The 57,671-nt window shown below is 61.4% G+C and carries 51 protein-coding genes, 3 tRNA genes and 1 pseudogene (2 of these 55 only partly in view); 22 read left to right on the forward strand and 33 right to left on the reverse strand.

Going from position 1 to position 57,671, the window contains the following annotated elements; translation table 11 throughout:
* On the reverse strand, positions 1–383 hold the beginning of the coding sequence (locus tag ABUH87_RS16580) for a PAS domain-containing sensor histidine kinase (protein WP_367775227.1). The gene continues 1,174 nt to the left of window position 1, outside the view; the window shows 383 of its 1,557 coding nt (coding positions 1–383); the start codon lies at positions 381–383; its stop codon lies off the left edge, out of view.
* A 106-nt stretch (positions 384–489) separates the two neighbouring features.
* Here ABUH87_RS16580 and ABUH87_RS16585 point away from each other — a divergent pair, with 106 nt between their 5' ends.
* From ABUH87_RS16585 to ABUH87_RS16595, 3 genes are all read left to right on the forward strand, one after another.
* Positions 490–864, forward strand: coding sequence for a response regulator transcription factor (locus ABUH87_RS16585; RefSeq protein WP_367775228.1), 375 nt, complete (start codon positions 490–492; stop codon positions 862–864).
* Positions 861–1,613, forward strand: coding sequence for a Crp/Fnr family transcriptional regulator (locus tag ABUH87_RS16590; protein ID WP_367775229.1), 753 nt, complete (start codon positions 861–863; stop codon positions 1,611–1,613). The genes ABUH87_RS16585 and ABUH87_RS16590 overlap by 4 nt, the downstream gene beginning before the upstream one ends.
* A gap of 73 nt (positions 1,614–1,686) precedes the next feature.
* Positions 1,687–2,403 (forward strand): HPP family protein, encoded by a 717-nt coding sequence (locus ABUH87_RS16595; RefSeq protein WP_367775230.1) that lies wholly within the window; start codon positions 1,687–1,689, stop codon positions 2,401–2,403.
* On the opposite strand, the gene ABUH87_RS16600 is transcribed toward ABUH87_RS16595, so the two are convergent.
* Genes ABUH87_RS16600 through ABUH87_RS16610 form a run of 3 tightly spaced genes read right to left on the reverse strand, consistent with a single transcriptional unit; the run spans position 2,400 to position 7,693 of the window.
* The gene (locus ABUH87_RS16600; protein WP_367775231.1) at positions 2,400–4,190 is read right to left on the reverse strand and encodes an acyl-CoA dehydrogenase C-terminal domain-containing protein; all 1,791 of its coding nucleotides are present in this window, start codon (positions 4,188–4,190) and stop codon (positions 2,400–2,402) included. The two genes, ABUH87_RS16595 and ABUH87_RS16600, sit on opposite strands and share 4 nt — an antisense overlap.
* 42 nt (positions 4,191–4,232) lie before the next feature.
* Complete coding sequence (locus tag ABUH87_RS16605) at positions 4,233–6,557, reverse strand: 3-hydroxyacyl-CoA dehydrogenase/enoyl-CoA hydratase family protein (protein WP_367775232.1); 2,325 nt, start codon at positions 6,555–6,557, stop codon at positions 4,233–4,235.
* Positions 6,557–7,693 carry a thiolase family protein gene (locus tag ABUH87_RS16610; protein WP_367775233.1) on the reverse strand — a complete coding sequence of 379 codons (1,137 nt, stop codon included), beginning with the start codon at positions 7,691–7,693 and terminating at the stop codon, positions 6,557–6,559. Before ABUH87_RS16610 ends, ABUH87_RS16605 begins: the two co-directional genes overlap by 1 nt.
* Before the next feature lie 197 nt (positions 7,694–7,890).
* Here ABUH87_RS16610 and ABUH87_RS16615 point away from each other — a divergent pair, with 197 nt between their 5' ends.
* The 5 genes from ABUH87_RS16615 to ABUH87_RS16635 are packed head-to-tail and all read left to right on the forward strand — an operon-like array spanning position 7,891 to position 12,677.
* Positions 7,891–8,325, forward strand: coding sequence for a DUF2147 domain-containing protein (locus ABUH87_RS16615; protein WP_367775234.1), 435 nt, complete (start codon positions 7,891–7,893; stop codon positions 8,323–8,325).
* Between the two features lie 54 nt (positions 8,326–8,379).
* A complete protein-coding gene (locus ABUH87_RS16620) occupies positions 8,380–9,678 on the forward strand; it encodes an OmpP1/FadL family transporter (protein WP_367775235.1) in 1,299 nt (432 codons plus the stop codon).
* Positions 9,679–9,728: 50 nt separating this feature from the next.
* Entirely contained in the window at positions 9,729–11,378 is a 1,650-nt protein-coding gene (locus ABUH87_RS16625; protein ID WP_367775236.1) for a long-chain-fatty-acid--CoA ligase, read from the forward strand.
* Entirely contained in the window at positions 11,375–11,824 is a 450-nt protein-coding gene (locus ABUH87_RS16630; RefSeq protein WP_367775237.1) for a MerR family transcriptional regulator, read from the forward strand. Before ABUH87_RS16625 ends, ABUH87_RS16630 begins: the two co-directional genes overlap by 4 nt.
* The gene (locus ABUH87_RS16635) at positions 11,817–12,677 is read left to right on the forward strand and encodes an acyl-CoA thioesterase (RefSeq protein WP_367775238.1); all 861 of its coding nucleotides are present in this window, start codon (positions 11,817–11,819) and stop codon (positions 12,675–12,677) included. The genes ABUH87_RS16630 and ABUH87_RS16635 overlap by 8 nt, the downstream gene beginning before the upstream one ends.
* A 232-nt stretch (positions 12,678–12,909) precedes the next feature.
* Here ABUH87_RS16635 and ABUH87_RS16640 read toward each other — a convergent pair whose 3' ends face one another.
* The 10 genes from ABUH87_RS16640 to ABUH87_RS16685 form a co-directional block, all read right to left on the reverse strand.
* On the reverse strand, positions 12,910–14,970 hold the full coding sequence (locus tag ABUH87_RS16640) for a PQQ-dependent dehydrogenase, methanol/ethanol family (protein ID WP_367775239.1): 2,061 nt from the start codon (positions 14,968–14,970) through the stop codon (positions 12,910–12,912).
* Between the two features lie 68 nt (positions 14,971–15,038).
* Complete coding sequence (locus ABUH87_RS16645; protein ID WP_367775240.1) at positions 15,039–16,142, reverse strand: alpha-hydroxy acid oxidase; 1,104 nt, start codon at positions 16,140–16,142, stop codon at positions 15,039–15,041.
* Positions 16,143–16,220: 78 nt separating this feature from the next.
* Positions 16,221–16,637 (reverse strand): Na+/H+ antiporter subunit G, encoded by a 417-nt coding sequence (locus tag ABUH87_RS16650; protein WP_367775241.1) that lies wholly within the window; start codon positions 16,635–16,637, stop codon positions 16,221–16,223.
* Positions 16,634–16,903 (reverse strand): K+/H+ antiporter subunit F, encoded by a 270-nt coding sequence (locus ABUH87_RS16655; protein ID WP_367775242.1) that lies wholly within the window; start codon positions 16,901–16,903, stop codon positions 16,634–16,636. The genes ABUH87_RS16650 and ABUH87_RS16655 overlap by 4 nt, the downstream gene beginning before the upstream one ends.
* Positions 16,900–17,388, reverse strand: coding sequence for a Na+/H+ antiporter subunit E (locus ABUH87_RS16660; RefSeq protein ID WP_367775243.1), 489 nt, complete (start codon positions 17,386–17,388; stop codon positions 16,900–16,902). The genes ABUH87_RS16655 and ABUH87_RS16660 overlap by 4 nt, the downstream gene beginning before the upstream one ends.
* A gap of 1 nt (position 17,389) precedes the next feature.
* Positions 17,390–18,889, reverse strand: a complete 1,500-nt coding sequence (locus ABUH87_RS16665) for a monovalent cation/H+ antiporter subunit D (protein ID WP_367775244.1) — start codon at positions 18,887–18,889, stop codon at positions 17,390–17,392.
* Positions 18,886–19,251 (reverse strand): Na+/H+ antiporter subunit C, encoded by a 366-nt coding sequence (locus ABUH87_RS16670; protein WP_474100285.1) that lies wholly within the window; start codon positions 19,249–19,251, stop codon positions 18,886–18,888. Before ABUH87_RS16670 ends, ABUH87_RS16665 begins: the two co-directional genes overlap by 4 nt.
* On the reverse strand, positions 19,248–22,085 hold the full coding sequence (locus ABUH87_RS16675; protein ID WP_367775582.1) for a monovalent cation/H+ antiporter subunit A: 2,838 nt from the start codon (positions 22,083–22,085) through the stop codon (positions 19,248–19,250). Before ABUH87_RS16675 ends, ABUH87_RS16670 begins: the two co-directional genes overlap by 4 nt.
* 203 nt (positions 22,086–22,288) lie before the next feature.
* A complete protein-coding gene (locus tag ABUH87_RS16680; protein ID WP_367775245.1) occupies positions 22,289–22,495 on the reverse strand; it encodes a hypothetical protein in 207 nt (68 codons plus the stop codon).
* Positions 22,496–22,633: 138 nt separating this feature from the next.
* Positions 22,634–23,581 (reverse strand): DMT family transporter, encoded by a 948-nt coding sequence (locus ABUH87_RS16685; RefSeq protein ID WP_367775246.1) that lies wholly within the window; start codon positions 23,579–23,581, stop codon positions 22,634–22,636.
* Between the two features lie 194 nt (positions 23,582–23,775).
* Here ABUH87_RS16685 and ABUH87_RS16690 point away from each other — a divergent pair, with 194 nt between their 5' ends.
* Positions 23,776–24,990, forward strand: coding sequence for a TCR/Tet family MFS transporter (locus ABUH87_RS16690; protein WP_367775247.1), 1,215 nt, complete (start codon positions 23,776–23,778; stop codon positions 24,988–24,990).
* An 89-nt stretch (positions 24,991–25,079) separates the two neighbouring features.
* Here the strand turns inward: ABUH87_RS16690 and ABUH87_RS16695 are convergent, their stop codons facing one another.
* Both ABUH87_RS16695 and ABUH87_RS16700 read right to left on the reverse strand, forming a co-directional pair.
* Complete coding sequence (locus ABUH87_RS16695) at positions 25,080–25,757, reverse strand: hypothetical protein (protein ID WP_367775248.1); 678 nt, start codon at positions 25,755–25,757, stop codon at positions 25,080–25,082.
* A 50-nt stretch (positions 25,758–25,807) separates the two neighbouring features.
* Positions 25,808–26,800 carry a sterol desaturase family protein gene (locus ABUH87_RS16700; protein WP_367775249.1) on the reverse strand — a complete coding sequence of 331 codons (993 nt, stop codon included), beginning with the start codon at positions 26,798–26,800 and terminating at the stop codon, positions 25,808–25,810.
* 353 nt (positions 26,801–27,153) lie between these two features.
* Here ABUH87_RS16700 and ABUH87_RS16705 point away from each other — a divergent pair.
* Positions 27,154–28,208: pseudogene (locus ABUH87_RS16705) on the forward strand (NAD(P)-dependent alcohol dehydrogenase).
* Between the two features lie 427 nt (positions 28,209–28,635).
* Here the strand turns inward: ABUH87_RS16705 and ABUH87_RS16710 are convergent.
* From ABUH87_RS16710 to ABUH87_RS16720, 3 genes are all read right to left on the reverse strand, one after another.
* A tRNA-Met gene (locus ABUH87_RS16710) sits at positions 28,636–28,712 on the reverse strand.
* Between the two features lie 98 nt (positions 28,713–28,810).
* Complete coding sequence (locus ABUH87_RS16715; RefSeq protein ID WP_367775250.1) at positions 28,811–29,296, reverse strand: 2'-5' RNA ligase family protein; 486 nt, start codon at positions 29,294–29,296, stop codon at positions 28,811–28,813.
* A gap of 81 nt (positions 29,297–29,377) precedes the next feature.
* Positions 29,378–29,914: a peroxiredoxin gene (locus tag ABUH87_RS16720; RefSeq protein WP_367775251.1), complete on the reverse strand. Its 537-nt coding sequence runs from the start codon at positions 29,912–29,914 to the stop codon at positions 29,378–29,380.
* Positions 29,915–30,188: 274 nt separating this feature from the next.
* On the opposite strand from ABUH87_RS16720, the gene ABUH87_RS16725 reads away from it, so the two are divergent.
* Complete coding sequence (locus ABUH87_RS16725; protein ID WP_367775252.1) at positions 30,189–30,539, forward strand: response regulator; 351 nt, start codon at positions 30,189–30,191, stop codon at positions 30,537–30,539.
* A gap of 128 nt (positions 30,540–30,667) precedes the next feature.
* Here ABUH87_RS16725 and ABUH87_RS16730 read toward each other — a convergent pair whose 3' ends face one another.
* From ABUH87_RS16730 to tkt, 8 genes are all read right to left on the reverse strand, one after another.
* Positions 30,668–34,174, reverse strand: a complete 3,507-nt coding sequence (locus tag ABUH87_RS16730; RefSeq protein ID WP_367775253.1) for a PAS domain S-box protein — start codon at positions 34,172–34,174, stop codon at positions 30,668–30,670.
* A gap of 290 nt (positions 34,175–34,464) precedes the next feature.
* Complete coding sequence (locus tag ABUH87_RS16735; protein WP_367775254.1) at positions 34,465–35,577, reverse strand: NADH:flavin oxidoreductase/NADH oxidase; 1,113 nt, start codon at positions 35,575–35,577, stop codon at positions 34,465–34,467.
* Positions 35,578–35,716: 139 nt separating this feature from the next.
* Entirely contained in the window at positions 35,717–36,628 is a 912-nt protein-coding gene (locus tag ABUH87_RS16740; RefSeq protein WP_367775255.1) for a fructose bisphosphate aldolase, read from the reverse strand.
* Positions 36,629–36,717: 89 nt separating this feature from the next.
* Positions 36,718–37,851: an acyltransferase family protein gene (locus ABUH87_RS16745; RefSeq protein ID WP_367775256.1), complete on the reverse strand. Its 1,134-nt coding sequence runs from the start codon at positions 37,849–37,851 to the stop codon at positions 36,718–36,720.
* 26 nt (positions 37,852–37,877) lie between these two features.
* Positions 37,878–39,077, reverse strand: a complete 1,200-nt coding sequence (locus ABUH87_RS16750; RefSeq protein ID WP_367775257.1) for a phosphoglycerate kinase — start codon at positions 39,075–39,077, stop codon at positions 37,878–37,880.
* Positions 39,074–39,493, reverse strand: coding sequence for an MOSC domain-containing protein (locus ABUH87_RS16755; protein ID WP_367775258.1), 420 nt, complete (start codon positions 39,491–39,493; stop codon positions 39,074–39,076). Before ABUH87_RS16755 ends, ABUH87_RS16750 begins: the two co-directional genes overlap by 4 nt.
* A gap of 74 nt (positions 39,494–39,567) precedes the next feature.
* Positions 39,568–40,575 carry a type I glyceraldehyde-3-phosphate dehydrogenase gene (gene gap / locus ABUH87_RS16760; protein WP_367775259.1) on the reverse strand — a complete coding sequence of 336 codons (1,008 nt, stop codon included), beginning with the start codon at positions 40,573–40,575 and terminating at the stop codon, positions 39,568–39,570.
* A gap of 15 nt (positions 40,576–40,590) precedes the next feature.
* Entirely contained in the window at positions 40,591–42,576 is a 1,986-nt protein-coding gene (tkt, locus tag ABUH87_RS16765; RefSeq protein WP_367775260.1) for a transketolase, read from the reverse strand.
* Positions 42,577–42,764: 188 nt separating this feature from the next.
* Between tkt and ABUH87_RS16770 the strand changes: the two genes are divergently transcribed.
* The 4 genes from ABUH87_RS16770 to ABUH87_RS16785 all read left to right on the forward strand — a co-directional run bounded on the left by ABUH87_RS16770 (position 42,765) and on the right by ABUH87_RS16785 (position 44,284).
* Positions 42,765–42,971, forward strand: coding sequence for a hypothetical protein (locus tag ABUH87_RS16770; RefSeq protein ID WP_367775261.1), 207 nt, complete (start codon positions 42,765–42,767; stop codon positions 42,969–42,971).
* Positions 42,968–43,303: a cell division protein ZapA gene (locus tag ABUH87_RS16775; protein WP_367775262.1), complete on the forward strand. Its 336-nt coding sequence runs from the start codon at positions 42,968–42,970 to the stop codon at positions 43,301–43,303. Before ABUH87_RS16770 ends, ABUH87_RS16775 begins: the two co-directional genes overlap by 4 nt.
* A gap of 157 nt (positions 43,304–43,460) precedes the next feature.
* Positions 43,461–44,069: a 5-formyltetrahydrofolate cyclo-ligase gene (locus tag ABUH87_RS16780; protein ID WP_367775263.1), complete on the forward strand. Its 609-nt coding sequence runs from the start codon at positions 43,461–43,463 to the stop codon at positions 44,067–44,069.
* On the forward strand, positions 44,069–44,284 hold the full coding sequence (locus ABUH87_RS16785; protein ID WP_367775264.1) for a DUF2842 domain-containing protein: 216 nt from the start codon (positions 44,069–44,071) through the stop codon (positions 44,282–44,284). The genes ABUH87_RS16780 and ABUH87_RS16785 overlap by 1 nt, the downstream gene beginning before the upstream one ends.
* A 96-nt stretch (positions 44,285–44,380) precedes the next feature.
* Here the strand turns inward: ABUH87_RS16785 and ABUH87_RS16790 are convergent.
* The 5 genes from ABUH87_RS16790 to thyA form a co-directional block, all read right to left on the reverse strand.
* A tRNA-Asp gene (locus ABUH87_RS16790) sits at positions 44,381–44,457 on the reverse strand.
* Between the two features lie 331 nt (positions 44,458–44,788).
* Positions 44,789–46,192: a dihydrolipoamide acetyltransferase family protein gene (locus ABUH87_RS16795; protein WP_367775265.1), complete on the reverse strand. Its 1,404-nt coding sequence runs from the start codon at positions 46,190–46,192 to the stop codon at positions 44,789–44,791.
* Positions 46,193–46,196: 4 nt separating this feature from the next.
* Positions 46,197–47,249, reverse strand: coding sequence for an alpha-ketoacid dehydrogenase subunit beta (locus ABUH87_RS16800; protein ID WP_367775266.1), 1,053 nt, complete (start codon positions 47,247–47,249; stop codon positions 46,197–46,199).
* Complete coding sequence (locus tag ABUH87_RS16805; RefSeq protein WP_367775267.1) at positions 47,246–48,544, reverse strand: 3-methyl-2-oxobutanoate dehydrogenase (2-methylpropanoyl-transferring) subunit alpha; 1,299 nt, start codon at positions 48,542–48,544, stop codon at positions 47,246–47,248. Before ABUH87_RS16805 ends, ABUH87_RS16800 begins: the two co-directional genes overlap by 4 nt.
* Positions 48,545–48,635: 91 nt before the next feature.
* Positions 48,636–49,610 (reverse strand): thymidylate synthase, encoded by a 975-nt coding sequence (gene thyA, locus ABUH87_RS16810; RefSeq protein ID WP_367775268.1) that lies wholly within the window; start codon positions 49,608–49,610, stop codon positions 48,636–48,638.
* A 165-nt stretch (positions 49,611–49,775) separates the two neighbouring features.
* Here thyA and ABUH87_RS16815 point away from each other — a divergent pair.
* The 6 genes from ABUH87_RS16815 (at position 49,776) to ABUH87_RS16840 (ending at position 57,014) form a co-directional block, all read left to right on the forward strand.
* Positions 49,776–49,852: transfer RNA gene (locus ABUH87_RS16815), tRNA-Pro, on the forward strand.
* A 903-nt stretch (positions 49,853–50,755) separates the two neighbouring features.
* Positions 50,756–52,630 carry a flavin-containing monooxygenase gene (locus ABUH87_RS16820; RefSeq protein ID WP_367775269.1) on the forward strand — a complete coding sequence of 625 codons (1,875 nt, stop codon included), beginning with the start codon at positions 50,756–50,758 and terminating at the stop codon, positions 52,628–52,630.
* Positions 52,631–52,776: 146 nt separating this feature from the next.
* Complete coding sequence (locus tag ABUH87_RS16825; protein WP_367775270.1) at positions 52,777–54,462, forward strand: FAD-binding protein; 1,686 nt, start codon at positions 52,777–52,779, stop codon at positions 54,460–54,462.
* The gene (locus ABUH87_RS16830) at positions 54,459–55,001 is read left to right on the forward strand and encodes an SRPBCC family protein (protein WP_367775271.1); all 543 of its coding nucleotides are present in this window, start codon (positions 54,459–54,461) and stop codon (positions 54,999–55,001) included. Before ABUH87_RS16825 ends, ABUH87_RS16830 begins: the two co-directional genes overlap by 4 nt.
* Positions 55,002–55,058: 57 nt before the next feature.
* Positions 55,059–55,508, forward strand: coding sequence for a nuclear transport factor 2 family protein (locus ABUH87_RS16835; RefSeq protein WP_367775272.1), 450 nt, complete (start codon positions 55,059–55,061; stop codon positions 55,506–55,508).
* A gap of 273 nt (positions 55,509–55,781) precedes the next feature.
* Positions 55,782–57,014, forward strand: a complete 1,233-nt coding sequence (locus ABUH87_RS16840) for an alpha-hydroxy acid oxidase (protein ID WP_367775273.1) — start codon at positions 55,782–55,784, stop codon at positions 57,012–57,014.
* Here ABUH87_RS16840 and ABUH87_RS16845 read toward each other — a convergent pair.
* On the reverse strand, positions 56,999–57,376 hold the full coding sequence (locus ABUH87_RS16845) for a sensory rhodopsin transducer (protein WP_367775274.1): 378 nt from the start codon (positions 57,374–57,376) through the stop codon (positions 56,999–57,001). The two genes, ABUH87_RS16840 and ABUH87_RS16845, sit on opposite strands and share 16 nt — an antisense overlap.
* Before the next feature lie 104 nt (positions 57,377–57,480).
* On the opposite strand from ABUH87_RS16845, the gene ABUH87_RS16850 reads away from it, so the two are divergent.
* Positions 57,481–57,671, forward strand: the beginning of a protein-coding gene (locus tag ABUH87_RS16850; RefSeq protein ID WP_367775275.1) for a thiamine pyrophosphate-requiring protein. It continues 1,594 nt past the right edge of the window; the window shows 191 of its 1,785 coding nt (coding positions 1–191); the start codon lies at positions 57,481–57,483; the stop codon falls past the right edge of the window.

Here is a 57,671-nt window from a genome sequence, read left to right on the forward strand (position 1 = left end):
CCAACGGATACCACAAGACCCATGGCAACAAAGACACTGCCCGCAACCAAGTCCCCCAGCACCAAGCTTGCCACCCGGGAATCCGCCCAAAGACCCGCGAGAAGAGCTATGACGGTAACAAGAAAGGCCGGCCTGAAACCGCCGAGCCCCCCCGCCACGATGACGCCCGGAACATAGAAGATGAAAGTAGCGCGGTGAACCAGCAAGGGACCCAGTGCTATACGCAGGGCGAGCCCCACGGCCACGACCGCCAGCCCCAGTGCTCCAGCCTTGACGACATCCAGGGCGAAGCCTTCGCTGAAGGCGGCTCGGCTCACCGGTAAGGTGAGATCGAGTCTGCGAAACCTGTCACCTCCGGTATCTTCCGTAGGATTAACTCCCAACTATCTCCTCCAGCCGCCTGGGCGTAGCTAACCCGCGCCAATCGCAAGGTCGTGAAATCATGACCTATAACACGTCGAGCCGCTCACCAAAGGAGTAACGGGCCAAATGGGAGGTTTGCTGGCTCTGCTCATGATTGAAGATGAGGCCGTTCGTACATCAATCAGTTTCGCCCTTGAGGTTGAAGGTATCGAAACAAAGATCTGCACCGATCCGATGCAACTTTACAGCCTTTTGAAGCCGGATCGGACCTGTCTCCTGATCGACCAAGGGAAAGACGGAACTGAGGCTCTTGATTTGCTCCGCTGTACGCAAACGCTCGGAGTACGACTCCCGACTATTGTCCTCGTCAGCACTCCATCCAAGGCTCTCCTGGATAGCATCAAGGATCTGGGTGCGATTGTGGTGGAGAAGCCTCTTGCAGGAGATGAACTTGCGGAGGCGATGCACTCACTCACCTCAAGAGGGGAGCCAAAATCATGACCGCCACCATGAACCTCGAGAGAGCTGGCACCTCCCCTGCCGCTCGCTCCGCACATTCATGCTCCGATTGCCCGGTGCGCGACGTATCCTTCTGCGCCGGCCTCGACGAAGAGGAGCGGAGCGCATTCACCGCCATGCGCCGGCAGAAGCAACTTTTGCCGGGCGAGGCGCTTGCCTGGCAGGATGAGGAATCTCCGTTCCTGGCCGTTGTCCGGGAGGGCATCGTCAAGAATACGGTCATGGACGCGAACGGAGGCGAACAGACGGTAGGTATCAGCAGGTCCGGAGATTTCGTCGGGCGGCCATTCTCCGGCCCCACTCCGTACGGGATCAGCGCTGTAGGCCCCGTCGAGCTCTGCGTGTTCCCTCGCAACGACTTTGATCGCCTCGCGAACGAACGCCAAGGTGTGGGCCACCACATGCTCAAGGTTACGCTGGACGAGTTGCAACGCACACGCCGCTGGCTGTTGATGCTAGGCAAGAAGTCCGCAACGCAGAAGGTCTCCGCCTTCATCCTCGAGTTCGCTCGCAACGGACGGGATCTTGCAGATGATGAAGCATGCGTCGTGGAACTGCCGTTCGGCCGACAAGAGATTGCCGACATTCTTGGGCTGACGATCGAGACTGTGAGCCGAGAGTTCACCGGCCTACGCCGTCATGGCGTAATCGATCTGCCTTCCCGAAGATCCGTCGCAGTGAAAGATCTGGCTGCTCTCGCGGATGCATCTGGCGAGGTTACGTACAACTGACGGTGCGCCCCAGTCTGGCAACGAGCGGTAACCTGCCATATGGGCACCGCTCCAGATTGGAGAAGCAGGACAGTTGCAAAGTTTTGTACAGCAGATAGCCCGGATTCCGCGACAGCCCCTCCTCGGCCATCTGGGCTGGATGCGAGGTGCGCTGGGCGGGACCATAGGAATCGCCATTTCGGGCACCATCGGAGTCCTCGTGCTGGGGACTACCAGTCCCGCCCTGCCCTGGCTTGTTGCCCCTACCGGAGCTTCCGCGGTTCTGGTCTTCGCTGTGCCTGCCAGCCCGCTAGCCCAGCCGTGGCCAGTTATCGGCGGAAGCATCATCTCTGCTGCGGTGGGACTGCTTGTAGGACAACTAACCGGTGCGCCCATCCTGGCAGCCAGCATAGCCATCGGCCTGGCCATCGCCGCCATGAGTGTGACGCGATGCCTACACCCCCCAGGCGGAGCATGCGCCGTTCTCTATGCACTCGGCGCCGCAGGTCCAGAAGCGTGGGGATGGCTCCACCTTCTTGCCATCACTGCGAATGTGGCGGCGCTCGCCAGCGCAGGCTGGCTCTACAACAACCTGACCGGTCACCCATGGCCACACCGGCCGGTTCGTGTCCCGGAGGTCGCCAAGCCTGCCACACGCGCGGCCGCAGTACATGGCGCGCTGACGGAGGTACTGGCCGACTGGAATGAGGTCATCGACGCGGACATCGACGACCTTGATGCGATCTTCCAAGCGGTGGAACGGCGCATCCGCTCAACCGAGCAGGATGCGCCGCCCTCAGCGCTGATTTAGAACGCGGCGTCGTCGAGCGCCATCATCGAGGCCTTGCCTGACTTGATGGCGAGGAACGCGGTTGTCGCTTGCGGCAGGAGCCGGTCGAAGAAGAAGCGCGCGGTCGCGATCTTAGCCTTGTAAAAGGCAGCTTCGTCCGAACCCGAGGCAAGCTTCTCCTGAGCGAGGAACGCGGATTTGGCGAAGCAGTAGCCCATGGCTACCAGGCCCAGCAGGCGCGTGTAGTCGGTCGCCGCTGCCGCTGCCTCCTCGGGATCGCGCATGCCCTTCTCCGCGATCGTCGCGGTCGAGAGCTGAAGTGCTCCGAATGCCTTCTCCAGACCCTCTACCATCTTGCCGAGGTTCGCGTCCGCCTTGTTGCCCTCGATGAAGTCCGAAACCGGGTGGAAGAACGAACGCAAGTAGCGGCCCATGTGCGCTGGCAGCTTGCGTCCGACGAGGTCCAGCGCCTGGATGCCGTTCGTACCTTCGTAAATCATCGCGATCCGGGCGTCGCGCACGTACTGCTCAACGCCGCTTTCCGCGATGTAGCCGTGCCCGCCATAGACCTGAACCGCCAGGTTCGCGCTTTCGAAGCCCAGATCGGTGAAGAGCGCTTTCACCACCGGCGTCATGAGCGCCACGAAATCAGCCGCACGCTGCTTCACCTCAGGATCGGTAGCGTGCTTCTCTGCGTCGAGCGCCCGGCTGACCCAGCCGGTGATCGCTCGGCAGCCCTCGTTGTACGCACGCATCGTCATCAGCATGCGACGTACGTCCGGGTGAACGATGATCGGGTCCGCAGGGCCGGACGGATTCTTCACGCCTGAGAGCGAGCGACCCTGAAGGCGATCCTTCGCGTAGTAGACGGCTGACTGGTACGCAGCCTCACTCACACCCAGTCCCTGGATGCCGACCGAAACGCGTTCGGTGTTCATCATCGTGAACATCGCGGCCATGCCCTTGTGCGGCTCGCCCACCAGCCATCCGACGGAATCGTCGAAGTTCATCTGGCATGTGGCTGACGCCTTGAGGCCCATCTTGTGCTCGATTGCGGCGACCGAAACACCGTTGGCCGAGCCAGGGGTATTATCTTCCTTGGGCAGGTACTTGGGCACCAGGAAAAGGCTGATGCCCTTCACGCCCGGAGGTGCATCGGGCAGGCGCGCGAGCACCAGATGGATAATGTTCTCGGTCAGATCGTGCTCGCCGGCCGAGATGAAGATCTTGCTACCGGTGATCTTATAGCTGCCGTCGTCCTGCGGCACCGCGCGGGTGCGCAGAAGCCCGAGATCCGTGCCGCAATGCGCTTCGGTAAGGCACATCGTGCCCGACCACTCGCCGGAGACCATCTTGGGCAGGAACCGCTTTTTCAGTTCGTCGCTGGCATGCCCCTCGATGGCTGTGGTGCCACCATGGGTCAAACCCGGATAGAGGCTGAACGAGACGTTCGCGGCGCAGATCATCTCCTCGGTCATTTTGTTGACCTGCTCGGGCAGCCCCTGCCCGCCCCATTCGGGATCCGAAGCCAGCGCGCACCAGCCGCCCTCTCGGAACAGATCGTAGGCTTCCTTGAAGCCCGAAGGCGTGCGCACGACGCCGTTCTCGAGCGTGCACCCCTCTATGTCGCCGCTGCGATTCAAGGGCAGGAGTACTTCCTGCGCCACCTTTGCCGATTCCTCGAGGATCGCATCGACGAGATCGGGGGTGAACTCCTCGAGAGCTTCGAGATTGCCGAAGCCGTCATCGTTATGCAGTTCGTGGAGCACGAACTTCATGTCTCGCACTGGTGCCTGATAGACTTGCATGTCACTCTCCATGAGACGCGATCGACCGCGTCTCCGATTGCATTAGTTGCGCAGCGGCTTGCCGGTTTCGAGCATGTGCTCAACACGTGCCATGGTACGCTTGTCGCGCACGCGCTGCATGAACTGTTCGCGCTCCAGCGTCAGAAGGTCAGCCTCGGTGACGGTGTCGACATAGTCGAACGGACCGCCCGAAAGAACGGTCGCCAGCGAGTCCGAAACGACCATGTCGTAGTCAGTGGCCATGCCTCGCTTGCGGAAGCCCTCTGCCGCCATGTTGAGGCCGACATGCCCACTCTCACCAGGAAGGCGGAAAGTCGGCGGTTCGGGCGCCTTATAACCCTCGACCAGCGACAGTGCCTTCTGCTTGGCGTCGAAGAGCAACCGGTCACGGTTCATGGTGATGCCGTCCTCAGGGCGCAGGAACATCATCTCCTTCGCCTGCTGGGCGGACTTCGAGACAGTCGCAGTCGATACCATCTCAAACACCTTGGCGACTGCCGGCATCGGGCCGTTCGGCATACCGGGTGCGTTGCGCCAGCGATCGAGCATCTCGCCATTTCCGCCCCAGCCGGGGATCAGGCCGACGCCGCACTCGACAAGGCCGGTGTACAGCTCGGCATGCGCCTGGATCGCGTCGGAGTGCAGCAGGATCTCGCACCCGCCGCCGACTGCCAGGCCAGCCGGTGCGCTGACGACCGGGAATGGCGCGTACTTCAGAGCCTTGTAAGCCATCTGTCCACCGGCCACGAGCTTCTCGATCTCGCTCCACGCCGCGATATTTACCGCGAAGATTGCAAGACCGAGGTTGGCGCCGGCCGAGAAGCTGTCAGCATCGTTGTAGACGACCAGCGCCTTGTAACTCTGCGCGACCAGCGGGATCGCCTTGCCAATGAGCTTCATCACCTCGCCGTCGAGCGCATTCATCTTGCCCGTGAACTCGAGGCAGACGACGCCGTCACCCACGTCCCAAAGCGCCGCGGAGGCGTTCTTGAGCAACGGCTTGGAATTCAGCTTGATGTCCGCAAGCCGGAGTACGCCCTCTGGACGCACGATGTCGTGGTACTCGCCATCAAGGCCCAGGAACTGGCGCTTGCCACCCTCGATGCGGTAGAAAGTGCGCTCGCCCGCGGTCCGCAGGATCTCAGGCACGGGGCGGCCTTCGGCTTCCAGACGGTCCGCAAGGTACTTGGCGCCCAGCTTGTCAATCATAGCGAACGGCCCGGCCTGCCAGTTATAGCCGAGCGTCATCGCATCATCGATTGCGACCACATCATCCGCAGCGGACGGCACCAGCGCGGCGGCATAGGCGAGCGTCCCGGAGAGCAGTGCCCAGGCATATTCGCCCAGCTTGCCCTTGCTTTCAACCAGGGCGCGCAGGTCGCCCTTGCTTGCGGCACCCACAGGACCCCGCGGCTTTGCCTTCGGACGGTACTCGCCGGTAGCGAGGTCGATCGCCTCAAGCTGCTTTCCCTTCTCGCGGTTGATCCGGTAGAAGCCGCCCTTGCCCTTACGTCCGGTGTAGCCTTCCGAGATCATCTTCTCGACCAGGGGGATGTCGCGGGCGATCGCCTGATAGGGATCATCCTGCGCCAGCGTACCGGTGAGGCTCGCCTTCAAGTGCGGCATCAGGTCGACGCCGACGAGGTCGACGAGCCCGAAAATGCCGGTCTTGGGCACACCCATCGGCTTGCCGGCCACCGAATCCGCTTCCTCGACCGTGAGGCCAAGGTCGAACGCATTGTTGATGCCGAGCTGGATCCAGTAGGTGCCAATACGGTTGGCGATGAAGCCCGGCGTATCTTTGGCGCGAACCACGGTCTTACCCATCGCGACGTCGGCGAACGCCTGCACCTTGTCCACCACGACTGGATCGCTGTCCGCGCCGGCCACGATTTCCAGCAAACGCATGTAGCGCGGCGGGTTGAAGAAGTGGGTGATCAGGAAGTCGCGCCTGAAGGCATCCGAGCGGCCCTCGACCAGATTAGCGAGCGGGATCGTCGAGGTGTTCGACGATACGGCCGTACCGGGGCGCTTGGCCGCCTCGAGCTTGGCATACAGGCCCTGCTTGATGTCGAGGCGTTCGATCACCGCTTCGACGACCCAGTCGCACTCAGCAACCCTGTCGAGATGATCCTCAATGTTGCCCGCCTCGACCAGCTTGGCCGCCCGCGTACTCATGAATGGTGCGGGATCCGTCTTGAGCATCCTCGCGATAGCGCCCTCGGCGATGGCGTTGCGATTGCTGCCTTCCTTGGGAACGATGTCGAGTAGAAGCACCGGCACGCCAGCGTTCGCGACTTGTGCGGCAATCCCGGCACCCATGGTACCGGCACCGATCACGCAGACTTTTTTGATTTGATCGTTCATCAGTCAACCGCCTCCAGAACGGTAGCGATGCCCTGCCCGCCGCCAATGCACTGCGTTGCCAGCGCGTACTTGCCGCCTTCACGCTTGAGCAGCGAAGCAGCCTTGCCGACGATCCGGGCACCGGTGGCACCGAGAGGGTGACCCAGCGCGATGGCGCCGCCGTCAATGTTGGTCTTGGCGGTGTCGAGGCCCAGATCGCGGATGCAGGCGAGCGCCTGGCTGGCGAAAGCCTCGTTAAGTTCGACCACGCTGAGGTCCTTGACGTCAAGGCCCGCACGCTGAAGCGCCTTCTGGCTGGAGAGGATCGGACCCAAGCCCATCGTCTCTGGAGCGCATCCAGAGATGCTGACCGACTTGATACGCGCGAGGATCGGGAGGCCGTGCGCCTTGGCGTATTCCTCGGTGGTGACGAGCACCGCTGCGGCGCCATCGGTGACGGGCGAGGACGTGCCCGCAGTGACCGAGCCTTGTGCGTCGAACGCAGGCTTGAGGCTCGCAAGACCCTCCGCCGTGGTCTCGGCGCGGATCGCGCCGTCTTCGCGCACGACACCGGCCTTGGTCTGGATGGGCACGATCTCGTCAGCAAACTTGCCTGCGTCGCGCGCGGCGGCAGCGCGTTTCTGGCTCTCGACCGCGAAGGTCTCCTGCTCGGCCCGGCCGATCTGGTACTTGCTGGCGACGTTCTCGGCCGTCTCACCCATCGACATGTACGCGGAGCTCTTCTTGGCGAGCTCCGGATTGGGCAACGGGTTGAAGCCCATCATCGGCACGCGGGTCATCGATTCCACACCCGCGCAGATGAACGCCTCACCGGCGCCAATGGCGATCTGACCCATGGCGATCTGCACAGAGCTCATCGACGAACCACAGAAACGGTTCACCGTCATTCCGCCGACCGTGAGCGGAAGATCCGCCAGCAATGCCGCCAGCCGAGCCATGTTGAGGCCCTGCTCACCCTCCGGGAACGCACAACCGACGATTACGTCTTCGACATCTGCAGCCTCCAGGCCCGTCTTCTCGATCAGCCCTCGGATAACCTGCGCAACCAGATCGTCGGGCCGGACCTTCGCAAGCGCACCCTTGTTGGCGAGGTGAAACGGGGAACGGGCAAAACCCGCAATAACAACACTTTGCATGCACTCTCTCCAGCGGCGTGGCCATCATTGGCTAAGCGCGAGTCCCGCGCCTTCAAATCTCGTCCTAAAGGTGCGCAGCTTTCCCTATACGTCAAGCAAATTTTGCGCTAGACCGATTCCATTGCCCGGCCCCTTTGGGCGGATTCCTCGAATAATGAGGAGGCGCGGTCGGCCATTAGGAGAGTGAAGGAAACGGCATGAGAATCACTATACCAACAGCGATGGCTTTGGTTGCAGCCACCCTGGTCGGAACGCCGGCTTTCGCGGCAGGTCCGGAGTCAGTCCTCGGACACTGGCGGACACCTGCGAAGAACGGACACGTCGAGATCACCCGCTGCGGAGAATCCGTCTGCGGCCGCCTGATCGAGTCCGACAACATCCGAGCCAATCCCGAGTTGAGGGACGCCAACAACAAGAACGAGGCGAAGAGGGACCGGCGCCTGAAGAACCTCCAGATCCTTGGCGGCTTCAAGGGCGAGGCCAAGCAGTGGACCGGTGGCACGATCTACAACCCGGAGGACGGCGGGACCTACAAGGCGACTATCACGCCTGCAGGCGCCAACACCCTGAAACTGAAGGGCTGCATCGTATGGCCCTTGTGCAAAACGCAGACATGGACGCGCATCCGCTGAAGCCGTGATGCGTTCCCTATCAACAAGACAGAAATTTGAGGCAGGAGAGTGCAAATGAACACCAACAAGGGCCGCATCCTGATCGGCACCGCCACTGCTGCAATTGCCTTTGCGGTAGCGGGATCGGCCAATGCACAGGCTTTCTACCTTCAGGAGCAATCGGTTCGTGGACAGGGCCGCGCCTTCTCCGGTGAAGCTGCAGACACTGGCGTGGACTCGCTCTGGTGGAACCCCGCTTCGATCGCCGGCATGCAGGGCGGTGAAGCATCGGTGCGGGCTAGCGCCATCCTTCCCGACGGCGACGTCGTAGACCAGGGAACGGTTATCGTCCGCCCGGGCGCAGCCCCCGCTCCGGTCGGAGGCAATCCACGGGCGAAGAACCCCATCAACAATGGCGTCGTGCCCTCTGGCGGCGTGGCCTACGGCTTCGGTCGGGTTGCTGTCGGCCTCGCACTTAGCGCTCCGTTCAACTTCACCACCGATTATGACGCGGATAGCTGGGCTCGCTACACTGCCGACAAGACGAAGCTGCGGACTTTCGACATCCAGCCGAGCGTCGCCTTCGCGGTGACACCGGAGATCAGCGTCGGCGCCGGCCTCAACATCGAGTACGCGGACGCCACTCTCAGCAACTACCTGCCCAACCTCTCTGCCGCACTGCCTGACGGTCATCAGAAGCTCTCGGGCGACGGCTGGGATGTGGGCTGGTCGGCAGGCGCTCAATTCCGCTCCGGTCCGGTGGCTGTAGGCCTCGCTTACAAGTCGAGCATCAAGCACACGCTTGAGGGCTCTATAGAGACCACGGGGCTGCTCGGCCCGCTTGCCGCGCAAAACGGTGAGATCGAGACGAAGGCGACCTTCCGTACGCCATGGCAGGCCATCGGCAGCATTCGCTTCAAGGCGACCCCGCAACTGACGCTCAATGGCCAGGTCGTGCGGGTCGGCTGGAGCGAGTTTGATGCGATCCGCCTTGGCGCGCCGCTGAACACCGCGATCCCCGAGAACTACAAGAGCATCTGGACCTACGCATTCGGTGCAGATTACGAGGTTTCGCCTGTCTGGACGGTTCGTGCCGGCGTCCAGCGCGGAAAGACGCCGACCCGCGACGGCGAGCGCGATGCGCGTGTCCCTGATGCTGACCGCTGGAACTTCTCTGCAGGAACCAGCTACGCGATGGGCAACCGCTTCACGATTGATGCAGCCGCCAGCTACATCGATTTCAAGGATGCGACGATCGACCGCAGGACCGCAGCCTATGCGGGCAGCCCTGTGCAGACGCCGCTACTGGTAAACGGCGAGCTTCAGAACGCCTCGGCTCTCGTGCTTTCGCTCGGCGCTCGGGTGGCGTTCTGATGGGGGCCGCGGAGCGAAACGCCGGCACCGGCGGGCCGGCAGACAACTCGATGCCTTCCGAACCGTTGCCGGCTTTCGCGCCGCGGCTTCTGACCGACCTGCTGGACCATGCTGTCGAGCGGCATGGTGCTTGGCCGGCTGTGGACTTCATGGGTCGCAAATGGACCTACCAGGAGATCGGAGAGCTCTCCCGCCGTGCGGCCCGTGGCCTGCAAGACTTGGGAGTTGCGCCGGGCACCCGCGTGGGGCTGTGCCTGCCTAACACGCCTTACTACGTCGTGTGCTACTTCGCGATCCTGCGGATTGGCGGCGTGGTGGTGAATTTCAATCCGCTCTACACCGAGCGCGAAATGGAGCATCAGGTAACTGACTCCGGCGTGAGCGTCATGATCGCCTCGGACCTGGCGCTTTCGCTTCCCAAGATCGAGCCATTAATCGGGAAGACCGCCCTGGAGCGTGTGGTCGTCTGCCCCATTGCGGACGTTCTGCCCACACTCAAGGGCACGGCGTATCGCCTCCTGAAGCGCAAGGACATCGCGCATGAGCCGCATGATGTGCGGTTCGTGCGCTTCAGCCTGCTTACCGCGCGCGATGCGGATCCCGATCCGGTAGAGCGCGATCCGCACGACCTTGCCGTCCTGCAATACACCGGCGGGACGACCGGAGTTCCTAAGGGAGCGATGCTGACCCACGCAAATCTGGCCGCGAACTCGGCCCAGATGATAGCCCACGTCGGGCATATGCCTGAGCAGCAGGAGCGCACCCTTGGCGTCCTCCCGATGTTTCACGTCTTCGCGCTGACGACGGTGTTGAACTATTCGGTAGAAACTGCGGCGGAGATGATCCTGCTCCCCCGGTTCGAGATGAAGACGTTCCTTGAGACGGCAAGACGAACCAAACCCACACAGTTCTTCGGAGTCCCAACCCTTTACGCCGCGTTGAACGGCGTGGAGCTGAATGGTGAATTCGACCACGTCCGGGTCTGCATTTCCGGCGGTGCCCCGCTTCCGCTGGACGTGCGGCAAAAGTTCGAGACGCGCACGGGAGTGCGGGTGGTCGAGGGGTATGGCCTGTCCGAGGCAAGCCCGATCATCACCTGCAATCCCCTTGACGGCGTGGTGAAGGACAACTCATGCGGTCCAGCTTTCCCGGGCACGGTCATCGAGATCCGGGATCGGGAAGACATTCACAAGGTGATGAAGCAGGGAGAGCGCGGCGAAGTCTGCGCACGAGGCCCGCAAGTGATGGCTGGCTACTGGAATCGTCCCAAGGACACGGAAGCCGTCTTTATCTTTGGAGCTTTGCGGACGGGCGATGTCGGCTACCTTGACGAGGATGGCTACCTTTTCCTGGTCGACAGGATCAAGGATCTGATCATATGCAGCGGCTACAATGTTTATCCGCGTACAATCGAAGATGCCCTCTACGAGTATCCCGCCATTGCCGAGGCTGTTGTGATTGGGATTCCCGATGAATACCGTGGCCAGGCACCCAAAGCGTTTGTCGCGCTCCATCCTGGCAGCTCGGTCACCGAGGATGAACTGCGCAAGTTTCTGAAAGAGCGGATCAACAAGATTGAAATGCCGACAGAAATCGAATTCCGGGCCGACCTTCCCAAGACGATGGTCGGTAAGCTCTCAAAAAAAGAACTGGTGGCAGAAGAAGCCGAGCGGCGGGCTGCCGCCGAGCGGAACTCGTGACATCTGAGGCAACACTTGCCGCACCTCCAGAAGCGGGTGACCTCTTCGGCATTCAGGAAGCAGCCAAGCTCCTGGGGGTCACCATGCGGACACTGCGCTTCTACGAGGACAAGGATCTCATAGCCCCGCAGCGTGTTGGCACTACGCGCATCTACTCGCGCCGGGAAATCGGACGCATGCAGTTGATCCTGCGCGGCAAGAAGCTCGGGTTCAGCATTCGCGAGATCAAGGAATTCCTGGATCTCTATGACGTGGACCCAGAACACCACGCGCAAGTGCGGCAGTTGATAGTGAAGGTAAGCGAGCGGATGAAAGATCTGCGGCGGCAGAAAACGGCCATCGAGCAGACGCTCGAAGAACTCCGTACTATCGAGGCGCAGGCGCTCACTTGGCTGGCAAAGCATCCGCATGGTCCTTCAGAAGGGCAGGAGCAGTCCCATGGCTGACGCCACACAGGCCATCGGCGAGCTCAAGCGGCTTCTCGTGGTGGAGGAACTCGACACCGATTTCTATCGGGGTGCCTTCACTCCGCAGATGAGCGGACGCGTCTTCGGTGGGCAAGTGATTGCACAGGCGCTTGCGTCCGCCCTCGGCAGCGTGGGTCCCGAGCGAGTGGTCCACTCCCTTCATGCGTATTTCCTCCGCGCGGGCGACAACGAGCGCCCCATTATCTACCGCGTGATCCGCGATTTCGACGGAAACAGCTTTGCCAACCGCCGTGTCGTGGCGCTGCAGGATGGCAAACCCATCCTGAACCTTGCAGCCTCATTCCACCGCCAGGAGCCGGGCCTCACACATATGGCCCGGATGCCCGAGGTTCCGGACCCTGAACATGCGACGCCAATGGCGCGCGTGCTCATCGAAAGGGGAGCTCGGATACCGGCAGCCATGGCCGGTCTGCTAAGCGCATTCGACATGCGCGTTGGCCCGCCGGATACTCAGGGAGACGGCCCCCGCGGCATGCCGAACCAGCACTCCTGGTTCCGCCTGGCCCCCAGCCTCGGGCCTGACCTCGCACGCATCACCCTGGCATACGCGAGCGACTTCGCCTTGGTCACCACCGCTCTGCTGCCCCACGGTGTGCAGTGGTTCTCACCTGCTATTCAGGGTGCCAGTCTGGATCACGCGGTCTGGTTCCATGAGGATCCGCCGCTTGACGAGTGGCTGCTATACGCCATGGAGAGCCCTTGGTCCGGGCAGGCGCGAGGTTTCAGCCGCGGCTCCGTCTATGATCGTTCTGGTCGACTGATTGCCAGCATGGCGCAGGAAGGTCTGATGCGGCATCGGCCGGAAAGCTAAAAGCCTCGGACGGCAGCAGGAGCCATAATGAGGGCTCCGCTGCTCCGATATTACTCTAAGCTCGCGAGATAAGATCACAGGATAAAACGGAAAATTACGGGATGGCACCCGCCCTTGTAGCCGCTTTGCGAATCCCGAGCATGTCACTCTACAGCGCTTTTCCAGCCATCCGGGCGCCTGGACAAGGCACCGGTCGTAGCTGCCGATGATATTCGGGCGCTCGTCTCAAGACTTAGAATTGCCCGGCAGGCGCGCTCCTCGGAGCAGCCTCACGGGTACCCCGCGCCTCCCTAGATCTTGCAACAATGTACGCCCGAAGCTGGTCGAGCTGGGTGTCCGTGAGCTCGCCGAACTTGGGCATTCCGGCGCGCTGCAATGCTCCATCATGCACGACTGAGCGAAAAGCGGCGGCGTCAAGCACCACCGCAGACTTCCGCAAATCGGGAGCAGTGCCGCCTCCAACCGCGTCCTTGCCGTGACACAGGGAGCAGGCGACGAATAGAGAAGCGCCCGCTGCCACGTCAGCCTCGACAAGGTGAATGGCGGGATCATCTACTGCGACAACAGAGGTACTGGCAGGCGTTCCGGCGGGAAGTGTCGTCTTACCGTCCAGAGCAAAGGCAAGCAGGCGCCGCGGTTGCGCACCATACTTCCAGCCGACGTTATTGCCGCCCACGGGCGCTGCCCCTCCATATCCCGAGAGGATCGCGATGTACTGGCGCCCCTCTACCGCGTAACTGATCGGAGCGCCAAGGAAGCCGTGGCCGGCATCGAACTGCCAGATACGGCTGCCGCTCTCCCCATCATAGGCACTGAACTGCCCATCCGCTGTCCCCTGGAAGACCAGACCGCCTCCCGTGGCAAGCACGCCGCCGTTCCAGAACGTATCCAGCTTTACCTTCCACGCCTCCTTCTGCGCCTTGGGATCCCAAGCAAGAAGCCAGCCGGTGCGATCATCCGGATTTTCGTCGATCAGCGTCATTGCGCCCGCCGGATTGACGTCTCCGCCGCCGCTGGTGCTCTTTGCGAACCGAATACCCTGGTTCTGCGCCGGCATGTAAACCAGCCCGGTGCGAGGGCTGTACGCCATCGGCTGCCAGTTGTGCCGCCCGGAAGGCCCCGGGTACATGTCGAAGCTCGCGTTTTCATAGCGGATCCCCGGCCTCTCCACCGGCCTGCCCGTTTTCAGGTCGATCCGATCCGCCCAAGTAACCTTGCCCGTCTTCTCTGCCGAGATCAGCTTTCCAGTGCCGCGGTCGAGTACGTAGAAGAAGCCGTTCGTCGGGGCGTGCAGGAGCACCTTGCGCGGCTTCCCCTCAACCTCCAGCGTTGCAGATATGATGTTCGCCGTAGACTTGTGATCCCATGCCTCACGCGGGTTCTGCTGGTAGTGCCAGACGTACTTGCCGGTATTCGCATCGAGCGCGACAATCGAGACGAGATACAGGTTATCACCCCCGCCGGGGCTGCGAACCGCGGGATCGTACGGACCACTGTTCCCTGTGCCCACGTAAACCCGCCCGAGCTCGGGGTCGTAGATCATCGAGTTCCAGGCCGTTCCGCCGGTTCCGGTCTTCCAATACTCCCCGGTCCATGTACGTGCAGCCGCCTCCATGGCGGGATCGCCCTTGTTCTGCTCTGGCGTGCCGGGAACCGTGTAGAAGCGCCACACCTGGGCACCCGTCACCTGATCGTAGGCGGTGACGTATCCTCTTGAACCGAAGTCCCCGCCACCGTTTCCGATCATCACCTTATCGCCAAAAGCCAGCGGCGCACCGGTGCTGAAGTACGCGGTACCGGGCGCAAGTGTGGGCGTGCTCCACAACTCCTTGCCCGTCTTTGCATCCAGCGCGATCATGCGCCCATCGAAGCTGGTGACGAAGACACGACCGTTTGCGTAAGCAACGCCGCGATTGGCAGCAAAGTTCAGCCGCATACGCTCCGGGTCGTGCTTCCAAATCTCCGGATCGTAGCGCCACAGCAGTTTGCCGGTCCCACCGTCGACGGCATAAACGGCCGAATAGGTCCCGGAAAAATAGAGAATGCCGCCCACTGCGAGCGGCGTTGCTTCAAGGGTGACTTCGCCCGGCAGGTCGAGAGACCATGCAAGACCCAGCCGCTCCACATTGCCAAGATCGATATCGGCAAGGCGACTGAAACCACTCTCGTCGACATTGCCACCGTGAAAGGGCCAGTCTGCTCCCGCCCCGTAGTCCTGATCCGCAGTTCCACCTTGAGTGCACCCCGCCATAATCAGCGCGAGTGCGGTTACTGCCGTAACCAGGCGTGGCATTCTCATTCTTTTAGCATCCCGTCCCTTTCCAGCGACTTTGGCACAGGTTCAGGTTGATGCGAAGAGAGTCATACCGGAGAGCGCGCCATCAGCACGGAGCGGTCAATCGCCGACACCTGTGCACATCCGGTCAGCGCCATAGCCAGCTCGAGCTCGGCGCGCAGGATGCGTATGGAATGGGCGACGCCAAGCGCACCTGCCGCAGCCAGAGCATAAACATACGGCCTGCCCACGAGCACCGCTTTCGCCCCTAGCGCCAGAGCCCGAAGCACGTCGATCCCGCGACGGACACCGCCGTCCATCAGCACCGGCACGGCACCGTCCACGGCGGCGCAGACGTCCGGCAGCAGTTCTATGGCAGCGGGCACCCCATCAAGAGCGCGCCCTCCGTGATTGGACACGATGATGCCATCTGCTCCGGCCGCAACGCCACGCCTCGCATCTGCCGGATCGACGATGCCTTTCAGCACGATCGGCAGCCGTGTCAGTCCGCGGAGCCATTCCAGGTCGGGCCAAACCGCGGCGGTCTCGGCAAGCGGTGTACCAAGTAGCAACGCTCCTTGTGGAGCGGGCGGCAAACTGCGCATACCTCGCAAGTTCACAGCTTCAACTCCGGGCGGAAGTACAAAGCCCGATCGTTGCTCACGATTGCGCGCGCCGTTCACCGGCGCATCAACTGTGACGACGAGCGCGCGGTAACCGGCCTCTTCCGCTCTTCGAACCAGCTCTGCGGTGAACGCGCGATCGGGCTGGATATAGAGCTGGAACCACAACGGCCCGCTGGCACCTTGGGCGATTTCCTCAAGTGAGACACTCGCCTGGGTACTCACGACCATAGCCGTGTCCAGCGCCCCTGCTGCCATCACCGCAGCCCGTTCACCATCGGGATGCGCAAGGCGCTGGAACGCGATGGGAGCAAGAAGGATTGGCGCGGCCAGATCAAGTCCAAGCAATGCAGTGCCCGTGTGTCCGCCCGTGAGTTCGCGCAATGCACGCGACCGTAGGGGCAGGCGCGTAAACGCCGCTAGGTTTTCGCGCAGGGTCCATTCATCTCCCGCGCCACCTGAGAAGTAGGCCCAGGCGCCCTCACTCATGCGTTCTCGTGCGAGGGCTTCATAATCCCCGAGCGCAGCGACACTGGCCGGGATCTGTTCCAATGGAGGCAGTGCCATATATCCGCCCTTCAAGACGACGATGCTCTTGCGAAGGCACTCTCCCGCGAGTGCTCCGTCGTCAGCAACATACCCACCCTACTCCTGATCAGGCGCCGAATCTTTCTTGGGCATCTCGAAGGTTGCCCAGTCCGTGGCGTTGGGCGGCACAGGAGGCATCACATCGCTCTGCTCGGCAAGCTCCGGCACCCGGGTCTTCAGGCCGTGTATGTAGGCTTTGGCGATCATGTTGGCGGAGATCGGCGCAGTGATGAAAAGGAAAAGGGTGATCAGCAACTCATGCGCGGTCCACGCAAGGCCATGCGTGGGGAAGTAGATCATAGACGCTACCAGGCAACTGCCAACGCCAAGGGTCGTCGCTTTGGTCGGGCCATGCAGACGGCTCATGAGCGACGGCAGGCGCGCCAGGCCCCAGCTGCCGATCAATGCGAATGCACCGCCGAGCAACAATAGCGCAGCGATCACCACTTCCACGATGACGTGCAGGCCGCTCATTCCACGATGTCTCCTCGCAGCAGAAACTTCGTGTAGGCGACGGTGCCGACGAAGCCCACCATGGCCATAAGCAACGCGGCTTCGAAGTAGACGGTGCTCGCCTCCAGTATGCCGAAGAGGATAATGAACGCGATGGCGTTGATCAGCATCGTGTCCAGGGCCAGGATGCGATCGGGAGCCGTCGGCCCGCGGAACAGCCGAAACAGGTTCAGGAGAACGGCAAGAGTGACGCATCCCAACGCGATATGAAGCGCGGTGGCAATCATCGGAAGATCTCCATCAGACGGCGTTCGTAACGGTCCTTGATCCGCGCCACTTCACCCTCTGCATCCCCGGTATCGAGCGCATGAACCAGAAGATACTGGCCATCGTTGGAGATGTCCGCAGAAACGGTACCCGGCGTCAGGCTGATCGTTCCGGCCAGCAATGTGATCGCTTCGGCAGAGCGCAACTCCAGCGGAACAATCAGCCAGCACGTGCGCATGTCACGATTGCGGCGGAAAAGGATCAGCCGCGCCACTTGGAAATTGGCGACCACGATATCAGCAATAACCAGTCCTACGTAGCCTAGCAGCGGCAGGCCCCACCGCATGAGTGGGCGGTCCGGCCAGAACGGCGCGGTGAACAAGGGAATGATCACTGCCAAGGCCAAGCCCAACACCAACCAGCCGAAGCTGAAGGCATTGAGCATCAGCATCCAGATGATCAGCAATAGCAGGCTGAGGCCAGGATGAGGCAGAAGGCGCTGCATGCTAGCCATCCTCCAGCGGCACAAGAACCGCTTTCACGTAAGCGCCAACATCGAACACCTGCTCGCTAGTGGCCTCCATGTAGGACGTGACTGGTCCGGCAGCGAGAGTAAGAGCCACCAGGCAAACGATCAGGAAAACGGCAGGTGCACTCTCTCGAAAGTTTGGGCGCACTCCCGTCCCCGCTGTGGCAGGCGTGAGATCGCGCTTCCAGAACAGCGTGCTTCCGGCCCTGGCGAAGGCGACCACGGCAACGAGGCTGGTTCCCAGGATCAGCGTCCAAATGAAGGGCGCCCAGACGGATGCGAGCGACGCCTCAAGGATCAGAAGCTTGCCGATGAACCCGGACAGGGGAGGCAGACCTGCCAGGGCAACTCCGGCTGTGAGGAAGAGGACGCCGAGCCACCTCTGCCCCGGATATTCTGGCGTCGGGACGATGGCATCGCCCTCAACACAGCGCCAGCGCACGACGAGATCAGCAAGCAGGAAAAGAAGCGCTGCGGAAAGCGTGGTATGGGGAAGGTAATAGAGGCCTGCCGCCAGTGCTCTTGGTTCAAACAACGCAATGGCCGCGAGCAAGGTCGCGGTCGACCCGATCAGCGCATAGGCTGCCATCGGCCGCAGATGCCGCGCCGCGAGGAGCCCCGCGAAACCGAGCAGCATGGTGCCGAGTGCCGCCGGCAGCATGTATGCTCCGGCCTGTGCGCCGATCACCAGCGGACCTGTCCGCACAATGGCGTAAGCGCCCACCTTGGTCATGATCGCAAAGAGAGCAGCGACGGTCGGCGCCGCGCCTGCATAGGCGCGCGGCAGCCACAGATGCAGCGGCAGCAGCGCCGCCTTCAGCGCGAACACCGTCAGCAACAGTAAACCCGCGGCGCGGAAGAGGCCCTGATCCCCCACAGGCAAGTCGCCGGCTCGCACCAGCACATCCGCCATGTTGAGCGTACCTGTGACGCCATAGAGCATCCCGAGCGCGATCAGGAAGATCGTCGACCCCACGAGGTTGACGATCACGTACTGGACGCCCGCCGTCAGCCGCCGCGCGCCCTGTCCATGCAGAAGAAGGCCATAGGAAGCGATCAGCAGCACCTCGAAGAAGACGAACAGGTTGAACAGGTCGCCAGTCAGGAACGCTCCGTTCACGCCCAAGAGTTGGAAGTGGAACAGAGGGTGGAAGTGCCAGCCTTTCCTGTCCAGGCCGGTGAGGACAGCGTGGACGATCACGGCCAGAGCCAGAACCGCCGTCAGGATAAGCATCAGCGCGGCCAAGCGGTCCAGCACCAGTACGATACCGTAGGGCGCGGGCCAGTCTCCCAACGAATAGGCGATGACCTCGCCGCGCATGGCCTGCATCACCAGGGCCACATTCGTGCAAAGCAGAAGCGCGGTAGCTGCGATAGAGATGGCGGCACCGATTGCCCGCCTCCTGCGCCGGAACAGAAGAGAGGCGGTTGCGGCGAAGACAGGCAGCAGCAACGGAACCGCGATGAGCGCCGTCATGTGCGATCACCTGGATCTCGGTCCTCACTCTGATCGGGTACGCCGTCTACCTGATCGGTGCCCGTCTCAAGAAATGTCCGCAATGAAAGCACGACAGCGATGGCCGTCATGCCGAAGGAGATGACGATGGCGGTTAGCACCAGAGCCTGCGGGAGAGGGTCCGTATAATCGGCCACGCCCTTTGCATATAACGGCGGACGATTGACGACGAGCCGTCCCATGGCGAACAGAAACAGGTTGATGGCGTAGGACAGCATCGCAAGGCCCAGCACGACCGGGAACGTGCGTGCTCGAAGACACAGGTAGATTCCCGCTGCAGTCAAAGCCCCGATGGCGGTCGCGACGAGGAACTCGATGCTCATCGGTCCGCCTCCAGCATACGCCCAGGATCGATGTCCATCGGATTATCGTCGACAGGCTCCTCCTTGTGCGCCCTTTGCGCGATATGGCTGAGCTCCGCCAGAGCGAGCATCATGGCGCCGAACACCGTCGTCGCCACGCCGATGTCGAAGAGCATCGCCGTCGTCAGCTCGAACTTGCCGATCAGAGGCAGGCTGAAATATCCGAAGGCGCTGGTGAACAGCGGCGCACCGAATACGAGTGACCCCAACCCGGTCAGAGCCGCCGTGATCACTCCGAAGCCGATGATCGAGTGCTCGTCGATGCGGCGGCGTTGATCGGCCCACTCGAAGCCGGACGCCATGTACTGCATGAGCAGTGCAATGGACACGATCAAGCCCGCGATGAAGCCGCCGCCCGGCATGTTGTGACCGCGCAGAAAGATGTAGAGCCCTACCATCATGGCAAGCGGCAGAAGCAGCCGCGCAGCGACCGCAAACATCATTGGATGCCGCTCCGGCGAATGCGGCAATTCGGCGACCCACTCCCGCAGGCGCTGACCTGAAGGTCCGCGCGTCGCAGGCTGTAACAGTGCAAAGATGATGAGGGCCGCTATTCCCAGTACGGTGATCTCACCGAAGGTGTCGAAGCCGCGAAAGTCAACGAGAGTAACGTTGACCACGTTCGTCCCGCCGCCGCCTGCGTAGCTGCGCTCCCAATGATAGGAAGAAATCGGATCGTTCGGCGCGCGGGTCATGATCGCCCATGCGGCCCAACCGGTAGCCCCGCCCCCGGCCAGGCCAAGCAGGCCGTCGCGCACCCTGCGAGGTGTGCTCGACAGGCGCCGAGGTGTCTTGGGGAGCATGTTCAGAGCAAGCAGCAGCAGAAGTATGGTCATGACCTCAACCGAGATCTGAGTCAGCGCAAGGTCGGGCGCCGACAGGTAGATAAAGGCAAGCGAGACGACCAGCCCGATGATGCTGATGTAGATCAGCGTAAGATAGCGCTGACGTTGCGCCTTCACGACAGCCACGATCCCCGCGAGCAAAAGTATCCAAGCAGCAACCGCCGACGCAGGTGCAGGGATTGTTTCACGCCCTCCCGTCGCATAGCCCCCCAGGCGGATTGCCTCGAACCCGAGGGCGATCGCCACGAGAAACAGCAGGCCAAGCTGCCTTTGCAGAGATCCATTGTGGATCACGCCGGAGAGTGAGCGCGCACCGTCGACGAGCGGTTCGAGCCCGCGATCAAATATCCGCTTGGCCTCCGGAACTCCCAACCGATCCCACAGCCTTTGCAGAATTGCATGCCGCCACAACGCGATCGCGCCGACGAGAATGGCAACGATGCTCATGATGAGCGCCGGCGTAATTCCGTGCCAAAGCTTGGGGTGAAATGACGTCGCAATGTCGCCGCTCGCTGCACCGATTGCCGGCACGACGATAAAACTGGTCAGCGGTGCCGGAAACAGCCCGATCAGCACCGTCAGCACGACGAGGATCGCAGAGGGAGCCCACATTCCGAGCGACGGGTCATGTGGCGCCGCAGGGTAGCTGTCCCGCCGAGCGCTCAAATAGACGTGGAAGATGAACCTCAAGGAGTATGCGATCGAGAATGTCGCGGCGAGAAATGCGACAAGAGGCACCGGCCACAGCCACCCTGCCCAAGTCGTGTGCACCGCCTCTTCCAGCATCATCTCCTTGGAGAGGAAACCGCCGAGCGGCGGCAGCCCGCCCATGGACGCAGCCGCGATAGTGCCGAGCGTAGCCGTGACCGGCATGAGCCCTGCCAGCCCGCCGAGAAGGCGAACGTCCCGGGTGCCCGCCTCATGGTCCACGATCCCCGCGTTCATGAACAGGGCCGCCTTGAAGATTGCGTGATTGAGCAGATGGAACACGCCAACAGCCACCGCGGCGGGTGTGCCGAACCCGAACAGCATCGTCAGCAAACCAAGGTGGCTGATCGTGGAGTACGCCAGGATAGCCTTGAGATCGTACCGGAACAGCGCGATCACCGCACCGATCAGCGCCGTGAGCAGCCCGGTTCCAGCCACCAGATAGAACCATAGCTCCGTGCCGGACAGGACCGGCCACAGGCGTGCCAGCAGAAAGACGCCGGCCTTCACCATTGTAGCCGAGTGCAGGTACGCACTGACCGGCGTCGGCGCCGCCATCGCATGGGGCAACCAGAAGTGGAACGGGAACTGCGCCGACTTCGTAAAGCAGCCCAACAGGATCAGAACGAGCGCCACGGGGTAGAGGCTAGACGCCCGAACGACGTCGCCGCTGGTAAGGATATCCGCCAGTTCGTAGGAGCCGGCTATATCACCCAGCAGCAGAAGTCCGCCGATCAAGGCAACACCTCCGCCTCCGGTAATCGCGAGCGCCATACGCGCACCTTGCCGGCCGTCCGCTTTGTCGCTGCGGTACCCGATCAGGAGAAAGGAGGAGAGGCTCGTCAGCTCCCAGAAGATGAGCAGCAGGAGTACATTGCTGGAAACCGCGATCCCCAGCATCGCGCCCTGGAAGAGGAGCAAAAGAGACAGAAAATAGCCGATCGGCTCCTGCGCGGGCATGTAGAACCGAGCGTAAACGAGGATCAGCGCGCCAATTCCCAGGATCAAGCCCGCGAACAGCAGCCCCAAACCGTCCAACCGAAAACTGAGCTCAAGGCCGAGAGAAGGAACCCACGGAACGCTGAACGCGCTTGTCCCGCCATCCAGCACCGGTGGCGCATGGATCAGCAGCAATGCGAGTGCGCCCAGCGTCGAGGCGAGGGCAACGGCCATCTGCCCGTTTCGATCCACTCCCCGAAGCGCCAGGAGGCACCCGGCACCCAGGAACGGCAAGGCGGCCATTAAAGCCAACAAAAAAATCGCCTCCTCGGCACCGCAACTGCTCTACGGCTACCTTGCTCAGGTTGGACATCCAGGATCGTTCTTCACGCTCGTTGCCAGAGAGGCAACCCCGAACCGCCATCCATCGGCACTTCATCGGCCCCTTTGCCAACACGGCTCGCTTCCGCCGGCGGATCAGAACGCTGCGCTCCCCTGCCCGCGCTCTATTCCTTGGGCTTGAGCGTCACCCAGATATCGACCGGCGCTGCGAACTTGCCCGGCGCAGGCTTACCCACGTCGATCCGCTCAGCAGTCACGAGTTCACCAGATTCCAGGTTGAAGGTGACCCACGGCTTCGGCATCCGTCCAAACTTCATTTTCTGGATGGGCCGCCCGGTTGCGGTGTTCATGATGGTCGCGATGATGCTCATCCGGGGCCGTTACCGTCAGCATCCCGGATCTGTCCATAGACCCGCTACCAACCATCAACAATGCCTGCATCGATCACCACAGCCACGGCAAATGGGCTTAGCCGGCCACCCCAAACTCGGCGAGCGTTGAAGTTCTGATCAGCCAGTCGCCAGGACAGGCCGTTTTCGGAGCGAGATTACGATCCCTGAAGAGATTAGAAGTATGCCAACGGCATGGTACGCGTGCAGGTCTTCTCCGAGGATCGGCGCAGCGAGCAGGGCACCCAGAAGCGGCTGCAGACTGATCATGTTACCCGCGGACGCCGCCCCGATGTCTGCCACTGCCCGATTGAAGAGGTAATATGCCACTGTCGACGGAAGAACCGCGACATAAGCGATGGCGAGAATGACCTCGTGCGAGAAGCGGAGCGGCCTCACCGACCATTCCCAGGCCGCAAAAGGAAACATCACCACCGCGCCGATAAGGAACGTGACCGCAAGGAAACTCGTCCCCGACAGAGGCGGCCGTGTTCTGAGCAGAGCCGTGTAGAGCGACCACGCGAGGACACCGGCAAGGATGAGAACATCGCCTATGCCGAAGCGCAATGCGAGCAAAGCCGCAGGATCGGCTCTAAAGACGATGGTCGCCACACCGATTGCACTCACCGCCACGCCGACTACTGCGGCTTGTCGCGGCCTTGTGCCGAACAAGATGCGATCGAAGATAAGGACGAAGGTAGGAATGCCCGCCTGGATCAACAGGCCGTTCGTGGCGGTTGTGTATTGAAGGCCCGAGTAGAGGAGCGCGTTGAAGGCCCCAACTCCGACCACGCCGAGCAGCAGGATGGGTCGCCAGTGCCGCCCGATGACGCCCCGCTCGGCGAGGAGCCCGCGCGCGGCGAACGGCAGCACGATCGATGTCGCGCCGAGCCAGCGAAAGAAAGCGAGTGAAAACGGGCCGATCTCATCGTGAACCGCACGGGCCACGATGGAGTTTCCAGCCCACAGCATCATCACAAGCACAAGAGTGGCGTAGACGACCCAGCGACTGCGTTCCTGCTCGACCATGAGATGCAATTGACTCCGGGAAACGATAAATCGGCTCATGGCGGCAAGCCTTGTTACGAGCTTCCGAAGCAGCCCGTCAGCCGTTCTTAATGGTCTTCTGGTGTGAGGGCCAGACAAGTGCCTGGGCTGACGGCGCTATCCGAACGCATCATGCTCCCTGACGCACAGGGCCACGATTGACATAATCCGGTGCGCTCCGTCTTATCGCGCGAAACATAATTTGAGAGGCCCTGATGGCGACAGCGGTGAAGCCGCCAGCGATCTGGATGATACTGATCGCTGCGTTCCTCGACATGATGGCGATGGGCATCGTCATGCCGGTTTTACCCGGTCTGATCGAGGACCTGACCGGATCGCAGGCCGCGGCTGGCATCTGGACAGGTGTGATCGGTAGCCTCTGGGCCCTCATGCAGTTCATCTGCGCACCCGTAATCGGCAGCTTGTCAGACCGATTTGGGCGGCGGCCTGTCATCCTGATCTCAACGGCTGGACTCGCCCTGGACTGGATCATGATGGCGCTAGCCCCCAATCTATGGTGGCTCGTCGCAGGGCGCATCATAGGTGGCATCACCTCAGCAAGCGCGACAGCACTGTTTGCCTACATGGCAGATGTCACATCTCCAGAAAATCGTGCCCGGGCCTTCGGCTTGATCGGGGCAGCGATTTCGGCCGGATTCGTGCTCGGCCCTGCTCTTGGCGGCGTACTCGGCGATATGGCTCCACGCCTCCCCTTCTGGGTTGCTGCCGGGGTTTCAGGAGCCGCTTTCCTCTACGGACTTGTGGTTCTTACCGAGTCCCTCCCGCCAGAGCGCCGTCAGCCCTTCACCTGGCGAACCGCCAACCCACTCTCGGCATTGCACATGCTGGCCACACGACGTGAGCTTTCCTCGGCGTCTGTAAGCGTGTTTCTGCTCACATTCTCGCACCGTCTGTTCATGACGGTCTTCGTGCTGTTCGCAGGTCATCAGCATGGACTTTCGACGCTCCAGATCGGAGCCTTGCTCGCGTTCTCTAGCGTGCTCGACCTGCTCATGCAGGGTGTCATCGTCGGCCCTGCGACCAGACGTTTTGGCGATCGCCGCACAATCGTTGTCGGCCTTGCCGGCGGCACGCTCAGCTTTCTTGCCATGGGCATCGCCCCAACCGCCACCTGGTTCGTGATCGCGATGGTCCCAGCTTCGCTGATGGGACTGGCCGAGCCGACACTGAGGTCCGTTCTCTCCCGCCGGGTGACCGAGAACGAGCAAGGCCAGCTTCAGGGCGCCATGCAAAGTCTTGCGAGTGTGGCGGGGATCAGCGGGCCCGCCTTCTTCGGTTGGCTCTACGCGGCTTCGATCGGCACCATGCCCGGTCTAAGCTTCATGGTAGCCTCGGGGCTTCTGGCGATAGCGGCGGTGTTCGCCGGCGCTCGGCGCGAGCAGGCCGACGCATCGCCGCAACTGGGCTGAACCGATCTCTAGACGCCCTCAATTCGGATTCCGGATCAGGAAGATGAGCCCTGCTCTGAGCAGACTTTCAGAGCGAACAAAGCGTACGCTCAGCCGGTGCCACGACTTCCCGCCAATGCAGATCCGAGATGATCATCTGCGCTTGAGACAGAAGCTGACGCTTCTCCGGTCAGCAGCTTTCGCAGGCGCGAGTGGATCAGCACGTTCTCCATTATGCGGCCAAGAACCCACAGGGCAAAAAAGATCCCCATGAAGACATAGGCTGTCGTCATCGAAGGCTTCCGACTGCGCTTGCCGATCTCTTCATCATCTTTCTTCTTTTCAGGCTTCGCAGCACCGAGGATCTGATCAATCGCGTGCATCGGCACGTCTTCAGGCTTCACCTTGGACCGCTTCTTTGCCGCTTCGGCCTTGGCGGCGACGACTTCCGGCGGATTGCGCCACTTATCCAGGGCGACTCCCAAATGGCCGACGGCGAAGAATAGCGCGGGTGCAAGAAAGCAGGCGAGAAGCGCCCGGCTCATCATGTCATACCGCAGGACACCATCACAGACGCGCAAGGTACCACTGTCGAATATCGACATCTTGTCCTGCGGGAGCTGGCCTTTCTTGGTGAAGCTCAGCGTGTTCCCTTCGATGCGGTAGGACGTACCCTTTTCTTCGAACAGCACACCAAGACGGCTCAGGTTCTGCGAAGAGGATTTGGTCGGGTCGACCTGAAGCGTCCCTCTTACTCGCCAAATCCAGTCGATGCCAGGTAAGTTCACGACGCCTCCTTCTACACAGCTACACGACGGATGCTTTTGCTATACTCTCTTCATTCAGCCGGAACTGCGGTACCCTGTCGACGATCAGCGAGCTTCTTCTTGAGCAGCTTGTAGGGCTCCGAGAAGGTGTAGTGCATGGTTTCCCAGATCGACATGCGGCGCCCACCTTCCTGGCCGAGCAACTCGGCTTCTCCGTCTTTGCAGGTGCCGTGGATACGATCGATGAAGATCCAGGTGCCCGAATAGTTGCTGCGTGTGCTCTCGTAATCCTGCGCATGGTGCAGGCTGTGATGCTCGGTGGTGTTGAAGATCTTGAACCACCACTTTGGAGTGTTGAAGCGGATGTTGCAGTGCTGATAGGTGCCGACGGCCAGACCGAAGGCGCCAGCAAGAAGTACGGCACGCGGCAGAAAGTCGAACAAGCCACCAACTCCGAGCCCGATCAGGAAAATCTCGATCGGGTTGCCGACGCTTCCTTTTTGCACGTTGAGTTGGGTGACAAAATGATGCGGTGCATGCGTGAGCCACAGGGGGTACCAGTTATGCATGCCCCGATGCATCCAGTACTGGAAGTAGTCGCCGATGAATGAGATCAGGAAAGCCTGTATCAGCAGCGGCAGCCCCATAAACCATGCGAACTTAGCGAGCTCAAAGTTATCCTGGAACCAGCCGATGATGGCATCGCTGTTTATGGGACCGAAAAATACCCTCACAAACATCATGCCCATGGCGACGTAGAAAGTGTCACATGCCAGCTCTTTCCAGGTATGCTGCCAACTCTTGTAGCGAGGGCTAACCCACTCGAGCCCCAACATGAAGAACTTGACCCCTAGGCCAATCCACAGCGTCACGGACGGCTTAATCCAAGCATCCGGTGCATAATAGTAGAACGCAATCACCGCGATTAAGAAAGCAGGCTGGAAATGAGTGAAGAATGCCTGCTTTATGGGTCCACCTTGAACCCGCCCCAAATTTTCGAGCCCCATCGTAACGGGAGCGCTCACCATATAGGAGGGCTTTTCGGCTGCGATTGTGTCACTCATTTCCAGATCTCTCTCGATGAGTTGCTGCAGCGTTATTGTCGATTGCTGCTGGCACCGGTGTAAGAGCGGCAACAGATAGCGACCCTAGGTCGCGATCTGGTCATCGGCTCTGTCGTTCGACTTCTCTGGCCAGCACGATGCTGCAAACGCTATCATCGATGAAGTGAGACAAATCCGATGTGGGGCAGAGATTGGATCTATGGCCTCAGTTCGGAGTCTGTTTGCTCCCGCTCTTTTTGGGTTATCCTACTCGCCAGCCTGTGCGTCCTGCGGGCCAGACCGCGGCGCTGCGGCCGCGAGTTGTGCGTTCTGAATCCATCCGAACACAATCTCCCCGCAACAAGGAATGAAACATGACGACCCGAGCCTTCGGCGCTCACGCAGCCGACAAGCCGCTTGAGCCGATCCGGATCGAGCGCCGTCAGCCCGGCCCGACTGATGTGCAGATTGAGATCGCTTACTGCGGCGTCTGCCATTCGGACTTGCATCAAGTGCGCTCTGAGTGGGGCGGCACGCTTTATCCCTGCGTGCCCGGACATGAGATCGTCGGCGAGGTGAGCGCCGTCGGAGACAAAGTAAGTCGCTTTCAGGTTGGCGACACCGTCGGTGTCGGCTGCATGGTCGACAGCTGCCGCCAATGCGCCTCCTGCCGCGAAGGAGAGGAGCAATACTGCACGGGACCGACTTGGGTCGGACCTACAATGGCCCGACTGAAGATGCCCCTGGCCACACCTTGGGTGGATATTCAGAACGGATCGTTGTGGACGAGGATTTCGTTCTTCACATCCGCCATCCAAAGGAGCAGTTGGCTGCGGTCGCCCCGCTGCTTTGCGCAGGCATAACGACCTATTCCCCCTTCCGCCGCTGGAAGGTCGGCCCGGGCCAGAAGGTGGGCGTCGTGGGTATTGGCGGCCTTGGACACATGGGGATCAAGATTGCCCACGCCATGGGAGCGCATGTCGTCGCCTTCACCACTTCTGAAAGCAAACGGGACGACGCAAGTAAGCTCGGCGCCGACGAAGTCATCAATTCACGGAACGCCGAAGAGGTGGAAAGCCATGCCGGCAGCTTCGACTTCATCCTCGACACCGTAGCGGCAAGTCATGATCTCGACGCTTTGACGGCTCTCCTCAAGAAGGACGGCACGCTCACCCTTGTCGGCGTGCCTGAGCACCCGCACCCCTCTCCTGCTGCCGCGAACCTCATCTTCCAACGTCGTTCAATTGCTGGATCGCTGATCGGCGGCATCGCGGAAACGCAAGAGATGCTCGACTTCTGCGCGGAGCACAAGATCGTGGCCGACGTGGAAATGATCCGCGTCCAGCAAATTGACGAAGCCTACAACCGCATGCAACGCAGCGACGTGAAATACCGGTTCGTGATCGATAACAGCACCCTTACCGGCTGATGGTCAGCAAGGGTTCGGACGGGGAGTGGCGGCCGGAGCAATCTGCAGCCACATGTAGGGGGTACGACCGAGCAGCGCTGACGTGGCGCAGGCGAAAAGGTGAAAGAGCAAATCACAGTCCGATCGCGAGACGCTTAACGCGGCGGCCGCGATTCGAACCCAGACTAGACTTAGTAGACCCGTACCGTGCGGGCGCCTCTCTCTGTTGGTCTGACGTGTCGGCAGCACGATTTGAACAGATGGCAGATCACCCCGCCTCCTCCCGTGCGTAAGACGGCAAGGGCTAGACCCCCTCGACTCCACTGCCTGCACAGCGGGCCCCGCACTCGGGAAGGCGGCCACTAGGCTCGGAAAGGGAAAAGCGATTCTCCCAGCCACACGCCCAACCACGTCCATCTTCAAACCGAGGAAAATGCTAATAAAACAATGGTAGCGGAGGAGGGACTCGAACCCCCGACACGCGGATTATGATTCCGCTGCTCTAACCGGCTGAGCTACTCCGCCATTCTGTTCACCAATGCTGCGGTACTAACCGCCTCCGTGGTGCAGGCCGCGTCCCTTAGGGCCAGGATCGCTGGCGGTCAATCACTGAGTTCCGCTTTTTATCCTCGAAATGAAAATGTGCGGATCGGACGCCACAGGCCGCCCTCATAGGCGTAGAGGCCGAGGCCTTTGAAACGGAACGACCGTCGGCTGAGGGTCGCCTTCAGCTCTGCCTGGAGAGTTCGGGCTGCGTCGTGACTGACCTTGTTCTGGATCGTGATATGCAGACGCAGGGAACGGGCGTCCTGATTGGTCAGCAAGCCGTGCATGCGGTCCGCGATAAGGCCGTGAATGGCAATCAACTCAGGGCTGTCGACGTCCAACGCGGTACCCCCGCCCAGGTTCATCAGGCCTGAGATGCTGGCGGGCGGCGGCGGCGCGGCGGTGATTTGCGCCAAGCATCGCCGCAGTTCGTCTTCCGCTGACGGCGGCAAGGCATGGAACAGCGTAACGTGAGCTCGCAACCGGTTCCGATCAGGAGGATAATGCGCACGTCGAAGCGCATCTGCCCAAGCCAGAACGTCCGGCGGCAGCTCTGCTGTCACGAGGAGCGGAGCCCTTCGCTGCACTGGCTCTAAGTGCGATTCAGACTGCAACCGCTCTCCGTTCACCGGTTCGCCGTTCTCTCATGGATTGCCCGAACGGAGCACCTCGAGAACTCGCTCAGGCGCTGAGGCGCCGTAGGGATCTTCATCCAGGCCGGAGTCGTTGATGCCCGGCTCCTCGAACCATGCCGTGACCGTGTTGTCGTCTACAATCATGGCGTAACGCCAGGAGCGCTGACCAAAACCAAGGTGGTCCTTGTTGATGAGCATGCCCATGCGCCGGGTGAAGCTGCCCGAGCCGTCTGGCAGTAGCTTCACCTTCTCAAGCCCCAGCTTCTGACCCCACTGATACATCACAAAGGCATCATTCACCGAGACGCAGTAGACCTCATCCACTCCGGCCTTGCGAAAATCATCATAATAGCGCTCGAAAGCGGGACATTGCTCATTGGAACACGTGGGCGTGAACGCACCGGGAAGCGAAAACACCACAACTTTCTTACCCCCGAACTCCTCGCGCACATTCAGGTCCTGCCAGCGGAAGGGATTGTCTCCGCCGAGCGTCTCATCGCGCACGCGCGTCTTCAGGGTCACGTCGGGTATCTCACTCTTGACCATGCTTGTGCTTCCTTCCTGCGACTTCCCGAGGGCGTCCTTTGGCCATTGTCAGAAGGCCTCAGCCCCTCCAATGTTCCGGCGCGAGACGGAGAAGTTGCATGCCTTACGCGGCCTTCTTGCAGCCTCCCGACGCAGGCGATTTGCGGCCACTATCGACGTGTCACGCTGCTCTTTCCAAACGGCGCCGCGCGGGCTAGTTCCCGGCCAGGCAAGGAGACCGTTCGATGACGCAAGCTGACAACAGACGCATGTCGCGCCTGGTGGCGAAACCTTGATGGGACAGCGCATACTCGTCGTCGACGACGAAATGCTCGTGGCAATGATGCTCGAGGATATGCTGGCCGACCTGGGCTATGAAGTCGTAGGCCCCGCATCGAACTTGAACGACGCGATGGAGTATGCCTCGAACGAGGAGCTCCATTGCGCAATTTTGGACCTCAACCTTGGCCGAGGGGTACTCTCCACACCTGTGGCCGAAGTGCTCAAGGCCCGTGGCGTGCCGTTCCTTCTGGCGACGGGCTATGGGGCGAACGCGCAGACAGACGCCCTCGGTCATGCCGGATTGCTCGGCAAACCCTTCTCTACGGGTGATGTCGAAGACGCACTGAAGTCGCTGCTGGGTTAGCAAGCGGGCGGGACGCTCGTGGTGGAGCATTCTCATGTTGGCCGATCACCGTCATCGGCTCGGACGATGCGGCTAGCGAAGATGTAGAGCGCTTCCGCTCAAGGCGGGAACGCTCTGGCACCGCTGGCCTACCCTTCGATGATTTTGTGAATACGGTTGGCCAGCACATCCATGCTGAAGGGCTTGGTGATCAGTTCCATGCCCGCCTCCAGGAATCCTGACGCAAGCGCCGCATTCTCGGCATACCCGGTCATGAAAAGTACCTTCAAGTCCGGTCGGGACAAGCGTGCACGCTCCGCCACCTGCTGACCGTTAAGGCCGGGCAGCCCGATATCCGTCACCAGCAGATCGATCCGTCTAGGTTCTTGAAGGATGGCGAGCCCCTCTGGCCCGTCTGGGGCCTCGATCGGCTGATACCCCAGCTCATTCAGCACTTCGACGATGAGGCCCCTCACAACGGGTTCGTCTTCCACCACCAGGACGACCTCGCCGGCCTTGCTGTCAGGCGCCCCTTCAGACCGGACGCTCGGCTCTTCTTCAAGTCCAGCGGCGTCGATAAAGCGGGGGAGGTAGATCTTGACCGTACTGCCTAACCCGAGCTCCGAGTAAATGACCGCATAGCCTTCTGATTGGCGTGCGAAGCCATAGATCATGGAGAGGCCCAGGCCCGTACCTTGCCCCGCCGGCTTGGTGGTAAAGAATGGCTCGAAAGCGCGTGCCATGGTGGCCTTATCCATGCCAACGCCCGTGTCACTGACGCAGATACAAACATATCGCCCGGGCCGGACGTCCCGCTGTTGCGCAATGACAGGACTGTCCAACTGCGCGTTCGACGTCTCGATCGTCAGCCTCCCGCCATCGGGCATGGCATCGCGTGCGTTGATCGCGAGATTGAGGATCGCGCTTTCCAGCTGGTTGGGGTCACAGCGAGTCAGCCAAAGATCGTCGTTGAGGGTCAGGTTCAAGTCGATGCGCTCACCCATGGTGCGGCGCAGGAGATCCTCCATGGATGAAACCAGCGGATTGGAGCGCACCGGCCGGGGATCGAGCGGCTGCCGGCGGGAGAATGCCAGCAGTCGGTGAGTCAGCGCAGCGGCGCGCTCTGCCGAGCCGCGAGCGCCCTCCAGCCAACGCTTCAGGTCATCGGTGCGACCTTTGAGCAGCCGGTTCTGCATGATATCAAGGCTGCCGGTGATCCCTTGCAGCAGATTGTTGAAATCGTGAGCAATTCCGCCTGTGAGTTGACCGACGGCTTCCATTTTCTGGCTTTGGCGTAACGCCTCTTCTATCTCACGCTGCTCCGTGATGTCGCGCCCGATGGCGTGGATCCGGCCGTTGGCAGGCACTGCAGTCCATTCCAGCAAGCGGAAGCTGCCGTCCTTCGCACGATAGCGATTCTCGAAGGCCAACGTAGCGGCCCCCTCTCCGAGCTTGCGAACCTCGGCTGCGGTGGCGGGTAGATCATCCGGATGCAGGAACTGGTCGAGAGAGCGGCCGACCATTTCCTCCTCCGCCCATCCCAGCATACGGCTCGCCGAAGGGTTTACCGCGGTTATTAATCCCGCAAAATCGCAGACCAGCATCAGATCCTGGCTGATCGTCCACAGGCGTTCGCGATCCTGGGCGGAAGCCACTTCCGCCTGTTTCTGCGCTTCAATCTCAGTATTCGTGCCAACCCATGCTGTGATCTTTCCTTGAGCATCGGTCAGGGCTTGGGCGCGCGCAAGATGCCAGCGATAGGTGCCCGAACGGTCGCGGATGCGGAACTCTGCCTCGTAGCGCTCACCGCTCGCAAGCGCAGTTCTCCATCTGTGCAACGTATCGTGAAGATCATCAGGATGGACGAATTGCATCCACGCGGTGCCGGTCAGGGTTCCCAATGGTTCACCGCAATAAGCATAGACCTGATCGTTGAACCAATCGAGCCATCCATCCGCGCGCGCTGTCCACGCCTGGTTGGGCATGTTCTGGGCAAGAGCGCTGAACTGCGCCTCGCTCTTCTCGAGGGCCCGTTGCATATGGAGCCGGTCGGTCACGTCGTGGACGACACCAACGAGACGCAGCGGCTGCCCATCCTCGTCATACTCGTAGTCAGCCTTGCGTACGATGGTGCGCTCATCCCCATCACTCGCCCGCCGAATATGGTACTGAACCTCAAGCGCGGCCGTTCCTTCGCTGCGGCTGGTCTGGTTCGATATCAGCCATCGGTCCTCAGGAAGGACCAGCTGCTCAAGCTCGGCAGCTTGTATCTCTTCCCTGGGCTCGATACCGAAAATGCGGCAAAACTGCTCCGTGGCACTGATCGTATCCGTGCCAATCTCGATCGAAAAGAGGCCCACCCCGCCAGCAGCTTGGGCGCGCCTCAACCGTTCCTCGCTGACCCGCAGGGCCTCCTGCGCCTCATACTCAACGGTCCGGTCACGCATCAGTTTTACGAAGCCAATGGCTTCACCTTCAGCGTTTCTCAGCGGGGTCATCTCGCTTAACCCCCAAAAGCGCTCGCCTGTTTTGCGAACATGCCAGCGCGCATCATGCGCCCGACCGGTCTCCAGCGCCTCGCGCCGCTTGGCCGAAGGACGATCCGAAGCGACGTCCTCGGGAGTGAACACAAGGCCGATAGACTGACCGATCATCTCGGCCTCGGTCCAGCCGAGCACTTCCGCCGCGCCGCGGTTCCACGAAGTGATGGTCCCATCCAGGTCAGTGGCGACAATGCCGTAATCGATGGCACTGTCGAGGATCTGGCGGTTATAGGCCTGCCGTTCACGAAGCGTGCCTTCTGCACCGACTCTCTGGATGTGCGCCCAGGACCGCTGCGTGACTTCCCGCAGGAGGCTCTGTTCGTAGTCTTGCCAGGTCCGCGGTTGCTTGTCGTGAATTGCCATCAGGGCAATCAGCCGCCCGCGCTCTACCAGCGGCATGCAGATTGTGGCGCTTATGCCGATATCCTGGAACGTCCTGGCCGCTTCAGGGGCGAGTTCGGCGCTCACATCGTTGACAATCAGCGGTCGCCCGGCGTGCAGATCCTGAACCGCCCGCTCACCAAATGCCGCGAGGCTGTAGTGCCCTACGATTGAAGGCGAACCCGGGGCATGCCAATCCCCCCGAATGGTAAAGCCGTCCTGGTCTTCATCCATGTCCGCGTAGGCGCAATCCGACAGGTTCAGATGCTGCGCCGTCAGGCGGGTTGTAACGGCGAGCACCTCGGCTGCATCGCGGCTTCCTGCGACGGCCTGTGACAACTCGTCGAAGAAGCGCAGTCGCGCTTCGCTCTCTTCCAACGCCCTTCGCGCCCGAACCGCCTCGCTCGTCTCCACGACAACCGCGATGACGCCCCCTGGGAGGCCGTCATCCCCCGGCACGGGTGAGTAGTCCAGGTTCATCCAGACACGCTCGGGGCGACCGTCGCGGTGGAGAATCAACTCGTGATCCCTGTAGCTCAGCGAGCCTCCAGACAGCCCCACGCGCATAACATTATCGTTGAAGTCCGCGATTTCATCCCAGCCTTCCCGGACGTTGGAACCGAGCAGTCTGGAATCTCTGCCTCCCGCGAACCCCGAATAGGCATCGTTGTAGATCATCACGCCCTGCTCTCCCCAGAGCAGAACGAGAGGCACGGGGCTGGTCAGCATCATGCTTACGGTGTGGCGAAGGCTGGCAGGCCACTGTCCTATGGGTCCGATCGGCGTCGCAGACCAGTCAAAGGTGGCGATCCGCCGCGCGAGTTCACTCCCGGGGCTCAGAAATGAAATAGGAACTCCTGGAGAGTCCGAATCCGACCCCATTGTTGACTGCTTTCCGGAGGCGACACTGCGCATGTACTACAAACCCGCCCCAAATCAGGCGAAAAACGCGGCGTGCAGGCGAGAGTTCCCTGTAAACTCTCGCCTATATCTCAACGCCTCGCGCCCCTACCTGGCACACGTCAATCGCGTTCGAGATCGAACAGATTGTGGAACTGCCGCGGCTGCGAACGCCAATACTGGGGAGGAGCCTTTACCTGCGCCCCAAGCTGTGCCGCAGCGTGCCAGGGCCAACGCGGATTGTAGAGCATACCGCGCGCCAGAGCGACCATATCGGCATCACCGGTCCCAACGATGGCCTCAGCCTGCTCCGGCTCGTTGATGAGGCCCACCGCGACGACCGGCATCTCAACGGCTGCCTTGACGGCGCGTGCAAGTGGAACTTGATAGTTCGGCCCGATGGGGATCTGCTGTTGAGGGTCGAGCCCACCACTGGACACGTGCGCCGCGGCACAGCCTCGCCGCTCAAGAGCTTGGAACAAGGCGATTGTCTCGTCTACGTCCCAGCCTCCCTCCATCCAGTCCGTGCCTGAAGCGCGGACGGTGACCGGCCTGTCTGCAGGGAAGGCTTCGCGAACAGCGTCGAAGACCTCAAGCGGAAAGCGCATCCGGTTCTCGAGGCTACCCCCGTACTCGTCGTCCCGACGGTTGGAGAGCGGCGAGAGGAATTCGTGCATCAAGTAGCCATGGGCCATGTGCAACTGTATCGCATCGATCCCAAGCCGTGCAGAACGGCGGGCCGCCTCCGCAAAGGCGTGCACGAGGCGCGCCAAACCGGCCTTGTCGATCGCACTCGGAGCGTTTTCACCGGGCGAGAAAGGCAGCGCTGAAGGAGCATGGGTCTGCCACCCGTTCGTCTCGCTTGGCGCAACCTGAGCTCCGCCTTTCCACGGCAGATCGGTCGACGCTTTGCGGCCGGCATGGGCCAGCTGGATAGCGATCGGCATATCGGAATAACGCCGCACCCCTTCCAAGGTGCGCGCAATCGCGGCTTCGGTCTCGTCGTCCCAGAGCCCGACGTCGGCATAAGTGATGCGGCCTTCGGGGACGACGGCGGTCGCCTCAATCGTCAACAAGCCCGCGCCTGATTGAGCGAGCTGCCCCAGGTGCATCAGGTGCCAATCGGTCATACACCCCTCGACCGCAGAGTACTGGCACATCGGCGCGATGACGATGCGGTTTTCTAGCGAGAGGCCACCCACTCGGATGGGCTCGAACAGCTTGGATGAGGACAAGGAACACTCCTGATGTGTGCGAGTGCGCCATCTGGGTACTGCGGGTGCACTGGACAAGCGGCGAGACAGCCCAAGAACAGCAAAGGCGGCGCTCCCGCGAAGGAGCACCGCCTCATTGCCATATCCCTTAGAAGAGCGTTCAGGCTGCTGCGGCAGCCTCCGTCTTCTGCGTCGAGCCCTTGTAGATCTCGTCGATGGCGCTGCCGAGCGCCTCGTTGAACTCGGCATCGCTCATCTGGGCACGCAGATCTTCCAGCAGCGCACGGCTGAAGCTGGCAATGATGCCCTTGTTCTTGGCCAGTTCCGCACAGGCCTCAGGGCGCTTGTACCCGCCCGAAAGCGCCACGACCCGCAGAACCTTGGGATGAGAAACCAGCGGATCGAACGTACCGGGCTTCACCGGCAGAGAGAGCTTGAGCATGACCCGCTTGCCCTCCGGCAGCTCGTCGAGGTTCTTGAGGATCTCCCTGAGGAGGATCTCGTCACACTGCGCCCGCGTCTCGCTCTTGATGTTCACCTCGGGCTCGATGATCGGCATCATGCCATGGCTGAGCACCTGCTTACCGACTTCGAACTGCTGTTTGACGACAGCGGAAATGCCCTCTTCATTGGCAGAGTTGATGACCGACCGCTCCTTGGTGCCGTAGACGCCAAGCGCCTTCGAACGCTCCAGCAGGGCATCCAGCGTCGGCATCGGCTTCATCAGCTGCACGCCGTTCGCCTCGTCCTCCAAACCCTTGTCGATCTTGATAAAGGGCACCACGCCCTTTGCGATCAGCGCCTGCGGCGTCGGCACCCCGTCGACCTGGCCGTCCATCGTGCGCTCAAAGAGGATGGCGCCGATCACCTTGTCGCCGGTGAACACCGGAGAGGAGATGATGCGGCTGCGCATGTCGTGAATCAAACCGAACATTTCTTCTTCGGTGTTCCAGGCGCCCTCTTCGATGCCGTAGCCTTTGAGAGCCTTGGGCGTCGACCCGCCGCTTTGGTCGAGTGCGGCGATGAAACCTTTGCCTTCAGCCATCTTGGCGGTCATTTCGGAGGTTTGCATGAAAATCCCTCTGTTAGTTCGGAACAGGTCTGATTCATTATCGAGTGCCCCGGTTTTTCGCAACTGCGGCATCTATGTTGTTAATCATATCACACGCCAAGTGGCCTTGTGTCACGGGCGCTCCGCCTCAGAAGCGCAGTCCACTTCCTGCGAAGCGGGAGATCGTACCAGCGGACCGCAATCCATGCTGCAGTCAGCATCGTAATCAGGAACAGGGCACCCGCAGGAAGAGGGGACAAACCCATCTCACGAACTGCAGCACGCATCGGCTCGATGAAGGACCAATGCACTGCATATAGAGCGTAGGAAACCTCGCCCGTGAATGCAGCGGCTGGAACCGCGAAGCGCACTGGCTCACACCTGCTGCCAAGGAAAACCAGCAACGGCGAGAAGAACAGGATGATGGCCAGATCGTAGAGTGCACTCCACTCCCCAACCACCGGCCATGATAGAAGCACTCCAATCGCAGCGATGCACGCAACGCCAAGCCAGCTCGAGGCGCGTAAGTGTGGGGAGGGATCTCCGTCGGGCGATGCGGCTTTCCGTCCCCACCTGCCCTCCGGCAGCATGGCGATCAGAGCCCCCAGCGTGAAGGAAAAGGCTGTGCGCATCAAAGCGATGCTGTGTTCACCCCACAGGGCGCCGATGTTGCCTGAGCCATTGGCGATCACGACCGGCACCATCCCGACGGCCGCGGCTACACAGATCGCTGCCAAAGCCCACGCGGGAATCCGAAACAGCAACGCAATCAGCGCCAGATTCGCCAGGATCTCGAAAAACAGCGACCATGACGGAACATTGAGCGGGTAGAGCGGCAAGCTGGCGGGCGAAGGCAGCATCAAGCCGTTGAACGCCAGCGCGCTGACAACTTCATGCAGCGGAAGCGCCTTGGAATCACCGCTCAGCAGTTGCTGCAGAGCAAGCGCCCCCCCCAGCAACAATCCCAACAGGAACAGAGGATAAAGCCGAGCGAGCCGCTGTACCATGAAGCGCCCAATGCCCAGGCCCTGCCTGAACCGGGGGAAATAGCTCCGGTACAGTACGAATCCGGACAGGACGAAGAAGAAGTCGACCGCCACGTAGCCGTGAGGCACCAAGGCAACGTCGAAATGGAACAAGGCCACGGCAATGGCCGCAAGCCCGCGCATACCGTCGAGCGTCACATAGCGGCCCAGCCCCGACCCTGCTGGACCGGGGCATGCCTCTGGTAACGGCTTCATCATCGCCGCGGCCTTGCTGCTGACCAGCCTTACGCTTGAAGCGCGGCCACCCCGGGGAGTTCCTTACCTTCCATCCACTCGAGGAACGCGCCGCCCGCGGTAGAGATGTAGGAGAAGTCCTGCGCCACTCCCGCATGGTTAAGCGCTGCAACCGTATCGCCACCGCCAGCTACCGAGACCAGAGATCCCTCACGCGTCAACGCTGCGGCCGTCTTGGCGAGCGCCACCGTTGCAGCGTCGAAAGGGGCCATCTCAAAGGCGCCGAGAGGCCCATTCCAAACCAGCGTCTTGCAGGTCTTGAGTACGTCTCCCAGCGCTTCAGCAGCCGCCGGACCGGCGTCGAGGATCATCTCGTCCGCCGCAACCTCATGCACATTGCAAGTGCGAAGGCTCGCGGGGTTTGCAGCGAATTCTTTGGAAACGACAACCTCATAAGGCAGGTGTACCGTACAGCCCGACTTATCAGCCGCTTCCAGGATCTGGTTCGCTGTCTCCGCGAGGTCATGCTCGCAAAGCGACTTGCCGACATCCACCCCCTTGGCCGCAAGGAAAGTGTTGGCCATGCCGCCACCGATGATGAGGTGGTCCACCTGCGTCACCAGATGCGTAAGAACATCGAGCTTCGATGAAACCTTCGCGCCGCCGACAACTGCGGCAACCGGCTTTTCCGGCTTGCCAAGCGCCTTATCCAGGGCCTTCAGTTCGGCTTCCATTGAGCGACCGGCGTACGCAGGCAGCGCCCGCGCCAGTCCTTCGGTGGTGGCGTGTGCACGGTGCGCGGCAGAAAACGCGTCATTGACGTAGAAGTCGGCGTTTTCGGCAATCGCCTTCACCAGTTCCGGATCGTTCTTCTCTTCGCCCTTCCAGAAGCGCGTGTTCTCCAGAATCGCGATGTCGCCGGGACGAAGAATGCCCACGGCCTGCTTGACCACGTCACCAGCGATCTCGGGGACGAACATCACTTCCTTGCCGATCACCTTCTCGACCGCGCCCACGACCATCGAGAGTGACTGGGTCGACACACGCTCGCCCTTGGGACGGCCGAAGTGCGCGAGCAGGAGGACCTTGGCTCCCTTCTCGGACAGTTCCAGGATCGTTGGCGCGGCAGCCCGTATACGCGTATCGTCCGTTACCGCCCCATCCTGCATGGGGAGGTTAAGGTCAACGCGGACCAACGCGACCTTGCCATTCACGTTGGAAAGATCGTCCAAGGTCTTGAAAGCGCTCATGTTTCGATCCTTATCTCGTCGCCGATGGCGACTGTACCGTCCGCAATCACTCTGCCGAGCAAGCCACCGCGCCAATCTGGCGTGAGAGCAGCCTCAAGCCCGGGCCACAACTCATCCATGCGCCCGCAGGGATCGCATTCAAGCGTTATCCTTATGCGCAGACTATCACCCACGGAGACGATATAGCCCCCGTCTCTGGGGAAGCGCAGCCCCTCAACGAAGAAGTTGGTTCGGCGCGTATGCCATGGCAACACGGCACTGCCGGAAAGACCAAGCTCAGCCATAGCACAGGCCCAGCTTTCGGCTTCCAGTACAGAGACCTGTCGGCGTCCCCTGGCGCCAGGCCGAACGCGGCCGCGCAGGTCCCCCTGCACGCCCTCGTCGACAGTCACGAAGACGGTATCGAGCAACTCCATGGCTGCACGCGACCGTGGACGCCGCGCGATGCCAATGAGTCTGCCCGATACCGACATCCGTCAGCAGTGTCCGATCAGAGCAGGCCCGCCATTACGCCAGCCGTATCGACCATGCGGTTGGAGAAGCCCCACTCGTTGTCATACCAGGACAGAACGCGAACCAGCTTGCCTTCGAGCACAGCGGTTTCGAGGCTGTCGATCGTCGACGAATGCGGATCGTGGTTGAAGTCGATCGAAACCAGCGGCTCCTCAGTGTAGCCGAGAACGCCCTTGAGCGGACCTTCAGCGGCAGCCTTGAGCAGCTTGTTGACCTCTTCGGTGGTGGTGTCGCGCGAAGGCGTGAAGACCAGGTCGACCACCGAGACGTTGGGGGTGGGCACGCGGATTGAGGAACCGTCGAGCTTGCCCTTGAGGTCTGGAAGAACCTCACCCACGGCAACCGCGGCGCCGGTGCTGGTCGGGATCATGTTCATCGCCGCAGCGCGAGCACGACGGGGATCCTTGTGAATCTGATCGAGGATCTTCTGGTCGTTGGTGTAAGAGTGGATCGTGGTCATCAGGCCGCGCTCGATGCCGATCGCCTCGTGCAGGACCTTGGCGAAGGGCGCCAGGCAGTTCGTGGTGCACGACGCGTTCGAGACGACCCGATGGTCAGCGGTCAGTTTGTCGTGGTTGACGCCGTATACGACGGTCAGATCGACACCCTTGGCGGGCGCCGAGATCAACACGCGTTTGGCACCTGCTTCGATGTGCTTCGAAGCACTAGCCTTGTCCGCGAAGAAGCCCGTGCACTCCAGCGCGATGTCGATGCCGTTCTCAGCGTGCGGCAGGTTCGCTGGATCGCGCTCCGCGGTCACCTTGATGCGGGTGCCGTTGATGATCAGGTCGTTACCGTCGACTTCGACGGTGCCCGGGAAAGTGCCATGCACGGAATCGCGCTTGAACAGCAGCGCGTTCGACTTGGCGTCGGCAAGGTCGTTGATCGAGACCAGTTCGAGACCGCAATCGGGCCGCTCGAGAATGGCGCGAGCGACGTTGCGCCCAATACGTCCGAAACCGTTGATCGCAACCTTGGTCGCCATGAGAAGTACTCCTCCTTACGTGCTGAGCTTATCCAGAATTTTGGGAACGATCGCATCCGCAGTGAAACCAAAGCGCGCGAAAAGATCCTTGGCTGGGGCCGAAGCGCCGAACCGATCGATACCGACGTTCAGGCCGTTCGACATTGTGTAGCGTTCCCAGCCCCAGGTTACGCCTGCTTCGATCGAGACGCGCAGGATCTGCGATGGCTCCACGTCAGGCAGCAACTCGCGCTTATAAGCCTCATCTTGCTGCTCGAACAGTTCGAGGCAAGGAGCCGAGATCACGTCCGCCCCGATGCCTTGGGACTCAAGACGCTCGGCGACTTCGACAGCGACCTGCACTTCAGAGCCGGTGGCCATCAGGATCACCTTGCGCTCTGCTTTCGCCGACTTGAGGCGGTAGGCCCCGCGGGCGGACTGCATGTCGCCTTCCTTGCGCAGTTGCGGCAGGTTCTGGCGGGTTAGCGCAAGCACCGACGGAGTCTCGGGCGTCTGGAGTGCCAGCAACCAGCACTCCGCTGTCTCGATCAGATCCGCCGGACGGAACACGTTGAGGTTCGGGATCAGGCGCATCGACATGATATGCTCGATCGGCTGGTGCGTCGGACCGTCTTCGCCAAGGCCGATGGAGTCGTGCGTAAGGACGTAGATTGCCCTCGTCTGCTGCAGCGCGGACATGCGGATCGCATTGCGGCAATAGTCCGAGAAGATCAGGAATGTGCCACCATAAGGGATTACGCCCCCGTGGAGAGCCATGCCGTTCATCGCTGCAGCCATGCCGAACTCGCGAATGCCGTAATAGATGTAGCGGCCCGCGTAGTCCTCAGAAGTGAGCGGCGCCTGGTTCTTCGCCTTGGTGTTGTTGGATCCGGTGAGATCGGCCGAGCCGCCGATCATCTCTGGGATGAGCGGGACCAGTACGTTAAGTGCGTTCTCTGATGCCTTGCGGGTAGCGACGCTGGCATCACCATCAAGCCAGCCGTTGAACGCAGCCATCGCTTCGTCAATGCCCTTGATCTCGCCTGCCATGCGGCGCTGGAACTCTTCAGCCTGCGGATCGGCCGCAACGCGCCCTTCCCACTCCTGCCGCGCCTTAACACCGCGCAGCCCAGCATCGCGCCAGTCAGCCAGCACGTCACCGGGAATGACGAAGGGTTCGTCGGGCCAGCCCAGAACTTCGCGGGCGGCAGCGATCTCGTCCGCGCCGAGCGGAGCGCCGTGCACATCGTGCCCGCCCTGCTTGTTGGGTGCACCCTTGCCGATGATCGTCCTGCAGGCGACCAGTGAAGGCTTGTCCGACATCGCCGCTGCGGCAAGCGCACGCTCGATATCGGCGAAGTCGTGACCGTCACACTCGAACACGTCCCAGCCCGACGCACGATAGCGCGCAGGAATGTCCTCGCTGGTGGAGAGCGAGGTATCACCATCGATTGTGATGCGGTTATCGTCCCACAGCACCTTGAGACGGCTCAGCTTCAGCGTGCCGGCGAGGCCGATCGCTTCGTGATTGATGCCTTCCATGAGGCAACCGTCGCCTGCAATGACCCACGTCTTGTGGTCTACCAGATCGCTGCCGAAGGTCGCATTGAGATGCCGCTCGGCGATCGCCATGCCGACTGCCATCGCGAGCCCCTGACCGAGGGGCCCCGTGGTGCATTCGACGCCTGGAATCAGGAAGTTCTCAGGATGCCCCGCGCACACCGAGCCCATCTTGCGGAAGTTGCGAATGTCCTCGATCGTCGGGCTGTCATATCCAGACAGATAGAGGAGCGAATAGATCAACATGGAGCCGTGACCGGCAGACAGCACAAAGCGGTCGCGGTCGGCCCAGTCTGGGCACGAGGGATCGAAGCGCAGGAACTTGGAAAACAGAACGGTGGCTACATCGGCCATGCCCATCGGCATGCCGGGGTGTCCGCTGTTCGCGGCCTGCACCGCATCCATCGAGAGCGCACGGATGGCGTTCGCCATCGGCGCATAGCGGGCTGGGTCGGTGCTCATGAAACTACTCCGCAAGAACGGCTGCGAGGCGCCGATTCGACTTGGCGGCCTCTTCGCGGGTAGACACTGTTCCGTCAAGGTTAGCACGACCCCTTGCGTCTCGCCTCAACGCCGACCAGGATCTGCTCATTCACACTTTTATGGGCCCAGAGCTTGCACTTGCCGCAGCGCTCGCTAGCCCAGAGTTCATGGATGGAGAAACTATCACCGGTTCTCTCGATCGCATTGAGGCAGCACTCCAACGGATCGAGGCTGCTGCGCGGGAGACGGAAAATCAAGCGCGGGTGACGATCGAAAGCGATTCGGACCTTGAGCAAAGGCACGAAGATCTGCGGGCTGCTGTCACGAACGCGCTGGCTCGGCTCGACACGCTGCTGGCGGAGCAGGAGCAGTGAGCAATGTCCACCTCTCGATAGGCGGTCGCAGCTACACAGTGGCTTGTGCGGATGGCGAGGAAGAGCACGTCTCCTCCCTCGGGCAGATGATCGACACCAAAATCAGCGCCAACAGTGGCCTCAAACAACAAGGGGAACCGCGAATGCTCCTGTTCGCAGCGCTCATGCTGGCGGACGAACTGCATGAAGCGCGCAGCGAGCTAGAGATTGCGAGGGCCACCCCGGCGAAGCCAGGACCAGTGTCTGCGGAGATCGAGGACCGTGTCACTCGAATTGCCGAGAGAGTCGAAATCCTTGCGCGCCATCTTGAGCATTCGGCCTCGAACGCCTAACTCAGGCTTTGACGGGATCTGCCCGGCACGTGCCGTTCGAACATCCCTGAGGCTATAAGCAATCCAATGGGGGCTGTCCCTGGTCGGATCTTGGTCCGGCACACATGGCTCCCACCTGACGTCGAGGCGTCAGAGGATTTCTAGGAAACGACCCACGGTGGACCCGTCACCCCCGAATTCAGAGACAAACGCCAACCTCAAGGCGCGGCTGCGAAAGCACTATCGCGCGCTGCGGCGTGAGCACGTAGCGAGCTTGCCGGACAGGATGCGCGCGCTGCTTTTCCTACGGCCGCCGGCACCTCTCGTCAGTTTGATCCCGGAGGATGCCTGCGTGGCCTTGTACCACCCGCATCCGAACGAAGCTCCGACGCAGGCTTACGCACAGTGGCTTCATGAGCATGGCCGGAGGCTGGCCCTTCCCTATTTCGCGGACCGAAGTGCTCCGATGGCGTTTCGAGCCCTGCCCGACCCGCACGTGATGTCCGCGCTGGCACCCGGGCCGTTCGGCGTAAGCCAGCCGCCAGAGGACGCGACGGAAGTCACTCCACAAGTACTTCTGGTGCCCTTGCTCGCCTTCACTGCAGACGGCACCCGTTTGGGCCAGGGTGGCGGTCATTACGACCGCTGGCTCGCAGATCATCCTGATGCGCTTGCAATCGGTCTCGCCTGGGACTGCCAACTTGCCGAACACCTACCGGCTGAAGCGCATGACCGCCGTCTCTCGGCAGTGGTGACTCCTACCCGTATGTACGAAGGACAAGATTGATGCGCGAGCAGCCGACCTGGAGAATCCCCGTTGGGGTGCTCGGCATTGTACTTGGCCTCGCCCTCTATGGACTGGCGATCGCAGTCCTGGTGGCTCCTCTGATCGGAAGCTGGCCCGCGCTGGCCCAAGCGCCCATTTACCTGGTGCTTGGGATCATATGGATCCTTCCGCTGCGGCGTTACCTGATCTGGATGGAAACCGGCCGCTGGGGCTGAAGTAAGGGAGTACGACGGGAGAGGCCGAGGGCCCGCTCCAGTTTACCTGGAGCGCAGCCTCGGCGCATTGCCTCTTATGAAGGAAAATTCCCCAAGTGGCGCGAGTGACGGGGCTCGAACCCGCGACCTCCGGCGTGACAGGCCGGCGCTCTAACCAACTGAGCTACACCCGCGTTCTCGACGCTTTTGGGCGTGCACCCCTTGGGGAGCCGCGCAACTAGGCCAGGCTGGTTGGGCTGTCAACACCACAAAACAACACAGCGTGATTTTTCTTGCGATGCCCCTCTCGGAGCCTTCTTCCAAACAGCTCCCGTGGCATCTCAGGTGCGCGCAATGACCTCTCGCGCCTCCATGCGCAGCGGAAGGTATGGCCCGGAGACCCCGAGGCAGACACTCGCCGTGCTCATGTGCGGACATGACAGAACGCCCGCATGATCGACATGCGGGCGCTAAGCCAGTCGGACATTCGTTAGGGGACTATAGGCGCCAGCGGCGCCTATAGCGTCAGCCCGCAAGCAGCAGCGCTGGTGCCTCAATCAGACGCTTGAGAGCTTGAGCAAAGCTCGCTGCATCCCAGCCGTCGACCACGCGATGGTCGCAACTCATCGAGATGTTCATGAGCTTGCGCCGTTCGATGCGCTCGTGGCCATGCGCGTCAGCGACGAACATCGGGCGCTCGACGATGCGGTTAGGCCCGATGATCGCCACTTCCGGTCGGTTAATGACGGGAGTTGTCGCCACCCCGCCCATCGGCCCGAGCGAGGTGAGCGTGATTGTCGATCCGGAGAGCTCGCTCGACTTGGCTGTGCCTTCGCGTGCAGCTTGGGCCAAGCGCGCAATCTCAGTCGCGAGCTGCCAGAGGTTACGGTCCTGCGCGTCACGAATGACAGGCACCATCAGACCGGCAGGCGTCTGAGCAGCCATCCCCAGATGCACTGAACCGTACCGAGTCACCACGCCAGCTTCGTCGTCGTAGTGCGCGTTGAGCATTGGAAACTCGGGCAGCAGACGGCAGATCGCTGAAATCAGGAACGGGAGCATGGTGAGCTTAGGCCGATCTCCCCGGCCAGCATTCAGCTGCGCACGCGCCTCCTCAAGAGCGGTCACATCGTACTCCTCAACGTAAGAGAAGTGGGGGATGTTGCGCTTCGACGCCGCCATGTTCTCGGCAATCCGGCGGCGCAGGCCTATGACACGGACCTGCTCGTCCTCACCCCTGCGGCCAGCAGGTTGAAAGCCTCCGGAGGCGTTATAGGCCAGGAATGCGTCCAGGTCCGCATGCCGCACGCGTCCATCTTCGGCAGGGCGGACCTCTGCGAGATCTATGCCGAGGTCGCTTGCACGCTTCCGAACGGCTGGGCTCGCCAGCACCTTCGCTCCAGATGCAGGCCGGAGCTGCGGCGCCCTCGCCCCTTGCGCAACGGCAGGCGTTGCAGATGTCGACGGAGACTTTGATACCGCAGACGGCGAAGGCCGAGGCGCAGCTGCTTTGTCGAGCGGATCGCCCCTGGTGACGGGATCCGGGTCGGCAGCCAGTGCGCGGTCCGCATCGCCCGCATCGAGATTCTCCGCTTCAATCCGTGCCTGCACGACCTCAGCCTTAGGCGCGGGTGCCGAAGAGACAGCCTCCGACGCGGCAGCAGGTTCAGGAGCCTCTTCGGCTTCACCCTCGGTCTCTATCACCACCAGAGGCGATCCGATTGCGATCACATCGCCTTCAGCACCCGCAACCTCAAGCACTTTGCCGGAGACCGGGCTTTCCATCTCGACAGTGGCCTTGTCGGTCATCATGTCGGCAAGGCGGCCATCTTCCTCGACCATGTCGCCGACCTTCACGTGCCAGGCGACGATCTCGGCCTCGGCGATGCCTTCGCCGATGTCGGGCAGGCGGAATGTGTAACGGCCCATCGGATCAGTCCTTCAAGAGTCGATCGACCGCCTCGCCAATGCGAACGGGACCGGGGAAATAAGCCCACTCCAGGCTGTGCGGATAAGGCGTATCGAACCCGGTTACGCGTTCGACAGGGGCCTCAAGATGATAGAAGCACCGCTCCTGCACCAAGGCGGAGAGCTCTGCGCCAAAGCCGGACGTGCGGGTGGCCTCGTGCACCACCAGGCATTTCCCGGTTTTCTCCACCGACTTTTGCACAGTCTCTATATCCAGCGGAACAAGTGTACGCAGATCGATGATCTCGGCATCGACCCCCTTCTCGGCCAGCACTGCCTCGACCACGTGGATCATCGTGCCGTACGCCAGCACTGTCAGGGCTGAGCCCTCACGCACCACGCGCGCTTTGCCCAGAGGGATCGAGTAGTAGCCCTCAGGCACCTTTCCGCCGGGATGAGCCTTCCAGGTCTTCGAGGGGTTGTCGTAGTAGCCGTCAAACGGACCGTTGTAGATGCGTTTGGGCTCGAAGAAGATGACGGGATCATTGTCCTCGATCGCTGCGATAAGCAGGCCCTTGGCGTCGTGCGGCGTGGACGGAATCACGGTCTTGAGCCCGGCCACGTGCGTAAACAGCGCCTCAGGGCTCTGGCTATGGGTCTGGCCCCCGAAGATACCGCCGCCAAACGGAGACCTCACGGTCAGCGGCGCTGTGAACTCGCCCGCCGAACGGTAGCGCATCCGTGCCGCCTCGGAGATGAGCTGGTCCAGGCCGGGATAGATATAGTCGGCAAACTGGATTTCCGGGACTGGCCGCAACCCGTATGCGGCCATCCCAACGGCTGCACCCACGATCCCGCATTCGTTGATCGGCGTATCGAACACCCGCTGCTTGCCGTACTTCTTCTGAAGCCCTGCAGTCGCGCGGAAGACGCCACCGAAATAACCGACGTCCTCGCCCAGGATCACCACGTCAGGGTCGCGCGCCATCATGATATCCAGCGCATCGTTGATCGCATCGATCATGTTGAGCTGGCGTGTAGGTGCGTCGTGAAGGCTGACCGCCTCTTCCTCGATCATGCTTTCCACTCCGGAAACTTGGTCTGGCGTTCACGGATAGCCTGCTCGGCCTGCTCCTGCAGATGCCAAGGCAACTCCTCGAACACGTCCTCGAACATGGTGTGAAACGGGTGATGCATGCCGTGCCCGAGAATTCCGTTCTTCTCGGCTTGCTTTGTCGCAGCCTTCACTTCTTCCGCCACTTGCAGGTCCATCTCGGCGTGCTGCTCACTTGACCATTCCCCCAGCGCAATCAGATGCCGCATGAGCCGGTCAATGGGATCGCCAAGCGGCCACTCCTCGCGCTCCTGAACGGAACGATAGGCACTCGGATCGTCCGATGTGGAGTGACCTTCGGCACGATAGGTAAAGTGTTCAATGAGCGTCGGGCCGGCGTTGGCTCTCGCGCGGTCAGCGGCCCACAGCGCAGCAGCATAGACCGCCAGAGCATCGTTGCCGTCCACGCGGAGCCCGGCAATCCCGTAACCAGCCGCCCGTGCTGCAAACGTCGCCCGCTCAGCGCCAGCAAAGCCGGAGAAGCTGGAGATCGCCCACTGATTGTTGACGATGTTGAAAACGACAGGCGCATTGTAGACTGCGGCGAACGTCATCGCCGCGTGGAAGTCACCTTCTGCGCTCGATCCCTCGCCTACGAAGGCACTGGCGATGCGGGTGTCGCCTTTGATCGCACTCGCCATGGCCCAGCCAACAGCCTGCGGATACTGCGTCGCCAAGTTGCCCGAAATCGAAAAGAAGCCGTAGTCGCGCGCCGAATACATGACCGGCAACTGACGCCCCTTCAAGCGATCGGCCCGATTGGAGTAGATCTGGTTGACCATCTCCACCAGCGGGAAATCCCGCGAGATAAGAATGCCTTGCTGGCGATAGCTGGGGAACACCATGTCATCGCGGGCTAAGGCGTGAGCGGTAGCGATGGAGATCGCCTCCTCACCGGTGCACTTCATGTAGAAGCTTGTTTTGCCCTGCCGCTGGCCGCGATACATCCGATCGTCAAACGCGCGAGTGAGCGCCATGGAACGCAGCATCCGGCGCAACGTCTCCGGATCGAGCTTCGGGTCCCAGGCGCCGACTGCGCGATGATCATCATCGAGCACGCGGATCAGGTCGTCGCACAGACCACGCGTATCGCTTGCATCGCAGGTCTCATCCGGGCGCGCCTGCTCACCGGCCGGAGGAATGGGAAGGTGCGAATAATCCACGCGGTCGCCAGGACGGAAACGTGGTTCTGGCACGTGCAAGCTGAGTGGCGGCAAATTGCCTCGGTTTCGGGCCGGCCCTGCGCCGCTGTCAGCCATTCTCGCGTCTCCCGTGCGATGCCCCCTTAGTCGGCAGGCAGAACAATATTCCAATAAGACGTCATTTTATTTCACACTGCCGCAATGTCAATCAGACCGCTACTGGCGCCGGAATATGAGACTGAGGGGCATATTCGCTCACCATCAGGTCCTCGATCCGGTACTCGAAGATTGAGCCGGGGCGCCGCTCAAAAGCCAGCTTTGGCTCGCCCGCCGGCACGCGCATGAGTTGCTCTTCCACAAGCTGCGCATGATTGAGGTACAAATGGACATCGGCACCTGTCCAAACGACTTCGCCGGGTTCCAGGTTGCATTGCTGCGCCAGCATTCGTGTCAGCAAGGCGAGGGACCACATGTTGAAAGCGAATCCGAGGCCCAAATCACAGCTGCGCTGGTACAGCATGCCGGAAAGACGTCCGTCCGCGACGTGAAACTGATAAGTCTTGTGACATGGCGGCAGCGCCATCGCATCCAGTTCCGCCACGTTCCATCCCTCGATGATATGGCGGCGACTGCCGGGATTGCTTTTCAGGCTCTCAACCAACTGCGCAACCTGGTTGATGCCACGCCTTCTCAGCCGATAGAGTGTTTCGCCTGAAATTTCCGTCACCGGCTCATAAACAGGCCAATCCACCCATTGCTTGCCGTAGACAGGACCAAGATCGCCCCAGCGCTCCGCGAACTGCGCATCGGAGACGATCCGCTGCGAGAACTCCGCTCGCGTTAGCTCATCGCCGGTTGCGCGCCGATAACGGTCCAGCGGCCAGTCAGTCCAGATTTCTACGCCCTGTGCACACAGGGGGCGGATGTTCGTCTCTCCGGAAAGGAACCATAGCAGTTCCCGGCTTGCGGTTTTCCAGTATACGCGTTTGGTGGTCAGCAGCGGCATTGCGCCGCCAGAGAGATCGAACCGAATGAGCGCGCCGAACAGCGAGCGCGTGCCGACTCCTGTACGATCTGTCCGCTCGTCACCCCCCTCCCAGATGCGGCGCATGAGATCCAAGTATTGCCACTCCCAGTGATCGGACCGGCTGGACTGGGGTGGGGATAAGGTGTTTGCGGACATGGCTTCTGGTTAGCTCCCACTCCGCAAACTGCCAAGGCACGCACTCTCGTCAGTCGGCGGTAAGGAGAAAAACCAGGACGTAGTTATGTCCCCGCTTGCCCTTCTCCTATTCGCTCTCTATAGGCGCGCTCCTGCCTCGGGCCGATCACATCGGCTCCGATCGGTCGGGGAGTAGCTCAGCCTGGTAGAGCACTGTCTTCGGGAGGCAGGGGCCGGAGGTTCGAATCCTCTCTCCCCGACCATTTTACCGCACTAAGCAGCTGACAATGCATCGCTCTGCCGAGCGACCGTGATGGAGCGGGGACTGCTGGACAGCGTCCATTGCGGAGAGACTCTTGGGGGGCCGGTGAGGCAAACCGTTCGGGCTTCAGCGCCACTGACCGCGAAGCGGCAGTAGACCATCGCGGGCCAGCGGCACCGCTCAGGTTCAAGACTCACGTGACGTGATCCATCAAAATTCCTCACAGCATGATGCGAGTTCGGCCTGATCGGAGGGCGAACAATGAAGCGACGGGTGTCTACGGAGAGCAGGTGTCGCGATGCTGAAGTGCGCCGAGACCAGGATGAAAGCCAACGGGCGTGGCGCTTCGGGGTTACGATCTACAGCTGGAAGGCCATGTCTGGCGGGCTGGAGGTCCTCCGAGGCTTAGTGCCTGTGGGCAGTCGAAGGTGAGACCGCCAGACCAAGGCGCCCCTTGACGACGCGATATACGGTGACCGGAAAGCACGCGTTACGGTTCTGGCGGCCGGATGATGCCGGTTTTCCGGCGAAGCTCCAAGCTGGCTCAGCAGCGCCGCCGGTTCGGTTATCACCGGCTGCTTCTACGCGCGGTGGGAAGGCGCGACGATCGATCGCAAACCTGCTCCCGCGTGAGATAAGCTCAAAACTCATTGGGTGCTTATTTCCGGGGTTTCAACCATCCCACTGAGCAAATCTGTTGCGGCGGCTTGACTTTACCACTGACGGAGTGACAAAAGCGGGGCGCGAGAGGCGAATTCGAGGATTATCGTCCGGAGATTGCCACCTTTGAAACGATTAGAGTGTTAAACCGTCGGCCGGAAGTGAGGCTCCTTAGCTTCGTACCGCGCCTCCTCGTCTGGACCTCAGCTTCTGAAGCGAATGCTTGGGGCGTCGGAACCAAACGGTGAGCGGTTTTGCAGCTGCAAGAGAATGTGATCGGCCCATGAAAATACGTTGCGAAACGACCGACATTCCTTCGATCGATGAGATCGATGTTCCAGGCATACTGAGCAAGTACGCCTACGAGCGTGATCGGCGGATGCGGTCCGAAGCGCAGGAGCAGTACGTATCGCCGCAAGGAAGGTTTGCCGAGATCAGCGAAGCCGATCCGCATATGCCGCTGATCGAGCGGGAGCCGATCGCGGAGGATCTCGATGTCATGGTCCTCGGGGGTGGCTTCGGTGGTGTACTGATGGGCTACTACCTGCGCCAGGCCGGGCTTAGCAACTTCCGCGTGATCGACCATGCCGGAGACTTCGGCGGCTGCTGGTACTGGAACCGCTATCCCGGCGTGGAGTGCGATAACGTCTCGTACGTTTATCTGCCGCTGCTGGAAGAGATGGGCTTCATGCCTTCGAAGAAGTTTTCGCCGGGCTATGAAATTCGCGAGTACATCCAAAGTATTGCGCGTGAGGCAGGGCTTTACGACAAGGCCCTGATGCATACCAAGGTCACCGAGATGCGTTGGGACGAGGCCATCGCCCGCTGGCGCGTTTCGACCAACCGCGGTGATGAACTGCGACCGCGCTTTATCGCGTTATCGCATAGTCCGGCCAACAAACCGAAACTGCCCGACATTCCCGGTCTGGATGCATTCGGGGGAAAGATCTTCCACAGTTCCCGATGGGACTACGACTACACCGGGGGCAGCCAGCAAAACCCCGCACTCGACAAACTCAAGGACAAGCGCGTCGCCGTGCTTGGCACGGGAGCCTCCGCTGTCCAGATCGTCCCCTACCTGGGGGACTATGCCAAACACGTCTACGTCATCCAGCGCACCCCCTCGAGTGTCGACGCCAGGGACAACCGCGACACGGATCCGGAATGGGCCAAGTCGCTCAAACCGGGTTGGCACCAGGAAATGATGGTCAATTTTCAGCACGGCTTGTGGAACGGACTTGCCCGTGATGAGCCCGACCTGATCTGCGACATCTGGACCGAGATCAATCGCAACATCCGCCATGAAAGAGAACAGGTCGGCTGGTCGGAACTCAGTGTTGAGGAACTGCTGGTTCTGCGCGAGCAGCATGATCACCGCACCATGGAGCGCATGCGTCGGCGCGTTGACGAGATTGTCGAGGACAAGGACACTGCTGAGAAGTTGAAGCCCTACTATCGCTTTCTCTGCAAACGCCCCTGCTCAAACGACAATTACTATCCAGCCTTCAATAAACCGAATGTCGATCTGATCGACGTGTCGAATACCCGTGGCGTCGAAGGTCTTACCGCAAAGGGCTTCATTCACGAAAACAAAGAGTATGAGGTCGACTGCATCATCCTCGCCAGCGGCTATGAGCAGACCAGCTCACTTCGCAAACGCTGGTCGTTCGATGTTGCCGAGGGGCGCAATGGCAAGTCGCTTTTCGAGCACTGGGAAGACAACTACAAAACCCTGCATGGCATGAGCACGCACGGTTTTCCGAACAAGTTCTTCATCGGATTTGTTCAAGGAGGCGTGCACGCTTCTACAACGGAAACGTTCCGGCGTCAGGCCGAGCACATTGCCTACATCATTTCAACTGCGATGGAACGCGGGGTCAAGGTGATGGAGCTCAGCCAAGAGGCCGAGGATGCATGGGTCGCGCACCATCGTGCTACGGAACTGGATGTGGAAACCTTCGCACGTGCCTGCACGCCGGGATACTACAACAGCGAAGGCGGTGATGTATTCCGCTACTTCCTTGGCGACTCATACGGGCCGGGACCCTATGCATTCTGGGAGAAGCTGGCCGAGTGGCGAGCGGACGACCAGCTTGAAGGCTTCGACTGCAAGTGTTGAGGCGGCGGGCTGCCCAGACCATGCAGGTGGCCGCGCCCCCCCCCGGGCGCCCGGTAGCGGCCCGATGGTGCATCACACGACGTTGAGGGGTGAATAAACCTTCGCCTGATTAGGACATAATCGATAAAATTCTTTCGAGAGGTAACATGATGCTTAGCAATCTCCCTGCGAAATGGGACATGGAAGCTGATCTCGTCGCAATCGGTTCCGGGATCGGCGGGCTCTCGGCGGCGATCGCCGGACACGAGCAGGGACTGAGTACCCTTGTGCTCGAACGTTCGAACGAGGTCGGCGGCGTCACGGCTCTCTCGCAAGGGCAGGTCTGGATTCCGGGCAGCCGGCACGCCGCCGAAATCGGCGTTGAAGACAGCGTCGAGAGCGGGTTCCGTTACCTCCAACGCCTGGCGATGGGCTATGGCGACGACACTGCAATCCGTAACTTCACCACACATGCACCGGTGGCGCTGCACTGGTTCGAGGACACAATCGGCCTCAGGATGGTTCCGATCAGGGGCTGCCCGGATTACTACTACGGCCTCACCAACGACAGTGTCTCCGAGGGCAGATTGCTCGAAGTGGTGCCCTTCCCCGGTGCGACTCTTGGGGATTGGCAGGGGAAGACCCGGCTTTCGCCCCAAGTACCCTATGGCCTCACCACCCAGGACATCGCGGACAAGGGCGGCCTCGCCGCGATGTCGAAGTGGGATTTCGAGCTGATGGGCCAGCGCCTGATGAATGACGAACGTTGCGCGGGCTCGGGCCTCGCCGCCTATTTCGTCAAGGGTGCTCTTGACCGCGGCATCCCGCTTGAAACCGGCGTCAATGCGCAGGAGCTCATTGCCGACGGCGAACGCGTGGTCGGCGTGCGCTGCACGCGTGACGGGGCCGAACTGTTCGTCAAGGCGAACAAGGGCGTGGTAATCGCCGTCAGTTCCTATGAGCGCGAGCAAAAGCTGGAACGGAACCTCGGCAACCAACTCGATCCGGTATCGATGCTGTTCACTGCGATCGATGGCGCCAATATCCGCCTTGCGGGGCCTCTAGGGGCACGAATCTCGCGAGTTCCCGAGATCAGCATGGCGGGCTTCCATCAGCCCGGCGAGGAGACCGAGGAAGGCCAGCCTCTGTGGCGCAGCGTCATGCCGTTCATGGGGCTGCCGCACACAATCGTGGTCAACAGCAGCGGAAAACGGTTCGGCAATGAGGGCTTCTATCGCTCGTTCTTCTATCAGCTCGATGCCATCGACGGCACGACGCAGACCCATCCCAACTTCCCGTGCTGGGTGATCCTCGATAGCCAAGCCCGCGCCAAGTACGGCTTCGGCTCGCTCGCGCCGGGACAGGAATGGCCCGAAGACTTCGGTACGACGGCAGACACGATCGAGGAACTGGCACGCAAGACGGGTATCGACGCGGCCGGGCTGGCCGCTACGGTGGCAGACTTCAACGTGAATGCGGAAGCAGGCAAGGACCCCGCTTTCGGGCGCGGCGAGCAGCCGTGGGGTGCCTGGATGACCGGAGACAAGGATCACGAGCCCAATCCCAACCTGGGTCCACTGTCCAAGGGGCCATTCTTTGCTGTTCCCCTGCGGCGCATGGGCGCAACCGGCATTCCTGCAGCGGGCCTGCAGATCGATCACAACGCCAATGTCGTGGGATGGGACGAGAAGCCGATCCCTGGACTATATGCCGCCGGAAACTCGGCCGCACGGCTGGAGACTGGCGCGGTGATGCAAAGCGGCGTCTCGAACGCGCGTGGCATGACCTACGGCTGGCTGGCGGCGCTGCACGCAGCCGGCCGGCCCAGCAAATCCTTGGATAATGCACTGTGATCGAGACAGAACAGACCGTTACGGTAAACTGCAACATCAACAGCACCTGGACCTATGCCAAGGATTTCCAGCGCTGGGCCAGCATCATGCCGGGCTACCAGTCATGTGAGATGGAGGATGAGGATAACTCACTATGGGTGCTGAAGGTGGGCGTCGGAGCCATGGTCCGCACCGTCAAGGTGAAGGTCTGTGTCGTCGACTGGGCCGGGCCGGAACGGGTCGATTTCACCTACAAGCTCTTGGGCGATCCCGTGGAGGGTAACGGGTCCTATATAGCGACCCCCGCGGGCAGCGATCAGACCGCGATGACGCTCAAGGTCAGGATAGTCGGCAGCGGACCGCTCGCACCGATGTGGGAGGCGATGTGCGGCCCGGTGCTGCCCAAGTTCGCCCGCTCGTTCGCCGAACAGCTCAAGGGGCGCATCGAGGAGTTCAATGATGCCTCCGCAGCGACAACTCCAACACCCACGCCTTCCGCCAAGATCGGCCTGTTCGGACGTTTCACCGCCTGGCTGCGTCGGTGCTTCGGCCGCGCCTGAGTGCCCTCAGTTCATAGCGGAACTCATCAATCAAAGGTGTCCTGGGGATCTGTCGACATGAGTGAAGAACACAAGCGGATAGCCCTCAAGTTCCTCACCGCGATGAGCGAGGGGGATTCGAGCGCTCAGGCAGAGTGCCTTGCGGACGATGCGACCACGGTTACGCACGGCTTTGCGCAGGTTTCCGGCACTCGCAACCGGGACACGATGCTGGCGACGGTGGCTGCCTTCAACGAGATCGTGCCGACCGGCTTCCGGCCAACGTTCCACAAGGTGGTGGCGGAAGGCGACACGGTCTTCGTCGAGTGGGAAGGCAATGCCGTACTCAGCAACGGCACACCCTATTGCAACCAATACGTCTTCATATTCACGTTCGCCGACGGCAGGATCCGCCGGATCGACGAGTATTTCTGCACCGTCTTGGCCGACACGACGATCCTGCCGCTCTTAGCCGAAAAAAGCGCCGAAATGGCGCACGGGAACCCGACTGACGTTGCGCCGAATTAAAGATGCTGAAGCGCGCAATGGAGGGGAGCAGCCGGCTACCCGCTCGGCAGAGTTCGCGCGCAAGAGCCTGAGCGATCGGTCACCTTCCCGATCCCCTCGAATGACTTCGCGAGATAGGCCATGCGCACTCAGATTCATCGGAGAATTCGGGTGCCGCACGCTGCTCGAACCCAAGAAGAGATTGTTTTAGCTTTATCTCGAAGCCGGACATTCGTCCCCCGAGAATACCCGGCGAAAGGGAACTAGAAGCCAGTATCATGGCTTCGAACTATCATGCCCTCCCCTGCGCAGTTTCAAGGAAGCCCACAACGGCGCTACTATACGGGCCGTGATCTCGATCGCGCGCAGGCCATCGCGGACGTGCGCGCGCGCGCGCATCGCCGAATGCCGCGGTTCGTTCTCGAGTATCTTGAGAGTGGCGCAGGTGAGGAAGCGACGCTGCGGCGGGAGCTCGATGTGTGGCATGAGTGGTGCTTCGTTCCCCGCACACTGAGGGACGAATGCCATCGCAGCCTGTCGTGTTCGCTGCTCGGTCGCCCTGCTAGGATGCCTGTAGCGGTCGCACCCACCGGGCTGAACGGCATCTTCCAGCGCCACGGAGACACCGCTCTGGCGCAGGGCGCAGCCCGTGCCGGAGTGCCCTTCGTGCAAAGCACGATGTCCAACGATCCGGTGGAAGAGGTGGCGAAGGTGCCCGGCCTGCGCCACTGGTGGCAACTCTATGTCTTCGGACCGGACGAGATCTGGCAGGCGCTCACGGACCGGGCCGATGCTGCCGGCTGTGAAGCGATGATGCTCACCACCAACGCGCAACTGTTCGGACGGCGCGAATGGTATGCGCGCACCCGCGCGACAAAGACCCGGCCTACCCTGCCGACCATGTTGAACGCCGCGCGTCACCCGTCATGGGCGCTACGAACCTTCAACCACGGAATGCCTGGTTTTCCCAACGTCATCGACTTCGTACCGAAAGACCGGCGCGGCTTTTTCGAGAGTGCCTTCTGGATCCGGGAGCAGATGCCAAAGTCGCTGTCCTGGGAAACGGTGGCGAAAATTCGCGACCGCTGGAAGAAGCCGATGTTCCTCAAGGGGCTACTTCATCCTGACGATATCCTGCGTGCGCGCGATAGCGGCGTGGATGGCGTAGTGCTGGGCAGCCATGGCGGCCGTCAGGCTGACGGGTCCATTGCACCGTTGGACGTTCTGCCGCGAGCACGGGAGATCGTGGGCGACAGCGTGGCGCTTTACCTCTCAGGCGGAATCCGCCGTGGCGCGGATGTGCTGAAGGCGCTGGCGCTGGGCGCTGACGCAGTGTTGGCGGGCCGTGCGCCGCTTTATGGCTTGTGTGCCGGTGGCGCCGACGGCGTGGCCCGGTCGCTGGCGATCCTGCACGACGAGGCGCTGAACGAGCTGGGCCAGATCGGCGCGCCGGCGCTGGAAGCGCTCGGCCCTGAACTGCTGGCGCGCCGCGCCGACTTGCCGCTTGCGCCTCACCCAACCGGATAGGCCATCGTCGTCATGAGTGCGATTTCGGCCGCCCGCGAATCCAGCCGGGTATGCTGAACTACAACCGGAACATCGCTCTCGATTACACTTGCATAGTCGGTGTCGAAGGGGACGGGCTCGGGGTCCGTCAGGTCGTTGAAGCGCAAGTGCAGCGTGCGCCTGGGGCCGACCGTTGCTGTGTAAGGGCCTGCAGGATCACGATCGGCAAAGAACAGCGTCAGTTGCACATGGGCCTCAGAGTCGCCGGTGTTGAGGATACACGCGGCCTCGTGACTTCTCAGCGTCCGGTCGGCGCCGGCCATACTGCCGGCGGGAATATAGCCCTCGGGGATCACCCATCGTGTCGTACCAATTGCATCCATCTTTGTCTCCAGTGTGTTTTGAATGAAAATGGAACGCACATGGCGCCGACAAGTTACCCTTGGTGACACAGCATAAAATCCAGGAAAAATCCCAGGAGGCGCATATGACGCAGACTGTTGGAGACTTCGTTTGGCAGCGGCTGCGCGAATGGAATGTCTACCGCATCTTTGGTTACCCCGGCGACGGCATCAATGGACTGCTCGGAGCTCTTGACAGAGCGAAGGATCACTTCGAGTTCGTGCAGACCCGGCATGAGGAGATGGCTGCGTTCATGGCGTCTGCGCACGCCAAGTT

Source organism: Novosphingobium rhizovicinum, from assembly GCF_040813635.1.
Taxonomy (GTDB): Bacteria; Pseudomonadota; Alphaproteobacteria; order Sphingomonadales; family Sphingomonadaceae; genus Novosphingobium; species Novosphingobium rhizovicinum.

Coding starts and splice junctions, on each gene's coding strand:
- ABUH87_RS16585 (WP_367775228.1), top strand. CDS start 490: ATGGGAGGTTTGCTGGCTCTGCTCATGATTGAAGATGAGGCCGTTCGT.
- ABUH87_RS16590 (WP_367775229.1), top strand. CDS start 861: ATGACCGCCACCATGAACCTCGAGAGAGCTGGCACCTCCCCTGCCGCT.
- ABUH87_RS16600 (WP_367775231.1), bottom strand. CDS start 4,190: ATGCAAGTCTATCAGGCACCAGTGCGAGACATGAAGTTCGTGCTCCAC.
- ABUH87_RS16605 (WP_367775232.1), bottom strand. CDS start 6,557: ATGAACGATCAAATCAAAAAAGTCTGCGTGATCGGTGCCGGTACCATG.
- ABUH87_RS16610 (WP_367775233.1), bottom strand. CDS start 7,693: ATGCAAAGTGTTGTTATTGCGGGTTTTGCCCGTTCCCCGTTTCACCTC.
- ABUH87_RS16615 (WP_367775234.1), top strand. CDS start 7,891: ATGAGAATCACTATACCAACAGCGATGGCTTTGGTTGCAGCCACCCTG.
- ABUH87_RS16620 (WP_367775235.1), top strand. CDS start 8,380: ATGAACACCAACAAGGGCCGCATCCTGATCGGCACCGCCACTGCTGCA.
- ABUH87_RS16625 (WP_367775236.1), top strand. CDS start 9,729: ATGCCTTCCGAACCGTTGCCGGCTTTCGCGCCGCGGCTTCTGACCGAC.
- ABUH87_RS16635 (WP_367775238.1), top strand. CDS start 11,817: ATGGCTGACGCCACACAGGCCATCGGCGAGCTCAAGCGGCTTCTCGTG.
- ABUH87_RS16640 (WP_367775239.1), bottom strand. CDS start 14,970: ATGCCACGCCTGGTTACGGCAGTAACCGCACTCGCGCTGATTATGGCG.
- ABUH87_RS16645 (WP_367775240.1), bottom strand. CDS start 16,142: ATGGCACTGCCTCCATTGGAACAGATCCCGGCCAGTGTCGCTGCGCTC.
- ABUH87_RS16650 (WP_367775241.1), bottom strand. CDS start 16,637: ATGAGCGGCCTGCACGTCATCGTGGAAGTGGTGATCGCTGCGCTATTG.
- ABUH87_RS16655 (WP_367775242.1), bottom strand. CDS start 16,903: ATGATTGCCACCGCGCTTCATATCGCGTTGGGATGCGTCACTCTTGCC.
- ABUH87_RS16660 (WP_367775243.1), bottom strand. CDS start 17,388: ATGCAGCGCCTTCTGCCTCATCCTGGCCTCAGCCTGCTATTGCTGATC.
- ABUH87_RS16665 (WP_367775244.1), bottom strand. CDS start 18,889: ATGACGGCGCTCATCGCGGTTCCGTTGCTGCTGCCTGTCTTCGCCGCA.
- ABUH87_RS16670 (WP_474100285.1), bottom strand. CDS start 19,251: ATGAGCATCGAGTTCCTCGTCGCGACCGCCATCGGGGCTTTGACTGCA.
- ABUH87_RS16675 (WP_367775582.1), bottom strand. CDS start 22,085: ATGGCCGCCTTGCCGTTCCTGGGTGCCGGGTGCCTCCTGGCGCTTCGG.
- ABUH87_RS16680 (WP_367775245.1), bottom strand. CDS start 22,495: ATGAGCATCATCGCGACCATCATGAACACCGCAACCGGGCGGCCCATC.
- ABUH87_RS16685 (WP_367775246.1), bottom strand. CDS start 23,581: ATGAGCCGATTTATCGTTTCCCGGAGTCAATTGCATCTCATGGTCGAG.
- ABUH87_RS16690 (WP_367775247.1), top strand. CDS start 23,776: ATGGCGACAGCGGTGAAGCCGCCAGCGATCTGGATGATACTGATCGCT.
- ABUH87_RS16700 (WP_367775249.1), bottom strand. CDS start 26,800: ATGAGTGACACAATCGCAGCCGAAAAGCCCTCCTATATGGTGAGCGCT.
- ABUH87_RS16720 (WP_367775251.1), bottom strand. CDS start 29,914: ATGGTCAAGAGTGAGATACCCGACGTGACCCTGAAGACGCGCGTGCGC.
- ABUH87_RS16725 (WP_367775252.1), top strand. CDS start 30,189: ATGGGACAGCGCATACTCGTCGTCGACGACGAAATGCTCGTGGCAATG.
- ABUH87_RS16730 (WP_367775253.1), bottom strand. CDS start 34,174: ATGATGCTGACCAGCCCCGTGCCTCTCGTTCTGCTCTGGGGAGAGCAG.
- ABUH87_RS16740 (WP_367775255.1), bottom strand. CDS start 36,628: ATGCAAACCTCCGAAATGACCGCCAAGATGGCTGAAGGCAAAGGTTTC.
- ABUH87_RS16745 (WP_367775256.1), bottom strand. CDS start 37,851: ATGATGAAGCCGTTACCAGAGGCATGCCCCGGTCCAGCAGGGTCGGGG.
- ABUH87_RS16750 (WP_367775257.1), bottom strand. CDS start 39,077: ATGAGCGCTTTCAAGACCTTGGACGATCTTTCCAACGTGAATGGCAAG.
- ABUH87_RS16755 (WP_367775258.1), bottom strand. CDS start 39,493: ATGGAGTTGCTCGATACCGTCTTCGTGACTGTCGACGAGGGCGTGCAG.
- gap (WP_367775259.1), bottom strand. CDS start 40,575: ATGGCGACCAAGGTTGCGATCAACGGTTTCGGACGTATTGGGCGCAAC.
- tkt (WP_367775260.1), bottom strand. CDS start 42,576: ATGAGCACCGACCCAGCCCGCTATGCGCCGATGGCGAACGCCATCCGT.
- ABUH87_RS16770 (WP_367775261.1), top strand. CDS start 42,765: ATGGATGGAGAAACTATCACCGGTTCTCTCGATCGCATTGAGGCAGCA.
- ABUH87_RS16785 (WP_367775264.1), top strand. CDS start 44,069: ATGCGCGAGCAGCCGACCTGGAGAATCCCCGTTGGGGTGCTCGGCATT.
- ABUH87_RS16795 (WP_367775265.1), bottom strand. CDS start 46,192: ATGGGCCGTTACACATTCCGCCTGCCCGACATCGGCGAAGGCATCGCC.
- ABUH87_RS16800 (WP_367775266.1), bottom strand. CDS start 47,249: ATGATCGAGGAAGAGGCGGTCAGCCTTCACGACGCACCTACACGCCAG.
- ABUH87_RS16805 (WP_367775267.1), bottom strand. CDS start 48,544: ATGGCTGACAGCGGCGCAGGGCCGGCCCGAAACCGAGGCAATTTGCCG.
- thyA (WP_367775268.1), bottom strand. CDS start 49,610: ATGTCCGCAAACACCTTATCCCCACCCCAGTCCAGCCGGTCCGATCAC.
- ABUH87_RS16825 (WP_367775270.1), top strand. CDS start 52,777: ATGATGCTTAGCAATCTCCCTGCGAAATGGGACATGGAAGCTGATCTC.
- ABUH87_RS16835 (WP_367775272.1), top strand. CDS start 55,059: ATGAGTGAAGAACACAAGCGGATAGCCCTCAAGTTCCTCACCGCGATG.
- ABUH87_RS16840 (WP_367775273.1), top strand. CDS start 55,782: ATGCCCTCCCCTGCGCAGTTTCAAGGAAGCCCACAACGGCGCTACTAT.
- ABUH87_RS16845 (WP_367775274.1), bottom strand. CDS start 57,376: ATGGATGCAATTGGTACGACACGATGGGTGATCCCCGAGGGCTATATT.